We start from the raw sequence: 56,930 nt of genomic DNA on the forward strand, positions 1-56,930 counted from the left end.
CTCTTCTTCGGAGAGGTGCGGGCCGCGCTCGCGATCCTTGTCCTCGCTGCCCGGTCCCCCGCCGCCGCCCATGGGAGGCGGGTAGATGGGCATCCCGCTGTTGAGCGCTCTGGCGATGCTGCCCTGCCCACCGAGCCCCGAGCCCGCGCCCCCCGCTCCGGGCCCCGAGCCCGCTCCGACGGAGGGGCCGACGGTGACGCCTTCCGGCATGCCGGTGCGCGGCATGGTGGTGCGCGGATCGAGCCCCGACAGGTCCGGGGTCCGGATCTGGGGCGTGCTCGTGTTGGGCAGGTTGGGGTTGACCCCGGCCAGGTCGGTGCCGTTGGGCTGGTTCAGCCCGCTGAGGTCGGGGTTCTTCAGATCGGGCTGCTCCAGGCCGGGCACCGTGGGCTTGTCGATGCCGGACAGGTCCGGCTGCTCGATGTCGCCCGCACCCGGCTTGTCCAGGTCGCCCGGGTCGGGGGTGTCCAGCTCCGGCTGGTCCAGGTCCGGCTGGTCGAGATCGGGCTTGTCCAGGTCGTCGGGGATCTTGGGCGTGTCGATGCCGCCGGCCGGAGGCTTGTCGATGCCTCCCAGGTCACCGGGGCCGACGCCGCCGAGGTCTCCAGGGCCGGGGGTCTTGCCCAGGCCACCGAGCCCGCCCGAGCCCAGGCCGCCCAGCCCGCCGGGGTCCTTGACCTGCGGCAGGCCGCCGGCCTTGTCCTTGGCCTTGCTGGCCTCCTCGGCCATCTCCGTGTTGTCGGCCGCGTCGCGCAGCGCCGCCTTCCAGGAGTCGAGCACTTCCTTGCCCTGCTGCAGCGCATCCGCCGCGCTGTCGCGGACCGAGCGATGCGCCACGTTGAGGCCGCCGCCGATCACGCCGAACGTCAGGGCGTCCATGTCGATGGCGCGGGTCTTGGCGCTCATCGCCGTGAAGTCCTGGCCGTGGCCGGCCACGTTGTCGCCCAGCTTCCTGACGCTGGAGTGCTTCATCTTGAAGTTGGGATCGTTCGCCGCCGGGTCGGTGGCTGCGCCGCCGAGGCCGGACAAGGCGCTCGAGAACGGATCGCTCCCGGATGAGCTGGACATGCGCCCCCCTTGTCACGTCGCCCACATACGCTACGCCAGCCACGCAAGTGTCGTACAGCGGACAGGTTAGGCATTACGGGCTGCTGCCACTTCTCCCGAGCAAGGCCCCTAAAACCCACGTTCTTTCCGATACACCCACGATCCGCCTCATAGATATGGAAAATTAAGGTGACCACATGCGACGCTAGAGGCTGAAGTTCACTAATGTGACGGACACGCCGACAGTCTGAGTCGGCTGCAGTCAGCCGACGAGCAAGAGAGGGAGACCCTGTGGGGGCCGAACCGCAGACTCAAGTAAGCGAAGCCGACCTCAAAGCCGCCATCCAGCTCATCGAGGACGCCGCGGTGCGCCTGCGTGGCATCCAGCAGAACCTCGACACCGCGGGTATCGAGCTCAAGGTGAGCTGGGTGGGCCAGTCCGAGGCCGCGTTCGACGCCGTGCACAAGAAGTGGCACGAGCGCATGGACGTCATCCTCGGCAGCCTGCGCCGCCTGGCCGAGAACATCGGGTCCAGCAACACGAACTACGCCGCGTTCAACCAGGAGCGGACCGAGGCGATCAACCAGATCGCCAACCTCATCAACGCCACGGCGCCGAGCCGCTAGTACCACCGGAGGACGCGATGCCCGCAGACGACATTTTTGACGTAACCAAGGTCAACTACGCCGGCCTCGGCGTGGGTGAGGACGCCTTCGCCACGGCGTTCAACAACATGGTCACCACGCTCGAAGAGCTGGAGCAGGCGCTGCTGCAGAAGAGCGCGATCTGGCAGGGCCAGACCAAGACCGTCTTCGACGAGGTCCGGCAGCTCTGGGAGCGCGAGGCCAGGGACATGTCGCAGTTCGTCGACCTGATGAAGAAGAACATCAACATCACGAACATGAACATGCAGCAGGTCGAGAAGGTCAACGCCTCGATCTTCGACGGCAGGTAGGAAACGGGCGGCACCGCTGGGGGCCTGACGGCGGAGGGGGAGCATGGGCGACGATCGCGGAGTAGATCTCAGCAGGAGAGCGATCAAGGCGGCCAGGACCGATCTGGAGGAGGCACTCGCGCTGTTGCGTCCTGAGAAGGGCAAGGGCGAGGTGCCGCCCATTTTCACCCAGACCGGGCCGGTCAGCCGGCTGACCGGCGACTACGAGGCCATGTCGGGGTTCTGGCCCGCGGCGAGCGGCTTCCAGATGAGCGCGGGCAACGGCATCTCGGCGGTCACCGCCTCGTACGAGAACATCGCCGGTCAGGTGGAGAGCGTCATCGAGCTGTTCAAACAGGCGATGACGAACTACGACGGCGTCGAGACCGACAGCGAAGGCCGCTCCGGGACGGTGCAGGTCTGATGGCCGAGCAGCAGGCACCGATCAGGACGCAGATCGACGCCACCGAGTTCGACGGCGCCACACTCGACATGCTGCGCGACACGCTGGGCAAGAACAAACCCGAGTTGCTGCGTGAGGCGGCCGGCGAGTTCGTCACCGCCAAACAGCGCCTCGACAACCTGATCACCGTGATCGACAAGCACCTGAAAGAGCTGGACAAGCACTGGACCGTGGGCGAGGACGCCAAGGTGGTCAAGTCCTCGCTGCGCAGGCTGCGCGACGCCGCCGCGGACGTCTCCACCACGATCAGCGACCAGCCCGTGAACGCCAAGCAGTGCCCGACGAACCCGTCCGGGGTCGCTCCCGCGCTCGTCCTGCAGGCCCACACGCTGGCCGCGTACAGCGGCAAGAGCCTGCCCGAATCCCCTGACCGTGACGTCTCATTCCTGGAGGCGGCCATGCAGGGAGGCGCGGTGGGGGCCGGCGGCGGCGCGCTGGTCGGTTCCTTCTTCGCGGGCGTCGGAGCCGTGCCCGGCGCGGTGATCGGCGCCGTCTTCGGCACGGTGGCCGGCGGCGTCACCTCCTTCTTCACCGACGGCCCGTTCGGCAACATCATGGGCGACTCCAAGGAGGAGAAGGACAGGAAGCTGGCCAAGGAGCACATCCGGCTGCTGAGCGAGGCCACCAGGGCCAACAACCAGGTGTTCCCCGCCGAGCTCCGCACGGAGATCCCCCAGTTCGACGCCCTGTCCCCGAACATCCCCAAGGTCCCGTGGACCGGCGGCACCAGCGGCGACAAGTACGACCCGTCCGGCATCAACCAGGCCTACAACCCGGCGGTCGCCGACCTCGGCGGGATCGGCGACCCGAACCAGGACGGCCTGCTCGACCCCAACCGGCACCAGATCCCCGGCCTCGACGACACGGACCCGGTGCGGACGCTGCCGGGCGACACGGGCCTCGGCAACGGCACCGGCCTGGGCAACGGGAACGGCGACGGAACCGGGCTCGACGGGGCCGGAACGGGAGCGAACGGGAGCGGCGCGAACGGCGCCGGAGCCGGCGGGCTCAACAACCCGGCCCTGAACACGCCGGGCCCGGCCAACCCCGCCGTCCCCGACCCCGGTGCCGACAACCCGGGGGGCACCTCCCTGGCGGGCCTGCCGGATCCGGCGCTGACCGGCCCGAACCTGAACCCGTCCGGCACGGGCCCGAACACGCTCAACAGCCCCGGCACGGGCTCGCCGACCTCCACCGGCATCGGCAACCCGTACGGCGGCTCCGGCATGGGCGGCGGTTTCGCCGGCGGCTCGGGCAACGCCGCCACGGCCGCCGCGCTGCGCGGTGCGGGCAACGGGTCCTCGATGTTCCCGATGGTCCCGCCCGCCGGCGCCCATGGCGGCGCGGAGGAGCAGGAGACGACGCGGACCACGTACCTCCTGGAGGACGAGGACTACTTCAGGAGCGACGAGGCGACCACGTCCCCGTACATCAGTGGTGAGTCGAAAGGCAAGGCATGAGCATCCCACCGGACAATGACAAGGCGCCTCCCGGGCTGACACTCGCCAAGGACTTCCCCGGCCTCGGGGCCGGCGGCCAGGGGCCCTACGTCGACCATGTCGCGGTCAGGGACGCCGTCTCGCGGCTGCGCAAGAACCTCGGCTCGGTGTACGGCAACCCGCAGCCGTCGATGAGCGCCACGTGGAGCGGGCCCGGCACGATCGGTGAGGTGCAGGGCCTGGGCAACGTCGGGCCCGAGGCGACCGGCAAGTGGGAGGTGGCCAGCAACTTCGGGGCCAACTTCGAGCAGGCGTACAAGGCGTTCGGCGACAGCTACAGCCAACTCCTGGACTACGTCGAGAAGTGGGCCGAAGCGGTCGAGCAGGCCATCGTCAACTACGAAAAAGGGCACAAGGACAGCAGTGCGTGACTTAACTGCAGGGGTGGCGTAGATGGCCGACGAGTGGAAGCCGATCAAGCTCTACGAGTACCTCGGTGACACGAAGCCCGGCTTCCTCACCACCAGGGCACAGGTCGTCGCCTACCTGAAGAACACCGACCCGGACCGGATCGAGAGCGCCGGGAACAGTTACGTCAAGGCGGCCGAGCTCGTTCACGGCAAGAACGGGCTCGAGGGCACGCTCATGAAGGCCGCCGAGGAGCTCGCCGAGGTCTGGCGCGGCGACGGGGCCACCGAGGCGCTGAAGGCGCTGCGGCTGCTGCACGCGAGCGCCGCCGCGCTGGGCGACGCCATGGAGAAGACCGGCAAGCCGATGGCCGAGTACGGCCGGCAGCTCCGGACGTACCGGTCGACGATGCCCTCGAGCACCTTCGCCGGCGCCACGACCGACGTCGAGAACGAGCCCGAGCAACTCCTGCCCGCGCAGAACAGCATGGGCTATCTGGTCGACAACGCGGCCAGGGCGCATCTGGAGAAGCTGAACAACAAGATCACCGAGCTGAACGCGCAGATGGCCGCCGGCCTGGCGTTCCAGCTTCCGGAGATCAAGCCCCTGACGGTGGACACCCAGCAGGCGCCGAAGCTCGACCCCGGCAGCGGCACCGACACGCCGACGGGCCAGACGCAGTACTGGAACGGCGGCGGCTCCGACGGCACGGGCGGCTCCAGCGGCTCCAGCGGCGGCGGCGGTTCGGACGGCGGCGGGAACTCCGGCGGTAAGGACGACACCGGCGACACCGGCGGTTCCGACGGCGACACGACGCAGCCGGACCGGCCCGAGGGCCAGGATCCCGGCCAGAACGACCCGGGCCAGGACGATCCAGGTCAGGACGACCCCGGTCAGGACGACCCGGGCCAGGGCGACCCCACCACCCCGGATCGGCCCGGCGCGGAGACGCCGCAGGACCAGCCCGAGGGCCAGGACCAGAGCGTTCCGCCGGTGATCGGCGCCGACACCCCGAGGACCGAGCTGGCCGACGCCGGCCCGACGACCACCACACCGCCGACGACGACCACCACGCCGACGGCGAACCCGTACGGGCCCACGCCGACCGTGCTGACCCCCACCGGCCAGTTCCCCCCGGGCACCACGAACCCCTACGGCATCGGCCCCGGCACGCCGGGCGGCGGCTCGTGGTACGGCCCAGGCGGCGCGACGCCCTCGACCAGCCCCGCGGTGCTCCGCGGCGGCGCGGGGACCCCCGGCGCCGGCTTCATGGGCTACCCGCCGATGATGGGCGCGGGAGCCGGTGGAGAGCAGGGCGACGAGCGGTCCCGCGAGATCTACGACCCCGAGGGCGACGTCTGGTCCTCCCCGCACCAGACCAGCCCGGATCGCATCGGCTGACCGGGCGCACACGAAGAGGGCTGACCCGCCGGGTCAGCCCTCTTTCTGCGCGGTAGGCCCTCTCCTTGTTCCGGTCAGCCCTCCATGCGCTGCCGGATCCGGTCCATCTGGCCCATGAGGTCCTCGAAGGTCCGGTTGTAGGCCGACTCGGCCAGGCGCACCTGCTCCAGCGCGCCCTCGGGATCGCGGGAGAAGCGCATCGGGTTGTCCGCGCCGAAGAGCTCCTCCATCTGCTCGTCCACCTGCCGCCGCAGGTCGGCGGCGGCCTCCTGGACGAGGAGTTTGATGCGCTCGCCCAGCTCGCCCGACGACAGGCGCATGGCCTTGGGGTGCAGGCGGAGCTCCTGGAGCCCGGCCTGGCCGTACTCCACCAGCACCAGGCCCTCCTCGTCCTCCGCACGGCCGACGAGCCCCTTCAGGGTTTCCTGGAGCTCGCCCGCGCGGGCCATCTGCTGGTCGGCGTTCTTGAGGATCTTGTCGAAATCCAGTCCCCCGAAATCCCGTTCGATCATCCTCACACCTCATATGCCACAGAAGACGCTTTTGCCCCCAGACCCTATCCCTCAGGAGGCCGGCTGGGGGATGTCCCGCTTGGGCCCGATCCAGTCGAAGTCCTGGTAGCGCGGAGGCAGGCCGTTCTTCTTCGCGGGCTCCTCGAACGAGGGGTACTCACCGGCGTCGATGGTGATCGTCTTGAAGTTCACCGCCGCGCCGCCACCCGGCGTGATGTAGCCGAACTGGTGGTTCTTCTTCACCATGGTCGACAGCACGTCGCCGCCCTCCTTCAGCGTGGTGGCCAGCGAGGTGGCCAGGAAGAGCGTGGCGATGTTCACCTCGGTGGTGATGTAGCGCTCCAGCAGCACCCCCCACACCGACGTGTTCGGCACCCGCTGCAGCCCCTTGGCGATCACGAGCAGGCCCATCGCGGCGAAGGACATGCGCATGACCCAGGTCCAGAAGCTCCGGTAGGACGCCGCGACCTCGTCGAGCATGCTGCCGCCCTTGGACAGCACGTTGCGCAGCGCGCCGACCTCCCGGTGGAACGTCCACAGCGCCCGCTCGAGCTCGTCGCGGTCCATGGCGATCCAGCCGTCCCTGCTCGTGTTGAGGATCTGCGGGATGAGCTGCTTGATGCCGTCGTCGAGCCGCGAGGCCATGCCGCTGTCCCAGACGGCCACCGCCTGGGCCATGCCGGGCTCGTTGGCCAGCATGCCGCCCGCGATGGCGATGGCCGGGGCCAGGCCCACCGCGATCTTGCCGACCCTCTTGAGCGCGTTGAGCGCCTTGTCACCCAGGGAGGTGGCGTACGGGTTACGCCAGGCGGACACCGGCTGGGCAGGCGGCGGCGAGGTGTACGGCCCCGCCTGCGGCGCCCCGAACCCCGGCTGTCCCGGGTGGCGCGGCGGGCCGAACCCCCCGGTGCTCGGCGGCGTGACGGGCTGACCCGGGGGCGTGGTGACGTACGGGTTGCCCGGCAGCGGCTGGTTGGGCACGGGCCGGGTGTGCGCCCACGGGTCGGGAGTGCCCATCAGCGATACCTCACGATGCTGGCCTCCTCGGCGGCGCGCCAGTTGCGCCTGGCCCGTTCCAGTGCCTCGGTCCAGCCCTTCACCGCGCCCTCCGCGTCGGACAGGGTGGTGTCGGCCCAGCGGCGGAACTCCTCGTACGCGCCACCGATCATCATTCCCCCGATGGCGCCGAACCCGAGCCCGTCCACGGCCGTCATCGGCTGCAGCCCGTGGACGAACTCGACGGAGCCCAGCAACTCCTCGTCGATCCGCTTGCGCGTGTGCGCGATGGTGGAGGACGTGACGTAGATGTCTTGACCAGAACTCGGCTGATTAGTCGGCACAAAACGGGATTCTTGTCCAGAACTACCCGCAACGTCAGTCCACTTGCCGTGATCTTCATGGTCGGTTCAGCAACCCGCCAGCCTGGGCTCCCCTGCGGTTAACCGGCCGCCGATGACGTGGCATGCCATGGACTACACCGAACACGACGTCGACGAGCTGCTGCGGGAGAACGAACGCGAGCTGCGGCGGCTGGCCGAGGCCGCCGGGGAGCTCGGGCGGATCAGCGGGAAGGGAGAGAGCCGCAGCGGACTGACCACCGCGGTCGTGGACGCCGCCGGTCGCCTGGAGAGCGTCGCGTTCTCGGCGCGGGTGCAGCGGCTGGAGACCGCGGCGCTGGCCGAGGAGGTCGTCCAGGCCGTACGGGCGGCGCAGGAGGACCAGGACCGCCAGGCCCGCGAGCTGCTGGCCGTGCCCGCCTCGCAGCAGATCGCACTGGAGGACATCCAGCGCCAGTTCGACGAGTTCCACCAGTCGTTCAGGGCGGAGAGCGCCGACAGGAAGGAGCGGCTGCGGCGGCTGGGCGACGAGGATCCCAGAGACTGACCCTCAGCCGGACAGGCCGCGGATCCAGGTGTAGACGTCGAGCACGCCGAGCGCGAGCGGGAAGAGCGTGATCAGCAGGATGATGTCCACGATCTCGCCGGCCCGGCCCCAGAACGGCGAGAGCCGCCCCGACGGCAGCCACAGGCCGAGCCCGACGACCAGCATGGCCAGCCAGAGCAGGGCCATCACCACGGCCGCCGCGATCACGGTGCCCGCCCCCGCGCTCAGCGCGATCGCCATGGCGGCCAGCCCGGCCAGGCCCGAGCACAGCAGCCAGAGCCGCTGCCCGAGCCCGTGGAAGACGCGGGCGCGCAGGAGCAGCACCAGGGAGAGCACGATGGCCATGGACACGGCCATCCAGCCCCCCAGGGGGATCAGGAAGACCAGGGCGCCGATCGCGGTCAGCGCGATGCCGGTGACCATGCCCGTGGCGTAGCGGCTGGCCTGGGCGGTGCGCGTGAGGATGCCGTCGCTGTCGAGCCGCTGGTTGTCGGCCCGCAGCTCCTCGGCGTTGGTGGGCAGGGTGGGCAGCGGCACCCTGGCGATCCGGAACGACAGCGTGGGGATCAGCGGGCTGAGCGAGATCAGGACGGTCACGGTCATGGCCGCGGTGCCGGCCGTCGGCGCCCCGAACACCATCACCACGGCCGCGGCGATCGCCCCCGCCACGGTCGCGATGGCCGTGCCGAGGAAGCCGGCCACGCCGTCGGCCACGAGGGTGCCGCCGATCGTGGCCACCAGCGCCGTGCACGTCAGGGCGGCCAGCAGGTGCGGGGCGCCGAGCCCGGCCAGGGTGGAGCCGCTGGCCAGGCCGTACAGGCCGGCCAGGAAGGCGTAGGGCAGGGCCGCGTAGCCGATCAGCGCGCCCGCGGAGGAGTCGCCGACCGCTCTCGACAGGGCGGCGCTGACGCCGAGCAGCAGGAGGGCGAGCATGCCCGCGACCACGGTCACGCCCAGCGGCTCGCTCCCGGACAGCACCAGCGCGGGGGCGCCGAGCGTGAGCAGCACGGCCGCCGCGCCCGCTCCCAGGGCCCTGGTGTGGCGGCTCTCCCACTTGCCCGTACTGTCCTTGACCCCGGTGGCCACCACGTCGGCCACGTCGTCGTAGAGCGCGGGCGGCAGCGTGAACTCGCGCGGCCTCAGGTAGAGGATCTCGCCGTCGAGCACGCCCAGCGCGGACAGTGTCTGGCCGAGGTCGAACGGCGCGCCGCCCAGCCGCTGCAGCACCCAGCCGGGCGCGCCCGCCGCGTCGCCGCCGGCCTCACCGACCGCCCGCAGCAGACCCGGCAGCACGTGGGGCAGCGGCACGTCGGCGGGCAGCGCCAGGTCGACCCTGCGGCGCGGGGCCACGATCGTGACGTGGCACAGCGGCGCCAGCGGCGCGCGCATCTGCTGCTGTCCGCCCTGGTGCATGGACGGGATCGGCTGCATCGGCTGCATCGGCTGGTGGGCGAGCGAGGTCACGGCCACTCCAGGTCTGGCTGGCTAAATCCGACATGGCGAACATATAGGGATGGCGGGTCTGGTAAGAAAGTGTTCCAGGTGACAGGAGGGTTGTCCCGTCAGTGAGCATCGTTGTAGTACGGCGCCCAGAACGCCGCCCCAGTCCCCAGCCACCGCGCGGGGAGATCCTGCTGGAGCCGCCGCCGGAGATCCCGGAGGTCCAGCCCGCGGGGATGATGGGTGTGCTCATGTACGTCCCGATGCTAGCCGGAGCGGCGGCCATGGGACTCATGTTCACCGCCGGCGGCAACTCCAATCCGATCATGTACGTCGCCAGCGGCCTGTTCGCCGTGTCGATGCTCGGCATGACGATCGGCCAGTTCGGCCGTAACGCCGGCGAGCGCAAGAACCGGCTCAACGGCCTGCGCCGCGACTATTTCCGCTACCTGTCGCAGATCCGCAAGCGGGTTCGCAAGGCCGCGGTCCAGCAGCGCGAGGCCCTGGAGTGGAGCGGCCCGGCCCCCGACACGCTCTGGTGGGTGGCCATGGGGCCGCGCCTGTGGGAGCGCAGGCCGCGCGACGACGACTTCGGCACCGTACGGCTGGGCACGGGTGTGCAGAAGCTGGCCGTGCAGCTCATCCCGCCCGACTCCAAGCCGGTCGAGGACCTGGACGCGCTGACCGCGGGCGCGCTGCGCCGGTTCGTCAGGGCGCACTCCACGGTGTCCGGGCTGCCCGTGGCGGTGGCGCTCAACTCCTTCGCCCGGATCCACCTGAGCGGTGACCCGCGCGCGGTGCGCGGCCTGGTCAGGGCGATGATCGCGCAGTTGGCCACCTTCCATTCGCCCGACGACATGCGGGTGCTGGTGTGCGCGAGCAAGGAGTGGATGCCGCACTGGGACTGGGTGAAGTGGCTGCCGCACGCCCTGCATCCCGAGGAGTCGGACGCGGCGGGCCAGGTGCGGCTGATGGGCGAGAGCATGAGCCAGCTCGACCAGCTCGTGGGTGACGAGCTGAAGGAGCGCGCCAGGTTCCGGCCCGGCACGGCGGCGGACGCGCTGCCGTACCACGTGGTGATCGTGGACGGCGGGCACGTCTCGCACGACTCGCAGCTCGGCACGGACGCCATCCAGGGCGTCACGGTGATCGACCTGTCGGAGGCGACGGCGCCGGTCGAGGAGGCCAGCATGCTGCGCCTGGAGATCCGCGCCGACGGGTTCCACATGGTGAAGATCGACCATGCCGGCAAGCGCTCCACGACCCGGCTGGGCGATCCCGACAAACTGGACTACGCGCGGGCCGAGGGGCTCGCCAGGCAGCTCGCCCCGCTGCGGGCCTCGGCGAACTCCGGCGGCGAGTCACAGGACCTGCTGGGCACCAACCTGACGCTGACCGAGCTGCTCGGCGTGGGCGACCCGGGCCTGCTGCAGGCGGCGGTCACCTGGCAGCCCAGGGCGGGCCGCAACCGGCTGCGGGTGCCGATCGGCCTGGGCGGCGACGGCCGGATCGTCGAGCTGGACATCAAGGAGTCCGCGCAGGGCGGCATGGGCCCGCACGGGCTGGTCATCGGCGCGACCGGCTCCGGTAAGTCGGAGCTGCTGCGCACGCTCGTGCTGGGCCTGGCGATCACGCACTCGTCCGAGATCCTCAACTTCGTGCTCGTCGACTTCAAGGGCGGCGCGACCTTCCTCGGCCTGGACACGCTCTCGCACGTCTCGGCCGTCATCACCAACCTCGAGGACGAGCTGCCGCTGGTCGACCGCATGCACGACGCGCTGCACGGCGAGATGGTGCGGCGCCAGGAACTGCTGCGCTCGGCCGGCAACTACGCCTCGCTGCGCGACTACGAGCGGGCCCGCGAGCAGGGCGCCGACCTGCGGCCGATGCCGACGCTGTTCATCGTCCTCGACGAGTTCAGCGAGCTGCTGGCGGCCAAGCCGGAGTTCATCGACCTGTTCGTGATGATCGGCCGGCTGGGCCGTTCGCTCGGGGTGCACCTGCTGCTGGCCTCGCAGAGGCTGGAGGAGGGGCGGCTGCGCGGGCTGGACACGCACCTGTCGTACCGGATCGGCCTGCGGACGTTCTCGGCCATGGAGAGCCGGGTCGTGCTGGGCGTGGCGGACGCGTACGAGCTGCCGTCCGCGCCGGGCAACGGCTACCTGAAGTTCGACACGACCGGGATGACCAGGTTCAAGGCCGCGTACGTGTCGGCCGCCTACCAGGGCGACCCCACCCAGGTGGCCGCGCCCGACGGTGCGGCGCCGATCCGCGAGGTCGTCGAGTACGGTCCCGCCTACATGCCGCTCCCGGAGATCACCAGCCCGGTCAAGATCCCGCAGGAGCAGGACGACGAGCCGGCGTCGAGCAACCAGCGCAGCCTGCTCGACGTCGTGGTGGGCCGCCTGACCGGGCACGGCCCCGCCGCCCATCGCATCTGGCTGCCACCGCTGTCCGAGCCGCCCACCCTGGCGCACCTGCTGCCGCCGCTGTCGGTCTCGCCCGAACAGGGCCTGACCACGGTCGGCTGGCAGGGCAGGGGCCGTCTGCACGCGGTCGTCGGCATCATCGACAAGCCCTTCGAGCAGCGCCGCGACCCGTTCTGGCTGGACATGTCCGGCGCCGCGGGCCACGTCGGCGTGGTGGGCGGCACGCAGAGCGGCAAGAGCACCGTGGTGCGGACCCTGGTGGCCAGCATGGCGCTCATGCACACCCCGCGCGAGGTGCAGTTCTACTGCCTCGACTTCGGTGGTGGCGCGCTCGCCTCGCTGGAGGGCCTGCCGCACGTCGGCGGCGTGGCCACGCGCCTGGACGGCGACCGCGTCCGCCGTACGGTGGCCGAGATCGGCGCGATCCTGGAGCAGCGCGAGCGGGACTTCGGCGAGCACGGCGTCGAGTCGATGGCCTCCTACCGCCGGATGTGCGAGGAGGGCACGATCCAGGGTGACGGCTGGGGCGATGTGTTCCTGGTGGTGGACGGCTGGCTGACGCTCCGGCAGGAGTTCGACTCGCTGGAGCCGACCATCACCGACCTCGCGGCGCGCGGGCTCGGCTACGGCATCCACCTGGTGGCCGCGACCAACAAGTGGTCGGAGTTCCGGCCCAGCATCCGCGACCTGCTCGGCACCAAGATCGAGCTCAAGCTCGGTGACGCCTACGAGTCGGAGGTCAGCAGGAAGCAGGCGCTGGCCGTGCCCGAGGGGACGCCGGGGCGCGGGCTGACGAAGGACGGGTTCCACTTCCTGTCCGCGCTGCCCAGGATCGACGGGGTGCAGAACTCCTCGGACCTGGCGTCGGGCGGGCGGGCGCTGGTGCAGGCCGTACGCGAGTCCTGGCAGGGCCCTCCGGCGCCGCCGGTCCGGCTGCTGCCCGCCGTCCTGCCCTTCTCGGCGCTGCCGCAGGACCTGGAGCGGATCCCGATCGGCATCGACGAGGCGTCGCTGTCGCCGGTGTCGCTCGACTTCGACGCCGACCCGCACTTCGTCGTGTTCGGCGAGAACGAGAGCGGCAAGTCCAACCTGCTGCGGCTCATCGCCGAGGGGCTGGTGGCCAGGAAGCAGCCCAGCGAGGCGATGATGATCGTGATCGACTACCGGCGGGCGCTGCTCGACTCGGCGGTGACCCCGCACCGCATCGGCTACGCCGCCTCCAGCGCGGCCGCGGCCGACCTGATCAACGACGCCAAGAGCGCGCTGCTGAGCCGCCTGCCCCCGGCGGACCTGACGCCGCAGCAACTGCGCGACAGGAGCTGGTGGCAGGGCTCCGACCTGTACATCATCGTCGACGACTACGACCTGGTGGCCACCTCGTCAAACCCGCTGCACGCGCTGGTGGACCTGCTGCCGCAGGCGCGTGACATCGGCCTGCACGTGGTGCTGTCCCGTCAGATGGGCGGCGCGAGCCGCGCCATGTTCGACCCGGTCATCCAACGCATGAAGGACATGGCCACGCCCGCGCTGCTCATGTCGGGCAGCAAGGACGAGGGCTACCTGTTCGGCAACGTACGTCCGCAACCGCTCCCGCCCGGCCGTGGCCAACTCGTGGACCGCCGCTACGGCGCGCGTCTGATGCAGACCGCGTTCCTGGACGCCGAAAGAGGAACAGGAGACAATGGCCGACCTTGACATTCACCTCTCGGCCTTGGACAGGTGCCGCACGGCCATCCACAAGGCCGCGGGCCAGTACGAGGACACCCTGATCGAGCGCAACCCCGGAAAGCTCGTCTACGACGACAAGGGCGACGTGCGCAACAACCGCACGCCCATCGGCGCCGAGTTGTTCGGCGAGGTGACGGACTCCGCGACGCTGGCCGCGGAGGCCACCAGCGTCTGGAGCGCGCTCGTCGGCGAGATGGACGAGGCCCGCAGGAAGCTCGGCGACGCCGAGCGGGGCCTCAGCAACGTGGAGGAGAACATCCGGGCCGCGCACAGGGCCACCTCATGAGCGTCGCCCACCTGCCGGGCGGCGCCGCCCTCGACGCGATGCTGCGCAAGGTGACCGGCAAGCCCGGCACGATCGAGTCCATCGCGAAGGAGTGGCGCGGCCTGTCCGGCAACGTCGAGGAGTTCGCCGGAGGGCTGTCCTCGGCGGTCCAGACGGTGGCCGAGGCCTGGAAGGGCCGCTCGGCCGAGGACTTCGCCACCTACATGGGCAAGTACGGCACCGCGGCGGAGGGCCTGAAGTCGGCCCTGTCGAGCTCCGCCACCTCGCTGGACAACGCCGCCGCCGCGCTGCGCGAGGCGCACACCGAGATCAGCTCGATCCTCCGTGACCTGAACACCAGCGCCACCACGTACAAGACCCAGTTCTACAACAAGAACCCCGAGGCCACGGACGCGGACGTGAACCCCGGGCTGACCAAGCTGGTCAACCAGGCCAAGACCGACGCCCAGCCCTGGGTGGACGCCGCGGACACGGCCGTGACCAAGGCCAAGAACCAGATCAAGCAGCACCTGAAGGACCGCGGGGTGACCTTCGGCTCCATCCCCGAGGTGGTCACCCAGACCTTCACGCCGGCCCCCGGCCGGAAGATCGACTGGCAGCGCGACCCCGACTACCAGCAGAACGGCACCTCCACCCAGGGCGGCCAGGGCGCCCCCGTGGACCTCGCCGGCGGCTCGGGCGGCGGCTCGGGCTCGTACGGCCCCAGCGGCCCGCCCCCGGCCGGTGGCGGCCCCGCGCCGACCGGCAAGGTCAAGGAGTGGATCGAGCAGGCCATGGAGATCCTGGCCAAGAACGGGGTCCCGGTCTCGAAGATGAACCCCAACGACATCTACATGATCATCAAGCACGAGTCCGGCGGCAACCCCAACGCGATCAACAACTGGGACTCCAACGCGGCCAAGGGCACGCCGTCGAAGGGGCTCATGCAGACCATCGACCCGACGTTCAACTCCTACAAGCTCCAGGGGCACGGCGACATCTACGACCCGGTGGACAACATCATCGCGGGCGTCCGGTACGCGATCTCGCGCTACGGCTCGGTCTCGAACGTGCCCGGCGTCGTCAACAGCAAGCAGGGTGAGGGCTACGTCGGCTACTGACCCGGCGAACGAGCGGGGCCCGGGTCACCTCAAGGTGATCCGGGCCCCGCTTTTTCCCGCTGTTCTCGCGTCAGTGGCTCAGCCGCAGTTGGCCCAGCCCGCGCTGGTGCTCTGCGAGCCGACACTGCCGCCGATGCGCACGCACTTGCCCTTCGCGGCCACCTTGACCGGTCCGGCGTAGAACTCGTAGCTGCCGCTGTCCGACTGGGCGCTGCCGCCCTGCGCCTCCAGGGTGACGCCGACCGAGGTGCTCTTGCCGATGTCCACGGTCTTCATGGTGACCGCGCAGTTCTGGCCGGTGCTGTTGTTCCAGAGCTGGTAGGTCACGCCGCCGGAGAACGCGCTCGAACGCTGGACCGAGAAGCCCGAGCCGCAGACCTGCTGAGGCGTGTACGGGTTCTTCGTCTGCGTCGGCGTCGGCTTGGGGGTCGTCTTCGTGGGGGTGGGCTTCGGCGTCGGCTTGGGGGTCGTCTTCGTGGGAGTCGGCTTCGGCGTGGGCTTGGCCGTCTTGGTCGGGGTCGGCTCCGGCTCCTCGGTGGGGGTCGGCTCCGGCTCCTTCGTCGGCTCCTTGGTCGGTTCCTTGGTGGGCTTCTTGGTGGGCGGCACCGTCTTGGTGACGGTCGCCGTCGGCTTGGCGGGCTTCTTGGTCGAATCCGGCCGGGCGGTGGTGGTCTGCGCCGCCGGGACCGACTGCGTGGGCACCGCGACCGGCTGGGAGGGCAGCGGGGCCGGGGTGGTCGGCGCGGTGGTCAGCTCGGGCACGCCGGTGGGCGGGGCCGAGGTCCACTCGGTGGGCAGCACCAGCGGGCCGACGCCCGCGTCGTCGGGGTTGCTCGTGGCGCCCCACGGCACCGTCGCCTCGGGCGCCGTCTGCTGCGGGGCGACACCGACGGGGTCGGAGCCCTGCTGGGGCGCGGAGGTGGCGGACGAGGTGGGCACCGGGATCACGTCGGCGTTGGCCTGCGCCACGGAGGCGGGGTTGACCTGCTGCAGCCGTACGTACTTGTTGGCGCCCCACAGGCCCAGGGCCGAGATCAGCGCGACCACGGCGACGCCGGCGAGCAGCCCTAAGGGGAGCCCTCTGCGCGGCGAAGGAGAGGCGGGCTTGCCCGGCACCGCTTCGAGGCGGATCTGGTGCGGCGGGGCCTGCTCGGCGTCCGGCGGCCCCCACATGGTCACCTCCGCCGGCCCCGGCGCCGGCGGCATGCCCTGCATGGGCGACCCGTGCATCGGGGGCCCCTGCATGGGCGGGCCTTGCAGGGGCGACCCCTGCATAGGAGGCCCCTGCATCGGCGGGCCCTGCATCGGGGACATCTGCGCCGGGACGCCCTGCATGGGAGGGGGCCCCTGCGTCGGCGGCCCCTGCGTGAACACCCCCGGCGGTGGCGGCGGCGGACCCTGCGGGGGCACGCCGGGCACCGGGATGCCCTGGATCGGCACGCCCTCGATCGGCGGGCCGTCGATGGCCGGCTTGGCGGCCGGCGTCTTCGGCCCGGCGGCGTCGCCGAGCACCTGCATGAGCGCGCTGTACGTGGTCGGCCGCGGCCCGACCTCCTTGGCCAGCGCCGACACCAGCACCCTGCGCATCGGCTCGGCCTCGATGCCGACGTCGGGCTCGGCGTTCAGCACGGCTTCCCGGCCGTCGAACGGCGGCTTGCCGGTGCCCGCGAAGACGACCGTGGCCGCCCAGGCGAACACGTCCGCGTACGGGCCGTACTGCAGGCCCTCGATCTGCTCGGGAGCCTGGTAGGCGACCTCGCCGACGGGTTCGCCCACCGCGGCGTCGGTCACCCGGGGGCCCTCGGGGCCGAGGATGACGTTGTGCGGGGTGAGCGAGCGGTGCGACAGGCCCGCGAGGTGGACGGCCGACAGGGCGGTCAGCACGCCGACCGCGACCCGCTCGAGCGCGTCGCCGGTCAGGGGCTCACCCTGCGCCACCGTCTCGGCCAGGCTCTTGCCCTCGACGTATTCGCGCACGATGTAGGGCCGGTCGTCCAGCATGCCGGCGTCCAGCATCCTGGCGACGTACGAGCTGGAGACCCGCCGGGCGCCGAGGTACTTGGCCGGCGCGGTCTCTCCGGGCTCGTCTTCGGCGGGAAGGAGCTTGATGGCGACCATGGGGGCTTCATCGGACTCTCGCCCGAGGAATACCGCCCCTCGCGGCCCTTCTCCCAGCAGCCCGACAATGCTGAAAGCGCCGATCCGCTCTGGATCACCAGGGCGCAAAGGGTGCATGCCCAAACCTTTCACCAGCAAAGCATGATCAGGCACATTCAACCAGATCCGTCACATCCGCATCAGTAGTTTCGGGCCGTACCCGACAATTCACTGTGCCTTTTCCTTGCAGTCGGAGTTAGCCGGTCAATCGGGACGGCCGGCTCGCCAGCCTCTGCGCCGCCCCATCGGGATCACGGCGCGGGCGGCGGCCACGACGATCACCAGCCCCAGAGCGCAGGCCGCGACGAGCAGGGCCAGGTCGACCGCGGCCTGGTCCACGGGCGGGGCCTTGGCCACGGCGCCGCGCGGGAGCGGGCTCGGCGGCGGGGGCGCCACGACGGGGGCGTTGGCCGGCTCGTCGGGCAGGATCGCGCTCACGGCCAGCATGGGGTTGACCATGCCCGCCCCCTTGCCCGCGCCGGTGGCGCCGTCGGCGGTGGCGATGATGCGCTGGCGTACCTGGGACTGGTCCAGGGTGGGGTAGCGGGCCCGGACGAGCGCCGCGACGCCCGCCACGTACGGCGCGGCGTAGCTGGTGCCGTCGAGGTCCTCGTTGTAGGAACGGCCGGTCCAGGTGGACGTGACACCCTCACCGGGCCCGATCACCGAGACCGGCGTCTTGGTGTTGGAGAACTCGGCCAGCACGCCACTCGGCCCCGCCGCGCCCACCGCGAGCACGCCCTCGTAGCTCGCCGGGTAGGCCGGAGAGGGCGTGCCGTCCTCCTTCGTGACGTTGCCGGCCGCGGCCACGACGACCGCGTCCTTGGCGATCGCGTACTGGACGGCCGCCTCCAGCGCGGGCTGGTCCAGCGTCCTGCTCGACACGTTGATGACCTTGGCGCCCTGGTCGGCGGCGGCCTTGATGCCCTTGACCAGCAGTTGCGTGTCGCCGTTCCGCTCCGTCTCGGTGAACTTGTACGACAGCAGCCGCGCGCCCGGCGCCATGCCGTAGAACAGCACCCCGCGCATGTACTGCGCGCCGATGATGCCCGCCACCGCGGTGCCGTGGCCGATGCAGTCGCGGTAGCCGGAGCCGGTGAGGTCGGCCTTGCCCGCCAGGCGGATCTGCGGATGCTCCAGGTCGACGCCGGTGTCGATGATCGCCACCGGCACACCCGCGCCGGTGGACAGCGACCAGACGCGCTTGGGGTCGAGCCGCTTCTGGGCCCAGGACTCGCCGATCTCCAGGGTGCCCCTGGCCGGGTTGCACGCCTCACGGGCTACGGCGGGCACCAGCGGGATCTGCAGGGCGAGCGCGCTTGCCACGAGGGCGCGACCTATCATGGCGAAAAAGCCTAGCTTGCCCGATTCGGCGGCCTGTCCGAATTACCGGGAAAGGCGGCCCGGTCGAGGCCGCTCTGGCCCGGCCAAGGCCGGACGACGGGAAGAAGCCCCAGCATTCCCTCGCCAGGGCCTCCAGCCGTCGCTCATTTCGTCGCGGACTCGATGTTCTGGCGGTAGGTGCCGATGACCCGCGAAGCCTCCTGGAGCTCCTCGGTCATGCGCTGGAACGCCGTACGGTAGTTCTGCCACGCCTGCTGGAAACGCTGCGCCCCCGGCCCGGTCCACGCGGTGCCGACCTTGGCGGCCTCGCGGTCGAGCGCGGTCATCGTGGTGCGGACCGCCTCCGACTGCTGCGTGAACTGAGTCGACATCTGCTGCATTTCCTGCAGGTCGCCACCGACCATGCTGTGGCTCATGCAAACCTCCTGGAAGCTGGGAAAGCGCCCTCACACTAAGGGGGCCCACCAGCCGTCGCTCCCGTTATGCCGAGCGGCTATGGTCTACCCGAGGATTGTTCGGATCTCATCGGGAGCTGGCGGTTCATGCGCGAGGTTGTGGTGACCGGCGGCGGGACCGGCATCGGCTACGCGATCGCCGCGGCGTTCGCCGCGCTCGGCGACCACGTCACCATCACCGGCCGCCGCGAACAGGTGCTCAAAGAGGCCGCCGCGCGCCTCAGGGCGTCGTGGACGCCGTTCAACGCGGCCAGCCCCGTCGCCGTCAAAGAGGCGCTGTCCGGCCTGCCCGAGCGGGTCGACGTCCTGGTCAACAACGCCGGCGGCAACACCAACCTGGACCGCAGGCAGTCCGGCGAGCTGATGGACGTGGCCGAGGCGTGGTGGGCCAACCTCAACGCCAACCTCATGTCCGCCGTCCTCGTCACCACCGCGCTGGCGCCGCGCATGCGCGAGGGCGGCCGCGTCGTCTCGATCGGCTCCATCGCCGCCAGGGGCACGGGCTCCGGCTCGTACGGCGCCGCCAAGGCCGCCCTGGAGTCCTGGTCCGCCGACCTGGCCGCCGAGCTGGGCCCCAGGGGCATCACCGCGAACGTGGTCTCTCCCGGCCTCGTCCTCGACACCGAGTTCTTCCGCGGCCGCCTGACGGATGACGGAATCCGGGCCCGGGTGGAGAACACGCGCAACGGGCGGCCTGGCACTCCCGCCGACGTGGCGGATACCGTTCTCTTCCTGGCCTCCGAGGGAGCAAGGCACATCACGGGGCAGGTCGTACACGTCAACGGCGGCGCCTATCTGGGCCGCTGAGCGTCTCCAGAAAGAAAGGACGAGGGTCTGTGCGGAAGGTTCTGATCGCCAACCGCGGCGAGATCGCCGTGCGGGTGGCCCGCGCGTGTCAAGACGCCGGGATCGGCAGTGTGGCCGTGTACGCCGACCAGGACCTCGACGCCCTGCACGCCAAGGTGGCCGACGAGGCGTACGCGCTGGGCGGCCAGACCCCCGCCGAGACCTACCTGGACATCGGCAAACTGCTCGGCGTCGCGCGGCGCTCGGGCGCGGACGCCGTCCATCCCGGCTACGGCTTCCTGGCCGAGAACGCCGGCTTCGCCCAGGCCGTCATCGACGCGGGCCTCGTCTGGATCGGCCCGCCGCCGGCCGCCATCGCCGCGCTCGGCGACAAGGTGCAGGCCAGGCACATCGCGCAGAAGGTCGGCGCGCCCCTCGTGGCCGGCACCAAGGACCCGGTGTCCGGGGCCGGCGAGGTGGTGGCGTTCGCGGAGGAGCACGGGCTGCCGATCGCGATCAAGGCCGCGTACGGCGGCGGCGGGCGCGGCATCAAGGTGGCCCGCCGCCTGGAGGAGGTCGCCGAGCTGTACGAGTCGGCCGTCCGCGAGGCGGTCGCCGCCTTCGGGCGCGGCGAGTGCTTCGTCGAGCGCTACCTCGACCGGCCCCGCCACGTCGAGACGCAGTGCCTGGCCGACCGCGACGGCAACGTGGTCGTGGTCAGCACCCGCGACTGCTCGCTCCAGCGCCGCCACCAGAAGCTGGTGGAGGAGGCCCCGGCGCCGTTCCTGACGGAGGAGCAGCTCGACATCCTCTACACCAGCTCCAAGGCCATCCTGAAGGAGGCCGGTTACGTCGGGGCCGGCACCTGCGAGTTCCTCGTCGGGCAGGACGGCACGATCTCCTTCCTCGAGGTGAACACCCGGCTGCAGGTCGAGCACCCGGTCAGCGAGGAGGTCTCGGGGATCGACCTGGTGCGGGAGATGTTCCGGATCGCCGACGGCGAGCCCTTGGGCTACGACGACCCGGCGCTGCGCGGGCACTCGATCGAGTTCCGGATCAACGCCGAGGACGCCGGGCGCAACTTCCTGCCCGCACCCGGCACGCTGACCGTCATGCGCGCGCCCTCGGGGCCCGGGGTGCGGCTCGACGCCGGATACGAGGCCGGGATGACGGTGCCGGGGACCTTCGACTCGCTGGTGGCCAAGCTGATCGTGACCGGGCGGACCCGGCGGGAGGCGCTGGAGCGCTCGCGGCGGGCGCTCGCGGAGTTCGAGATCGCGGGCATGCCCACCGTGCTGCCGTTCCACCGGGCCGTCGTGTCCGATCCGGCCTTCGTGTCGTCGCCGTTCTCCGTACACACGCGGTGGATCGAGACGGAGTGGGACAACACCGTCGAGCCCTATGCCGGCGAGGATGCGGCCGGCGAGGCGCCGGCCCGCGAGACGGTCACGGTCGAGGTCGGGGGCAAGCGCCTGGAGGTCGTCCTGCCCGCCGGTCTCGGCGCCTCCGCCACCGCGCCCGCCGCCGCCGGGAAGGCGCCCAGACGCGCCGGTGGCGGGGCGAAGAAGTCGGCGGCGGGCGGAGACTCGCTGGTGAGCCCGATGCAGGGCACGATCGTCAAGGTGGTGGCCTCGGACGGAGACGTGGTGAGCGAGGGCGACACCGTCGTGGTGCTGGAGGCCATGAAGATGGAGCAGCCGCTGACCGCGCACAAGTCGGGCACGATCACGGGCCTGACGGCGGCGGTCGGCCAGACGGTCACCTCGGGCGCCACCATCTGCGAGATCAAGGACACGTAGCCGTCACCTCTTTCGGCCACGATGTGCGCTTGTGCGCCTGCGGACAGGTAGCGTGCCCAGTGAGGAACTTTGCCGACCGCCCGTTCGTCCTCATGGGCGAAGGAGGCTTGCTGCCAATGACCCATTCGCTGCGCCGAGCAGGGGCCGCGGTTGCGGCTCTGATCGCCGGTCTAATCGTCGTTCTTGCGCTGTCCCCTGCCGCCCACGCGGCGGCTCCGCCAGACGCCAACACGGTGGTGTCCACTTGGAAGAAGGATCCGCTCTTCGTGCAGCCCGGTGCGACATTGTCGTCCGACCAGCAGAGCGAGATCCGTGAAGCCCTCGAGGGAGCCAGCAGCAAGATCTACGCTGTGGCGCTTCCCGACGGCACGGTGGACGATGCCACCATTGCGTCTTTCATGACCAGCCTCAACTCCGCGATGAAGGCCGCGAGCGGCCCGTCGGCCACCTATGCCGTGCTCGACGGCACGACGCTCTACGCGGCGTCCTCCTCGATCCGCAGGGAGGGTCTCGCGGGCCAGCTCGCCACGCTGTCCGTCAACGCCAACTCGGGTGACGCCGTGGCCGGCATGAAAGACTTCGCCAACCGCGTCGACTCCGCCGTCAAGGGCAAGACCAGGGCGGCCCTCGACCCGGGCAGCCAGGCCAACCCCGGCGCCGGCGGCACCGCCGCGCTGATCGCCCTGGGCACGCTGGTCGTGGTCGGCGGTGGCGGCTACTTCCTCTACTCCAGCAACAAGAAGAAGAAGCGGGCCATCCAGGACGCCAAGGACCTGGCCGCGGTCAAGGGCACCGTGGAAGAAGACGTCACCAAGCTCGGCGAGGAGATCACCGCCCTCGACACCGACGTCACGCTGGCCGGCCAGGGTGGCAGGCACATCGACGAGTGGCAGACGGCACTCGACTCCTACGAGAAGGCCAAGACCCAGCTCAACTCCGTCCAGCGGGCCGACCAGGTCCGCGAGGTCACGCAGACCCTCGAGGACGGCCGTTACGCGCTGGCCGTGGTGAAGGCCAAGGTCAACAACGACCCGGTGCCCGAGCGGCGCGCGCCCTGCTTCTTCAACCCGCAGCACGGCCCGTCGCTCCGTGACGTCCGCTGGGCGCCGCCCGGTGGCGCGGTCCGCGACGTGCCCGCCTGCAAGATGGACGCGGAGGCCGTGGAGCGCGGCTTCGACCCGCAGATGCGCGAGGTCATGGTGGACGGCCAGCGCAGGCCCTACTACGACGCCGGCCCGGCCTACCAGCCCTACGCCTACGGCTACTACGGCGGCTTCGGCGACATCATGACCGGCATGTTCATCGGCACCATGATGGGCAGCATGCTGGGCGGCGGCTTCGGCGGCTACGGCGCCGGTTACGCGGAAGGCGCCGCCGACGCCGGAGGCGGCGACTTCGGCGGCGGCGACGGCGGCGGCTGGGGTGACTTCGGCGGCGGCGGAGACTTCGGAGGCGGAGACTTCGGCGGCGGCGACTGGTAACGACCCTTTGCGCGAACGCCCCCCCGCGAGACCCTGAACAAGGACCTCGCGGGGGGCGTTTCGCGTCTGTCACCAGCGCTCCACCAGATGCTCCCGCCCGGCGGGCGGCTCGTAGGGCTCCGGCCAGTAGTCGGTGATCCGGCTGATCAGCCCCTCATCTGACATCTCCAGCCACACGCAGGCCTCCTGGCGCTCGGCCCCGACACGGGTGTCGAGCCAGGCGGCCGCGTGGCGCCCGTCGGCGACGACCCGCCGCACCGCCAGGTGCCAATCTCCGGGATATTCGGTGTTGAACTGGAGAAAGGCCGGCTTCCCACGGATTCGCTCGCGGGTCTGCGGCATCTCGTAGACCACGTCCTCGGCGAGCAACGCGCCGAATCCCGCCCAGTCGCGCCGTTCGGCACAGTCGACGTAGGCGTGCACGACCTGCCGGGTCCTCAGGGTCTCGTCCATGCGGCGAACCTAGCGGCGGGCACCGACATTCGGCGGGTTGCCCGCTCGGACGGAGACGACGGGCAGGGCCGTCAGCCGAGAGCGGCCAGCAGTTCGCGTTCGCGCTGGGCGCTGAGGCCGGCGCGGCGGGGGCGGTCCAGGCCCTGCTCGCGTTCCCAGGCCAGCGTGTCGGCCAGCAGTTCCGCGCTTGGCCGGTGGCGCAGGCCCGCGGCCTGGGCGGCGGCGCCGCTGCGCGACGACCAGCCCTCCCAGCCCGGCTCCACCAACCACATCGGCAGCGACTCCTCCCCCATGTACTCGGTGACGTCGTTCGCGAGCAGCCAAGCCGAGTCGGCGGTGACCACCGGGCCGGTGTGCCCGCCGATGGAGCGGGACAGGTCGATCCACTCGCTGAACGGCACTTCGGGGCCGACGGCGTTGTACGTGCCGGCGGTCCCCGCCTCGGCGGCGTCGAGGAGCCAGGCGGTGAGGTCACGCACGTCGATCGCCTGGGTCGAACGGTCCGGGGTGTCGGGGACCAGCATCGGGCCCCGCGGGTCGCGGGCGGCGCGGGCCACCCAGTAGCCGGTGCGTCCGCTGTGGTCGCCGGGGCCACCGATGAGGCCCGCGCGGGCGATGAGGAGGCGGTCGCCCACGGCGGCCTCCGACGCCAGCTCGCAGGCGGCCTTGGCCTCGCCGTACTGCTCGCGGCCGGCCTCGTCCTGGTCGGTGGGGGTGAGGAGGTCCGCGGACTCGTCGGCGCCGGGGGTGGCGTGGGAGGCGTAGGCGCTGACGGAGGAGATGTAGGCCCAGTGCCTGGCCCTGTCTCCGAGGGCGTCGAGCGCCCCGCGGACGAAGCCGGGCTGCCAGGACACCTCGACGACCGCGTCCCATTCACGGCCCCGCAGCGGTTCGTACGCCGACGGGTCCCGCCGGTCGGCGGCCACCAGCGTCGCGCCGTCCGCGACCTTCCCGCTTTCGCCGCGGGCCAGGCACGTCACCTGATGACCGCGGTCGATCGCCTGGCGCGACAGCTCTCGTCCCACCCATGCCGTCCCGCCCAGAACCAAGATATTCATCTGGCCATCCAAGCACCGCAAAAATGGACATCAAGGCGAATTCGCTGACAGCCGACACAGGGCCGGGCGCAGGCGGTGCGCACCGGCCGGCGGCTGCGAGGCGAGGGAATCGGCCAGGTGTACGCGAGCACGCCACCCGGGCCCGCCGGACGGCCGGGCTCAGCGTCCTTTGGGGGCTGGGCGGGAAGGTCTGGGGTTCGCCACTGCCGCACGCGGTGCCGTTCACCGTCGAGGCGGACAGGCGGTCATGGCGCTGCCCCGCCTGGCCGGGCGGGACAGCAGAATGACTGGTGTGATCTATCTTGCTCAAGGGCCGCGGGTGGCCATCCGGTACATCAGCCTGCAGGACTTCGAGGAGCTGGCGATCCTGCACAAGGAAAGTGCCGAGATGTTCGCCCGGTGGATGCCCGGCTCGCCCATCGTCACGTACGAGGACTTCGAGGGCTATCTGGCCAGGTTCGACGGGCCCCTGCACGAAGGGTTCCTGATCTGCCTGCGTGACACCGGCGCGATCGTCGGCCGGGTCAACGTCAACAACATCGTCAGGGGCACCCACCAGAGCGCGACCATCGGCTACTCCGCCTACGCCTCCACCACCGGCCACGGCTATCTGACCGAGGGCCTGAAGCTGCTGGTCGCGTACGCGTTCGGCGAGATGGAGCTGCACCGTCTCGAGGCCAACATCCAGCCGTCCAACACCGCCTCCCTGCGCCTGATCGAGCGCGTCGGCTTCGAGCGCGAGGGCTGCTCGCGCAACTTCCAGTACGTCGACGGGGCCTGGCGCGACCACGAGCGCTGGGCCATCACGGCCGAGATGGTCATATGAGCGAGCCGCCGGCCGTCCGGGAGACGGCCCGCGTGCTGCTGATCGACGCCGCCGGCCGGACCCTGCTCTACCGGGGACGGCTGCTGCAGGTCGAGGACCCGCCGTACGCCTGGTTCACGCCGGGCGGAGGCGTCGATCCCGGGGAGAGCCCGCGGCAGGCGGCGGCCAGGGAGCTGAAGGAGGAGCTCGGGCACGCCGTGACGCCCGAGGCGCTCGGCGAGGTGGTGGCGACCAGCGAGGGCGGCTGGTCGCTGGGCGGGCGGCGGTTCTTCTCCCGCGACGTCTACTTCGCGCTGCGCGTGGACGGGCTGGAGGTCGACACCTCCGGCATGGACGCCGAAGAGCGCGCGGTGACCGACCGCTTCCAGTGGTGGACGGCGGCCGAGCTGCCGTCAGCCGACGAGCCCGTGGTGCCGAGGGGGCTCGGCCCGCTGCTGGAGCGGCTCGTCGCCGGTGACCGGCCGGTCGAGCCGGTCATCCTGCCGTGGCACCTGCCGGACGGCCAGGAGCCCTGACCGCCACCGGCCGGTACGGGCCGGGGTGGCGCATCGCCCAGACCGTGCCCCGCATGATGGCCTCCTTGAACGCGGCCGAGGCCCGGCCGGTCATGATGGCGTCGAGGGGGCTGTCGTCGGCGCGCGTGAACTGGGTGACGCCGTCGCGAGGGCCCAGGCTGACGTTCTGCCATACGTAGCGGAACCGGGCCCTACGCGGCTCCCGGCCGGTCAGCAGGTCGGCCACGGCCTCGCCCGCGTACATGCCCATGGGCAGGCTCGTCTGGCAGGCCATGCGGGTCACGCGGCCCTCCCTGTCCGTCGCGGCGGCGTCGCCGACGCCGAACACCTCCGGGTGCGAGAGCGAGCGCAGGGAGCGGTCCACGAGCATGCGGCCGTGCTCGTCGGTGGCCAGCCCGGCGGCGGCGGCCAGCCCGGGGACGCGGAACCCGGCCGCCCACACCACGGTCTCGGCGGGCAGCTCGTCCCCGTCCGCCAGCAGCACGCCGCCGGGCCCCACCTCGCGCACCGGCGCGTGCTCGCGCACGACGACGCCCATGCGGGCGAACGTCCGGCGCAGGTGGCGGCGGGCCCCGCCGGAGAGCCCCGCGCCAACGAGGCCGGCGGGGTACGCGTGCGCACGCACCCCCGGCACGGCGTCCGGGTCCGAGCCGCTCCCCAGGGCGTAGACGAGCACGTCGTAGCCCAGCTCGTACGGCGCCGCGTCCAGGCGTACCGTCCTGGCCTCCGCGTCGATGCCCACGGCCCTGGCCACCACCAGCTCGATCCCGGTCCCTTCCAGCAGCCCGGCCAGCGGCAGGTCGGGCAGCCGCCGGCCCGCCGCGAGCTGGTGCAGGCGCACCCGCTCCACGAACCGGTCGGCCGCGTTGACCAGCGTCACCCGGACGTCACCTGCCCGCCCGCCCCCCAGCCGGCGGGCGGCGCGCTTGGCCGCCCCCAGCCCGGCGTATCCGGCTCCTAGCACCACGATGTGGTTCGTCATGGTTCCTCCAGTCGAGTCCCCACTTGAACCGGTGAGCCGGATCGTCCGTGACAGTCCTGGTCTGTGACAAGGCTCACATGAGCTGCGCGGTGGCGTAGGCGAGCTTGGCGGGGCTCACGATCGTCCGGATCCCGCTCACCCGCCCGTCCTCGATCTCCACGGCCAGGACCGCCAGCAGCCCGCCGGACCGATCGGCGGGCGTGCCGGTCAGGAGACCGGCCGGGTCGTGGACGAGCACCGCGGGCGCGCCGTTGATCTCGGCGACCTCGATCGCCAGCCCGGCCGCCTCCGGCCGGAGGCTGAATCCGCGCAGGTAGCGCGCCACCTTCTCCCGGCCCTCGACGGGCCTGCGCGCCGCCGTCGTGCCGCCGCCGTCGGCCCAGGCGACCACGTCGTCGGCGAGCAGCCGCGCAAGCGCCTCGACGTCGCCGTTCACGGTCGCCGCGAGGAAGCTCCGCACGATCCGCCGGTGCTGCTCGGCGTCGCTGTCGAACCGCTTGCGCGGCTCCCCCACGTGCGTCCTGGCCCGGCGGTACGACTGCCGCGAGTGCGCCTCCTCGATGCCGAGGATCTCGGCGATCTCCGCGTGGCCGTGCCCGAACGCCTCCCGCAGCACGAACACCGCCCGCTCCACCGGGCTCAGCCTCTCCAGCAGGACGAGCAGGCCCATGGAGACCGACTCGCGCTGCTCGACGGTCTCCAGCGGGCCGAGCGCGCCGCCGCCGGTGACGACCGGCTCGGGCAGCCACGGCCCCACGTAGCTCTCACGCCGCACGCGGGAGGAGGTGAGCTGGTTGAGGCACAGGTTCGTGACGACCTTGGTCAGCCAGGCCGCGGGCACCTCGACCGGCCCGGCGTGACTCCAGCGCAGGTACGCCTCCTGCACCATGTCCTCGGCCTCGGCGGCGGACCCGAGCAGCCGGTACGCCAGCCCGAACAGCCGCGGCCGCAGCCCCTCGAACACCTCCACCGAGTCCACCCGACCGATGCTAGGTCAGCCCTCCTCCGGGAAGCCGCCCGGGCTCGTCCACCACCCATGACCTTCACCCGGAGCCGGGTTCGGAGTTCCCGGCCTGGCAGGATCGACCCCGTGAGCTTCGCGCCCCCACCGCAGACCGCCGCCTGGCGGCACATCACCGCCCGCACGGGCTTCGAGGTCGTCTACTTCCGCCCGCTGGAGGGCGGCCACCATGTCGAGGGCTGCACGACGGCGGCCGAGGACGGCCTGACCTGGGCCGTTGACTACGCGATCGACGTGGACGCCACCTGGACCACCCGCCGCGCCCGGATCAGGAGCCGGTCGGCGGCGGGCGCCCGCAACACGCTCCTGGAGGCGGACGGGGCCGGCGGCTGGCTGGTCGACGGCGAGCGGGCCCCGCACCTCGACGGCTGCCTCGACGTGGACCTGGAGTCGTCGGCGATGACCAACGCGTTCCCCGTGCACCGGCTCGGCCTGGCGGTCGGGGCCGGGGCACCCGCCCCCGCGGCCTACGTGCGCGCCCTCGACCTCGCCGTCGAGCGGCTCGACCAGGACTACGCGCGGGTCTCCGACCGGTGCTACGACTACGCGGCGCCGGTGTTCGGCGTCGCGTGCCGGCTGGTCTACGACGAGTCCGGCTTCGTCCTGGATTATCCCGGCCTGGCCGCACGCGTGCTCGACCTTGGACGCGCCGGGTCGTGACGCGCCGAGGTCCGTCCGTGGTGAGGAGCGCTCTCAGGGGCCGAGGTCTTCGGGGGCTGCTCGAAGCGCCCGCCCAGCTCACGTCGTCTTCATGACCGTGAACGAGTAGGGGGCCCAGGGGCCGGTCAGCCGCAGGTCCACGCCGTCGCCTCCCAGGGTGCCCGCCAGGGCGGCGAACTCGGCGGCGCGGGCGTCGTCCACCAGGTACGCGCCGTTGAGCAGCATCCAGTCGCCCCGGCCGGACAGGCGGAGGTTCTGGGCCCGGTGGCGGTGAGACGCGGCGGCCAGGGCGGACAGCGCCCGGTGGACGTCGTCGGCACGGCGGCCGGCCTGGCCGCGGGCTTGACCGCGGGCGTGTTCCCGGGCGTACAGGCCGGCCCGGCGGCGGTGGTGGTGGCCGGTGGCCGGTTCGCCGGTGTGCGCCTCCACCGCGACCCGGGGCTTCCCTGCTGGGGCGGCGTAGGCCTTGACGCCCCATTCGCGGCGGCCCGTGACGCGTTCGAGCATCCGCAGGAAGTCGTCCCCGCGCCGGTCGAGCAGGTCGCGTACCTGGTCGTCGTGCTCGTACACGGTGACGAGCCGGATCGGGGCGGCGGTGGTGGCGGCGGCCACGGCGTCCACGACGCGGCGGTGGGCGCGGGCCGTCTCGGCCAGCCAGTCGAGGTCCTCCAGGGACCGGCGCGGGGGCGCGGCGCCGAACCGCTCCAGCGGCACCGTGCTCACGTAGGCGACCAGGCCGGGCCGGGTCACCGTACGCACGGCGCCGCCCGCCACGCCGGGCGGGCAGGCGGGCAGCGGATCACGGGCCACCGCGTAGAGGTAGGTCCCCTCGGACATCGTCCTTCTCCCGTCCCCCTTCGAACTCACGTCGGCCGACTTGCCCAGGAAAAACCGACAGGGAACCGTAAAAGTCGAAAAATCCGACAGGCTTTGACGCACGTGACGCGAGCGGCTGAATACCTGCCGCAAACTTGGCGCGAGGAGGCGTTTGCCTCAGGTGCTGGCGCGGACCACCAGCAGAGGTGTGAGCAGGGTCGACTCGGGCACCGCGCGGCCCTCCAGCTTGTCCATGACCAGCCGTACGGCCTCCCTGCCCACCTCTTCCGCCGGGATCAGCACGGAGGTGAGGGGCGGGCCGGCCCGGTCGGCCACGTCGTCGGGGCAGATCGCCACCACCGCCACGTCGTGCGGCACCCGCCGGTCGAGCTGGCGCAGCGCGGCCAGCACGTGCCCGACGGCGGCCTCGTTGTGCACGACCAGGCCGGACAGGCCGGGCCGGTCGAGGAGGAGGTCGCGGACGGTCTCGTACACCTCGTCGAACGTCTCCTCGCAGGGCAGCGCCACGCCCTTGAGGCCGTGGTCGTCCAGGGCGTCCACGAAGCCCTCCCTGGTGCGGGTGGCGAAGCCGGTGCCCCGGTCGTACACGACCGACGGGGCCCCGAGCAGCGCGATCTCCTCGTGGCCGCGCTCGGCCAGGTGCGTCACGCATTGCGCGCCCGCGGCGGCGAAGTCGAGGTCGACGCAGGTCAGCCCGGCCGGCTCGGCGGGGAAGCCGATGAGGACGCTCGGCTCGGGCAGCTCACGCAGCAGCGGCACCCGGCGGTCGTCCAGCTCGACGTCCATGAGCACCAGCGCGTCCACCAGCGCGCTCGCCGCCACCCGGCGGATGCCCGCGGTGCCCTCGTCGGCGGTCAGCAGCAGCACGTCGTGGTCGAAGCGCCGGGCCGCCGTGACGACGGCGCTGGCGAAGCGCATCAGGACGGGCACGTGCATGCCGGCCCGCAGCGGCAGCACCAGCGCGATCACGTTGGAGCGCTTGCTGGCCAGGGCGCGGGCGCCCGCGTTGGGGTGGTAGCCGAGCGCGCTGATGCTGTCGAGCACCCGCCGCCTGGTGTCGGCCGAGATCGTCCGCTTGCCGCTGAGCACGTAGGAGACCGTGCTCACGGCCACGCCCGCGTGTTTGGCGACCTCGGCGATCGTCACCGTGCGCCCGCTCAAGCCCCGGCTCCGAAGTCGAGGCGGGTCAGCGTCACTCCGTCGTTCTCGAACACCACATAGAGATCGTGCACCCCGTCCACGGTCTCGAGCGCTGACGTGATGGCGTGATAGCCGTACCGGTCGGTCCGCGGCACCGGGAAGGCGGCCAGGGAACGGCCGTAGAGGGGGTCGCCGAGACGGATGGTGATCATGCCGCCCTCGGTGCTGCCCGCCGTGGCCACGCAGGTCGCGTGGCCGGTCAGGTCCACCTGCCGGAACAGGATCCAGGCGCCCTCGGCGTCGGAGCGCACGGCGTCGCCGTCCGTCCTGGTCTCGTCCACGAAGGTGATCGCGTCGTACTCGTCGTGACAGGCGGCCCGCAGCGGCCCGCGCTGCGGCGGGACGGTGTCGCCCTCGACCTCGAAGCGGGCGCTCAGGCGCACGTCGGTGGCGCTGCGGCCGGCCATGAGCTGGTGCGGCGCGCTCTCCACGACGAACCTGCTCCTGGTCACGTCCCAGAACGCCAGCTCGGCGACGGGCAGCCGGAGCGTGACGGTACGGCTCTCGCCCGGCTCCAGCCGGACCCGCTCGAACCCGCGCAGGCGGCGCAGCGGCTGCTTGACGCGGGAGCGCTGCTGGTGGGTGTAGAACTGGACGACCTCGACGCCGGGGCGCGCACCCGTGTTCGTGACCGTGGCCTCGGCGTGCAGGACGCCGTCGGTGAGCCGGACGCGCAGGTCCGCGTACTCGAACGTGGTGTAGCTGAGGCCGTGGCCGAAGGGGTGCAGCGGGACGCCCCGGAAATACTGGTACGTGGCGTCGGAGGCGATGATGTCGTAGTCGAGCAGGTCGGGCAGCTCCTGCTCGGAGCGGTACCAGGTCTGGGTGAGACGGCCCTGCGGATCGGCGTCGCCGAACAGCACCTCGGCCAGCGCGTGGCCGTACTCCTGGCCGCCGTGCGCCGACCACAGCACCGCCGGCACCTCGCCGTCGGTCCAGGTCAGCGGGTAACCGCTGGAGATGACCAGGACCGTACGCGGGTTCGCCTTGCGCACGGCCCGCACCACCGCGTCCTGCCCGGGGGCCAGGGCCAGCGTCATGCGGTCCTCGGTCTCGCGGCCGTTGACGAGCGGATGGTCGCCGACCACCACGACCGCCACGTCGGCCTCCCCGGCCAGCCGGGCGGCCTGCTCGGTGCCGCTCCTGACCACGTCCATGGCCAGCCACACGGCCTGGTCGGCGTCGTCCACCAGGCGCAGCACGCCGTCCTCGCCGGCGCCGACGTAGCAGCCGGTCGAGACGTGGCGCAGGGCGAGCGTGCCGCGCGGGCGCTCCTCCATCCGGAACGTCTGGCGCACCTCCCACCCGTTCGGCCCCGGCTGGTCGTTGACCAGCGTGACCTCGTCCACGGACACGAACCGGCCGGTCGTGACGGAGCGCAGCGCGTACGCGCCGCCGCCCCAGTCGAACAGGTCGAACAGCCCCGCCTCCGCGGCCCCGACGCCGAGCGGCCCGCCCGCCGGGTCCGCGGTCACCGGGCCGGCGTCGGTGGTCAGCGTCACCCGGTCCACGGCCTCGCAGAACACGGTCTCGCACCGCTCGGCCAGCCCGCCCCGGGCGGTGACGGCGTAGGGCAGCGTGCCGCTGTACCAGTCCTCCATGAGCGTGTCGCCGAGCTGCCCGATCACCGCGACCCGGGTCACGTCCTGGAGCGGCAGCAGACCGTCGTTCTCCAGCAGCACGAACGAGCGCCGCGCCGCCTCCCTGGCCAGCGCCTGGTGCTCGGGGCAGTTGACCACGTTGTCGTTGATCTCGTCGTACGGCGTCGCCGGGTCGAACTCGCCCAGCCGGAACCGGATCGACAGCGCGTGCCGCACGGCCTCGTCCACGTCGGTCTCGGCCAGCAGGCCCGCGGCGAGCGCGGTGCGCAGGTGCCCGAGCGTGGCCTCCGAGCGGTCGTCGTCCTGGGTGAAGCTGTCCAGCCCGGCCTTGACCGCGTGCGCGTACGCCTCGGGCAGCGTGTCGTGGTAGCCCTGGGGCGCGGTGAGGTTGCCCGGCGCGTACGCGTCGCTGACGATCAGCAGGTCGTCCGGCGCCCAGGCCCGCAACTCCTGGGCGATCAGCGGGCTGAGGTGCGCGGGCCGGCCGTTGACCAGGTTGTACGAGGGCATCACGGCCACCGCCACGCCCTCCTCGATGGGTTTGCGGAAGGCCGGCAGCTCGTACTCGTACAGAACCCGTGGTGGCAGGTTGCTCGACGTCGTGCACCGGTCGGTCTCGTTGTTGTAGGCCAGGAAATGCTTGAGCGTGGGGGCCGTCTTCAGGGTTTCGGGAGCGCTCCCACAAAGCCCGCGCGCGTACGCCGTGGCCATGACCGAGGTCAGCCACGGATCCTCGGAGTAACCCTCCTCGTTGCGCCCCCACCGGGGGTCGCGCAGCGGGTTGACCACGGGAGCCCACACGTTGAGCCCCGCGCCGGCCGGATCCTTGTGGTGGAAGGCCAGCACCTCGTCGCCGGTCGCCGCGCCGACCCTGCCTACGAGGTCGAGGTCCCACGTCGAGGCCAGCCCGATCGCCTGCGGGAACACCGTCGCGGGGCCCAGCCAGGCCAGGCCGTGCAGCGCCTCGGTGCCCGTGCGGAACGCGCCCATCCCCAGCCGCTCGACCGGGGCCTGGTGCTGGTGCAGCAGGCCCACTTTCTCCTCGAGAGTGAGCCTGCGCAGGAGGTCGTCGATCCGGTCGTGAAGGGGGGCCGCTGGGTCACGGAAGGGGGGTTCTTGCATGATCATCCCTCTGAGAGTGTCGAAGCGCTTCGACGACCGGCCTGGGGAAGTTACGCGGACATTTCGGTGGGTTGACTGAAGGGTGCACGTCCCCGTGACCAAGGTCAAGGGATTCGCGCGAATCCTCCCGGCAATCTTCCCGAATCGATCGAGTCGAGAACGCGGGCCGCGCCCCCCAGCGCGGCGGCGTCGTGACCCAGCGTCGAGGCCACCACCTGGCAGCCACCGGCCTCGGCGGCGATGACGCGGTCGGCCAGCTCCTCCTGGATCGCGGGCAGCAGCCAGGGCGCCAGCGGGACGTAGTAGCCGCCGAGGATCAGCACCTCGGGGTTGAGCAGGTTGACCAGGATCGACACGCCCTTGCCCAGGTTCGCGCCCACGGAGTCGAGCGTGGCCACGGTGCCCGGGTCGCCCGCCCGCGCCAGGCGTACGACCTCCTCGATCTCGACCTGGATCTCCGCCGGTGAGGGGTCCTTGCTCTGGAGCACGGCGCCGATCCCCGCCATGGCCTCCAGACACCCGCGCCGGCCGCAGTGGCACTCGGGGCCTTCGGGGTCGAGCTGGACGTGGCCGATCTCGCCGCTGTAACCGAGGCCGCCGCGCCGGAGCCGGCCGTCCAGGATGACGCCCGCGCCCACGCCGATCTCCCCGGTGAGATAGACCAGGTCGGAGGCCCCCGAATGGGCGCCGAAGCGCTGCTCGGCCAGGGCCGCGAGGTTGGCGTCGTTGTCGACCTGGATCGGGAAGCCGGGATCGCGCAGCGCCTTGGCCAGGTCACCGCCGATGTCGGCGTCGCGCCAGCCGAGGTTGGGCGCGATGCGCACGGTGCCCTGGACGTCGACCAGCCCCGGCACCGCCACGGCCAGGCCGAGCACCTGGCGCTCCTCCTTGGCCATCCGGCTGACCACCCGCCGGACGATGGCCCCGACGCCCGCCATACCCTGGTTGACCGAGTCGCCCGCCGAGAACGAGCGCCGCCACGTCAGCAACCGCTCCCCCGCCAGGCCGGTGGCCACGGCGGAGACGGAGTCGACGTTGATCTCGACCCCGATGGCCGCGTAGGGCGAGCCGTCGAGGACGAGCATCGTGGCCGGCCGGCCGACCCGGTTCTCCGTCAGCCCGGTCTCGCGGACCAGCCGCCGGTCGATGAGGTCCGCGACCAGACTGGACACCGTCGCCTTGTTCAGCCCGGTGGAGGCCGCGATGTCGGCGCGCGAGCACGGGGCGTGCTCGCGGACGAACCGCAGCACGACCGCGAGGTTGGTGGCCCGTACGTCGGCGAAGTCGGCCGGCTGAGGGCCGGTCGTAGAAGTGATCAAAATCAGCCCCGTTCCCGCCAAGAAGTGACCCCAGCATGCCGCATAGCGGGCTCCCTTCACCAACCAGAGACCCGCTCGGCGACGCGCCGCGCGGATCTCTCATTGGCACCAACCTGTGACCATCGAAGCGTCTTGTGGCTACGGTCACAGTCTACTAATTTGTTTGGCCGGAATACCAACTAATTTTCAAAGGCACCCCCCACTCGAAGAAAGGAGCGGGCGATGCCAATCTCCCCGAGTCGCCGCGGGTTCCTCGGCCTGGTCGGAGCGAGCGTTCTGGTCGCGGGCTGCGCCGAGAAGAGACAGGTGTCCAAGGGCACGGCCGTGGCCGCGGACAAGCTCAAGAGCCTGGTTCCGACCAAGATCCCGTTCCAGATCCCCGGACTGAAGCCCGACCTGCCCGGCAGCGAGTTCGTCGCGCCCGGCTTCCTGACCCGCCCGGCCGACATGGTGCAGGCCGTCACCACCAAACCGCTGACCAGCGGCAAGGAGGTGACCGCGATGACGCCGCTGTGGGGCACCGTGCCCCCGGGGCTGGGCGCCAACTCCTACTACGACACCGTCAACGAGCGCCTCGGCGGGACCGTCCGGTTCAACATCTCAGACGGCAACACCTACGGGCAGAAGCTCAGCACGGTCCTGGCCAGCGGCGACGTGCCGGAAATGGTCATGGTCCCGAACTGGGAGCTCATCAAGATCGCCCACTTCACCGAGGCGGCCAACAAGCTCTTCGCCGACCTGTCGCCGTACCTGGCCGGGGACAAGGCCAAGGAGTTCCCGCTGCTGGCCAACTACGACACCGCCGCCTGGCAGTACGGCGTCTTCGGCGGCGTCCTGCAGGGCATCCCGTGGCAGAACGACCCGTTCCCCTTCGCCACCTTCGTCCGCCAGGACATCCTGCAGGAGCTCGGCCTGCAGCACCCCAGGAGCGGCGACGACCTCGTCACGCTCGGCAAGGCGATCACCGACCCCAAGAAGAAGCGTTGGGCGTTCGGCGGCGGCCTGGAGCAGGAGCTCCAGCGGGCCTTCGGGGCGCCGCGCGAGTGGCGCAAGAAGAGCGACGGCACGCTCGAGTACAAGTACGAGACCGCCGAGTGGGCCACCCACATCGAGTTCATGACCAAGCTCTTCGACGCCGGCTACATCCACCCGGACATCGTGGCCAACAAGGACGCCGACAACAAGGGCATCTTCGGCAGCGGCGAGATGATCGTCTACCGTGACGGGCTCGGCGCCTGGCACGAGGCCCTGGGCCGCTTCCAGGCCGACAACCCGAAGTTCGACATGCAGATCGTCGACCCCTACCCCGCGCACGCGGGCGGCACCCCGATCATGTGGCGCAACGAGCCCGCCAGCATGTTCGTCTTCATCAAGAAGGGCCTCGGCGACGCCCGCACCCGCGAGCTGCTCGCGCTGTCCAACTGGGCCTCGGCGCCGTTCGGCACGCAGGAGTACGAGCTGGTCTTCAACGGCGTCGAGGGCAAGCACTACACGATCGACGGCGGCAAGGTGAAGCAGACCGCGCTCGGGCGCAAGGAGGTCGCGCCCACGTACATGTTCCTGTCGGGCCGCCCGAACGCCAACGAGAAGAGCCAGTACGAGGGCCTCGTCCAGAGCCTGTGGGACTGGTCGACCAAGGCGTCGAAGCTCCTGGAGAACGACCCGTTCGTGGGGATCCGGGTGGAGACGCCCTCCAAGATGGCCGGGCTGGCCACGCCCACCGAGGACAAGATGCAGGAGATCTTCCGCGGCAAGCGCCCGGTCTCCGAGTGGCCCAAGATCGTCAAGGAATGGCAGGACCAGGGTGGGAACGAGGCCCGCGAGTTCTACATGAAGGTCGCGCGCGAGAACGGCAGGTTGTAACACCCATGAGGAGTCTCGCATGGGCGCGGTGACCACCAAGCGGCCCGTCCGGCGCGGCGCGTCCCCGTCCGGACCGGCCGCCGCGTCACACGAGCCGACCTGGCGGGCCAAGCTGCGCAGGGACTGGCCCCTGCTGGTCATGAACCTGCCGATGCTGCTGGTCGTCCTGGCCTTCTGGTGGATCCCGGCGCTCGGCAACGTGATCGCCTTCCAGGACTACAACCCCTACACCGACGGCATCCTCGGCAGTCCGATCATCGGCTTCACGAACTTCGCGCTGCTCTTCGAGGACCCCCAGTTCCTGCGCGCGATCGCGAACACCCTGTCGATCACCGCCTTCCAGCTCATCTTCTACTTCCCCGTGCCGATCATGCTGGCGCTGCTGCTGAACAGCCTCGCCTCGGCCCGCCTGAGGGCGTTCGTCCAGGGCGTCGTCTACATGCCGTTCTTCTTCTCCTGGGTGCTGGTCGTGGCCATCTTCCAGCAGATGTTCGGCGGGGCCGGCCTGCTGGCGCAGATCCTGCGGGAGAACGGCCGCGACGCCGTCGACTGGATGACGAACTCCGACACGTTCATCCTGCTCATCACCTCCCAGACCATCTGGAAGGACGCCGGCTGGGGCGCGATCGTCTTCCTGGCCGCGCTGAGCACCATCGACCCCAACCTGTACGAGGCCGCCGCCGTGGACGGAGCCCGCCGGTGGCGGCGCATGTGGCACATCACGCTGCCCGGCCTGCGGCCGGTGATCGTCCTGCTGCTGATCCTGCGGCTCGGCGACGCCCTGAACGTCGGGTTCGAACAGTTCATGCTGCAGCGCAGCGCCGTAGGCAGCTCGGCGTCCGAGGTGTTCGACACGTTCGTCTACTGGTCGGGCCTGCGTACCGGCGACCTCGGGTACGGGGCCGCGGCCGGGCTGTTCAAGGGCCTGGTGGGGCTGCTGCTCATCGTGGCGGCCAACCGGGTGGCGCACGCGTTCGGCGAGCGAGGAGTGTATTCACGGTCATGACGGGACTGACATCCAAGCTCCGCCCCGGAAAACCGACCGGCCCCGGGAAGCAGACGGAGGCCGGCGGCGGGAGGCCGGCGCAGGCCGGCCGCGGGAAGCCGGCCGGGCCCGGCCGTGGGAAGCCGGCGGGGCTGGCGCCCTGGGAGGAACGGCCCTCACCGGTCGGGCAGCTCGGCAAGGGCACGCTGGTGACGCTGATCGTCACGGTCGTGCTCGGGCCGCTCTACACGATCCTCCTGACCAGCCTCAGCTCCTCCGCCACCGTCAACAAGGCGGGCGGGCTCGTCCTCGTGCCGGACGGGATCACGTTCGAGGCGTACCGGCAGATCTTCTCCGACACCGTGGTCAGCCGGGCCGTACTGGTCAGCACCGGCGTGACCGTCGTGGGCACGCTGATCAGCGCCGGGGTGAGCATCCTGGGGGCATATTCGCTGTCGCGCCCCGGCTCGTTCCTGCACCGGCCGCTGCTGTTCAGCGTGCTGCTGATGTTCGTGTTCTTCCCCGGCATCATCCCGGTGTACCTGATGGTGAGCGGGCTGGGCCTGAAGGACAGCTACTGGTCGCTGATCCTGCCGACGGCGATCTCGGCGTTCAACGTGGTGGTGCTGCGCTCGTTCTTCATGAACATCCCCGGGGAGGTCCTGGACAGCGCCCGCATCGACGGGGCCGGCGAGTTCCGCATCCTGTGGCGGATCGTACTGCCGATGTCGAAGGCGGTGACGGCGGTGGTGGCGATGTTCTACGCGGTCGGCTACTGGAACGCGTGGTTCAACGCGATGCTGTACATCGACGACACGCGCAAGTGGCCGCTGGCGCTGATCCTGCGCCAGTACGTGGTGGACTCGAACCCACTGCCGGCGGCGACGGCGGGCGTGACGGGCGACGCACCCCCGACCCTGGCCATCAAGATGGCGATCGTGGTGATCGCCGTGGTCCCGGCCTTGATCATGTACCCGCTGGTGCAACGCCACTTCACCAAGGGCGTGATCGTGGGAGCGGTCAAAGGCTGAAAACGCGCTCCTCACTCGGGCATCCTTCCCAACCCGGCCCACCCGTCACCCGGCTACCGGGCGGGCCGGCGGAACCCCACCTACTTCACGATCACGACCCGCCCGTCGCACCGGGCTCGCGGCAGGCCCCGCGTGGCCGATGGGTGTCAGAGGGGGTTGAGGCGGGCTTTGAGGAGACAGAACTCGTTGCCTTCCGGGTCGGCCAGGACGTGCCACTGCTCCTGCCCCGTCTGGCCGATGTCGGCCCGGCGGGCACCGAGCTTCAGAAGGCGTTCGAGTTCGGCGTCCTGATCGCGGTCGGTGGCGTTGACGTCGATGTGCAGCCGGGATTTCCCCTGCTCCGGCTCATCCCTGCGGCTGAGGATGATCGTCGGCTGCGGACCGCCGAACCCTTCGCGCGGCCCGATCTCCAGCGTGCCGTCGTCCTCGCGATCGAGCACGACGAAGTCCAGGACCTCACACCAGAACCGCGCCAGCACCTCAGGGTCGCGGCAACCGAGCACGAGCTCACTGATACGACATGCCATTGACGAAAACCTCCTCATGGCTCCCAGCAGCCAGAACAATCCCGCGACCGTACCAAACGAGGCCCGCACCGCGTGCACCCGCGGACGAAGAGGAAGCCGCAGACCTCCACGAAACCGGCGTCGATCAGGGGCGGGCGCCTTCTCCGCGGATCTCTGTCAGGGGTGGCGGCTAGCATGCCCACCATGTCCTCCCGATCAGGCGCGGCCCGGAGTCCGTTCCCCGAGGATGCCCTGGTGGGCGTTGGCGTGGACCAGTCGGCCGGCGGGCGACCTGGCGTTCGGCGAGCCGGTGGGGGTGCCACGGACCGGCCGCACCGATCGGGTGTGGGCGATGGCGACCGCGGTCGTGGACGACCGGCCGGTGGCGATCTTCGCCGGTGGCGACAACGGGATCGTACGAGTGTGTGATCTGGTGTCCGGTCAGCGGGTCGGCGAGCCGTTCAGAGGCCACACCGACTGGGTGACGGCGATCGCGACGGCGGTGGTGGAGGGGCGGCCGGTGGCCCTCTCCGGCAGCGACGACCACACGATACGGATGTGGGACCTGTCGTCGGAGCGGCGGGCCGACGAGACCGCCGGCCGTCAGGGTGTGGGACGTGTCCACCGGGAAGCAGGTCGGTGATCCGCTCACCGGGCACACCGACGGGGTCACCGCGGTCGCCACCTCGCCTGTCGGCGGCCGTCCGACACTGGTCACCGGCGGATCCGACAAGGCCGTCCGCGTATGGATCTCGGCTCGGGGACGCGGACGGCCGGGCCGTTCACCGGTCATACCGACGCCGTCCGCATGGCTGCCGTGGTGGCGTTCGATGGTCGGCCGGTGGTCGTGACCGTCGGCCACAACGGCGCCCTCAAGGTGCTCGACCTCACCCCCGACCGGTCGACGACCACCTCCGCCGAGGACCGGGAGGGTGGCTCCGTGCGGCACCTCGCCGTCACCACCATGGGCGACCGGCCGGCCGTGATCATCGCCGGCGACGACGGCACCGTGAAGATCTGGGACGTGGCCACGGGCAACGCCCTCGGCGAACTTCCCACGGAGCAGGAAGCCTGGTTATGCAGCAGGTCGATGACGAGCGGGAAACTCCCGCGATGACGCGGTCCTCTTGACAGCCGGGAGGGCCGGGCAGAGCGTGGCGATCACACGCGTCGTCTGAGGGGGCCCGCCATGGCCGTACACGAGATCCGCATCAACCCCGCCCTCCCCCTTCGCGACGAGCCCGGCACCGGCCACAACCGCTGGCATCCGGACATCCCGCCCGTCGTACGCTGCGAGCCCGGCGACGAGGTCGTCATGGAGACCAGAGACGCCTTCGACGGCCAGATGGGCCCGGACGCCACGCTGAAGACCGTCGAGGCCCCTGACCTCGACGTGGTGCACCCGCTCACCGGCCCCGTGTACGTGGAGGGCGCGCAGCCCGGCGACCTGCTGGAGATCGAGATCATCGAGGTCGCCCCGGCCGGCTACGGCTACACCGTGCAGGTGCCCGGCTTCGGGTTCCTGCGCGATGTGTTCCCCGAGCCGTTCATCGTGCGCTGGCGGCTCGCGGAGGGCTGGGCGGAGTCGGAGGACCTGCCGGGGGTGCGGATCCCGGCGGCGCCGTTCATGGGCACGATCGGGCTGTCACCCGGGCACGCCTCGCTGGCCAGGATCACCGCGCGCGAGCAGGCGGCGCTCGAACGCGGCGGTTTCGTGCTGCCGCCCTCCCCCGCCGGGGCCGTGCCCGCCGTCACGGGGGCCACGGGGCTGCGGACGATCCCGCCGCGCGAGCAGGCGGGCAACGTCGACATCAAGCAACTCGGGGCCGGGACCCGGCTGTACGTGCCGGTGGACACGCCCGGGGCGCTGTTCTCCGCCGGGGACGCCCACTTCGCGCAGGGCGACTGCGAGGCGTGCGGGACGGCCATCGAGATGAACGCCACGCTCCGGGTGCGCTTCAGGGTGCACGCCGGGGAGGCGGCGGCGAAGGGCATCAGGGGGCCGCGGTTCGCGCGGACGGACTACTGGGTGGCGGCGCCGTTCGCGGCCCCGCGCCGGTTCTACGCCACCACCGGGATGTCGGTGAGCCGGGACGGCGAGGTGGTGGCCGAGGACGCGACGCTGGCGGCCCGCAACGCGCTGCTGGAGATGATCGACCATCTCGGGGACCGGGGGTGGAGCGCGCAGCAGGCGTACGCGATCTGCAGCGTCGCCGTCGACCTCAAGGTCAGCCAGCTCGTGGACGTGCCCAGCTTCCTGGTGTCGGCCTTCCTGCCGGAGGACATCTTCGTCGGCTAGCCCGCTCAGAAGCGCCGTCGGCGTTCCGGGACGGCCGGGCGGGATCCCTGAACGGCTTGGCCGTCGAGACGATGAGAGGCGCCGCCCGCAGCTCCCAATGCGGGCGGCGCCTCCCCTTGTTCCGCGGGTTAGACCGGGGTGCAGGTGAGGGTCGCGGGTGGGGTGTTGGTGCCGGTGTGGCTGCCGTTGAAGCCGAACGACGTCGTCGCCCCGGCCGCCACGTTGCCGTTGTAGCCGGCGTTCGTGACCGTGACGCTGGTGCCCGTCTGGGTCTGGGTGCCACCCCAGATGTTGGTGATCTTCTGGTCACCCGGCCAGGTCCACGTCGCCCGCCAGCCGGTGATCGGCGCGGAGCCGGTGTTCCTGACGGTGACGTTCGCCTGGAAGCCGCCCGGCCACGAGTTGCCGGGTGCGTACGTGGCCGTGCAGCCGGTGCCGGTCGTCGGGGTGACGGTCGGAGTGACGGTGGGCGTCACGGTGGGCGTCACCGTCGGGGTGACCGTCGGGGTGACGGTGGGCGTGGGGGTGACCGTCACGGGCGGGCCGGTGCGGTCGCCGTAGATGATGCCGCGGCCGTTCGTGCCCAGGTAGACGCGGCCGTACACGCGCGGGTCGCCGGTCAGCGCCTCGCCCATGTTGCCCCACTGGTGCTTGTCGTCGTTGATGCGGACCCAGCCGCCGCCGCCGTTGTCGGAGCGGTACAGGCCGGTGACGCCGTCGATCGTGGCGACCGCGAAGACCGCCAGGTACGTCCCCCCTGGCGCCGCCTTGCCGAAGCCGACGTTCACCGAGCTCGTGACCCCGGACACCTTCGTGAAGGCCGCCCCGCTGTTGGTCGAGTGCCACAGGCCGCCCTCGCCGGCCAGCCAGAGGTCGCCCTCGACGCCGGGCACGGCCTTGAACTTGGTGGCGGTCGCGGGCAGGCCCGTGGCGGCGGTGGCGGTGAAGGTGGCGCCGCCGTTCGTGCTGACGTACAGGCGGCCGCCGCTGAGGCCGTAGAACTTCATCGGGTCGACCCGGTCGGACTCGACGGTGGCACCGGTGGGCAGGCCGGAGGCCGTCTGCCAGGAGTTTCCGTAGCCGACCGAGTAGACGGGGGTCACGCCCTTGGGGGCCCAGACGAAGCGGGAGCCGTCGGCCGCCGCGGCGACCGTGCCGCCCTCGTTGACGCCGCCCGGCTCCGTGCCCTGGAACCAGTTCGCGCCGCCGTCGGTGGAGAAGGCGACGTGGCTGTCGTTCGGGCGGTCGGCGTCGGTGAAGTTGCCCGCCCTGACCATGATCGAGGGGGATCTCTCCGCGTAGTCCAGGCTGGTGGTGGAGGTGAAGTTCGGGGCGGTGAACATCATCGACGGCACCGCGTCCAGGTTGGTGTGGCGGAAGCCGGCGATGTCCCCCAGGCCGCTGACCAGGGGCGCGCCGCTGGGCGGGCTGATGAGGTCGAGGACCGCGGTCTCTTCCAGGCCCTTGGCCATGGGCCTGATGGTGAACTGGCCGCCCGAGTCCCATTGGGTGAGGTTCTCGGTGCCGTAGACCGTCGCGCCGGTGCCGTACATCATGCGGTTGGAGTCGAACGGGTCGATCTCCAGCGACTCCGTCATCCAGCCGAGCTTGGGCGTGACCTCGGGCGGCTGCGGGTTGGTGCCGAAGGTCAGCCACGGGTTCTCGGTGACGTTCATCGTGTAGCGGAAGCTGCGGTTCGGGTACGACGTCCAGTCCCACACCCGGGTCCACGTGGCGCCGGAGTCGGTGGAGCGGAAGAAGATGACGTCCGGCCACCACGAGATCTGCGTGGCCACCATGATCGTGGCCGGGTCCTGCCGGTCGATGGTCAGGCCGCTGTAGCCGAAGTAGTCGTCGGCGCTGGAGGACGGGATGGGGCTGATCTGGGTCCAGGCGCCGGTCGCGGTGGCGTAGCGCCACACGTCGCCCTTGGCCCCGTCGTACGGGCCGCCGGTGTCGCTGGTCGCGAGGTAGAGGTAGCCGTTGACCGTGTCGAGCACGCCCTTGTGCGCCAGGTATCCGGTGGGCTGGCCGGCCAGCCGCGACCAGGTGGCGCCCCCGTCCGTGGTGCGGTAGACGGTGTTGTCCTTGTCGGCGACGCCCACGTAGATGGTCCGGGTGGCGGCGCCCGCGCTGGACGAGCGCTTGTCGTAGGTCACCCAGACCACACCGGGCCGGTGGCTCAGGTAGCCGTTGGGGTCGCTCGGGTCCTGGGCGTAGTTGCCGGCGTTGGGGAAGCTCGTCACCTTCGACCAGGTGGCGCCGTAGTCGGTGCTGCGCCACAGGCCGTTGCCGTTGGGGGCGCCGAAGTAGAGGACCCGGTTGTCGTTCGGGTCGACCGACAGCGCCTCGCCCATGCCGCGGCCGGGCATGTTGCCGCCCAGCTTGAACGGCAGCGCGGTGACCTGCCAGGTGTCGCCCTTGTCCGTCGAGCGCAGGATGGCGCCGTTGTTGGGGTCCCAGCTATTGGTGTACATGCCGACGGCGGCGTACACGCGGTTGGTCTGCACGGGGTCGGTGGCCAGGCTGATCACGCCGTTGTAGCCCCATTTGTCCCAGCCCACCCAGTCGAGCAGGGGCGTCCAGGACCTGGTGGACTGGCTCCACCGGTACGCGCCGCCGATGTCGGTCCGGGCGTAGATGAGGTTGCGCTCCGTCGGATTGAAGATGATCCCTGGCACGAAGCCGCCGCCGTCGATCCGGACGTTCTTGTACGCGTACGGATCCGAGGCGACCGCCGAGACCGGCGACATCCGCACGACGGCCGCCACGAGCAGGACGGCGGCGGTCGTGAGCATGACGAATAATCTTCTTCGCATGCGCGGCTCTTCCTTTCCAGGCACGCCAGCAGGCGCCCCAAAGGCGTCAGATGACCGCCATGCACGAGCAGAATGCAGGACCCTGACCGTCGCCGCGCCTTCGCGCATGAGCTTTCCTCTGAAGGCTCACACAACCGCGCATCGAAGGTCAATAGTTTGGACACACAACGAATTAAGGGGCAGAGCATGGACTATCCCGAGTTCCGGGTGGACGGGAAGATCGCGCTGGTCACAGGGGCCGCACGGGGTCTCGGCAGGGCCATCTGCCTGGCGCTGGCCAACGCGGGAGCCGACGTCGTACTGGGCCTGCGGGACGTCAACGAGGACGGCGGGCTGGCCGGCGAGATCGAGCGGCTGGGACGGGCCGCGCTGCCCGTCCAGATGGACATGACCGAGCCCGCCCAGATCGCCGGCGCGGTCCGGGCCGCGACGGAGCGGTTCGGCCGGATCGACCTCCTCGTCAACAACGCCGGCGTCGCGCCCGGCAACCCGGCCGAGGACGTGACCGAGGCGGACTTCGACCGCACGCTACAGGTCAATCTCAAGGGCACGTTCCTGGCCAGTCAGGCCGCCGGGCGCGTCATGATCGGGCAGGGACACGGCCGGATCGTCAACGTCGGCTCACAGGCGGGCGAGGTGGCCCTGCCCGGCGAAGCCGTCTACTGCATGACGAAGGCGGCCATCGCCCATCTCACCCGCTGCCTCGCCGTCGAATGGGGCCCGCACGGCATCACCGTGAACAACGTGGCCCCGACCTTCATCCGCACCCCGGGCACCGAGCCGGCCCTGTCCGACCCGGCGTTCGAGGCCGACGTCATCGAGCGCATCGCGGCGCTGCACCGCATCGGCGAGCCCATGGACGTCGCCGGAGCCGTGCTCTTCCTGGCCTCACCGGCGGCCTCCCTGATCACTGGGCACACGCTGGTCATCGACGGCGGTTGGACGATTCGCTGACGAAACGGCCGCCCAGAGGGCGATGGCGATGTAGAGGACCTGCTCGGGAATCCGCTGCCACAGCGGCGACGGGAGGCCGACCCCGGCCACGGCGGCGTGGACGTTGGCCGGCAGCAGCAGCACGAACAGCAGCGCCAGGCAGATCCCGGCGGCCCAGCGGGTCCGCCCGAGCACGAGACCCACCGCCCCGGCCAGTTCGAGCACGCCCGTCAGATACACCATGAACAGCGGGAACGGCACGAACGGCGGCACCATGGCGACCATGTCGGCACTGGTGGGCATGAACGTGACGCCGGCCGGGACGAAGTGGGCGCTGGCCGTCATGACGAGCATGACGGCCAGCCCGTGGGCGGCGCTGATCCGCCAGGTGCCGAACCGGGCCACGCCCAGCAGGCCCAGCAGCCGGAACACCAGCGTGGCCACCAGTAGAACGATCAGGGTCATCACCACTCCATTGGATAGCAGCACTATCTGACTATTGGATAACACTACTACCCAATGGAGGATTCCGTGGCGGCCACGCCATGCCCGCGGCCGCCACGGAGCTCATCGAACGGTCATCGGGCCGCTATCGGGCCAAGGAGAAGTCCTTGATCCGCAAATCGCCCTTGAACACCACGTACAGGCTCCCCTTGCCCGCCACGGCGGCGGCGCTCGTGGTGCCGTACTGGTAGATGCCGCCCGTGGCGGGCACCTGCGCGGTCGCGAGCAGTCGCCCGGCCGGCGAGCCCGAGCGCAGCTCGATGGACCCGCCGCTCACCGACGCCACCGCGGCGGTGAAGCGGGAGCCGTACGCGGCGCCGGTGAAGGAGATCCAGTCGCCCGCCGAGCCCTCCACTACCTCGCCGCCGCTCTTGGCCTCGTCGGCGAACGCGACGCCCGAGTAGTCGTCGAAGTCCATCGCCCGGGTCGTCCTGGTCAGGTCGCGCACGGGGATGCTCTCGCCGGTCACGCGCAGCGTGGTGGACTGGCGGATCCTGTCGGAGGCCGAGCCGACGAGGACGTCGTGGGTGGCGGTCTCGACGGCCCACTTGTTCCGCGTGTAGTCCCAGACGGCCAGGTCGGCGCGCTTCAGCGGGATGGTGACCGTACGTGTCTCGCCCGGGTTCAGCGTGACCCGCTGGAACCCGCGCAGTTGCTTGACCGGCTGCGTGAAGCGGGAGTCGCGCTGGTGGGTGTAGAGCTGGACCACCTCGTCGCCCTTGGCCCGGCCGGTGTTGGTGACCTTGACGCTCACCTTCTCGCCCTGGACGCTCAGCCCCTGGTACGCGAACGAGCTGTAACTCAGCCCGTGCCCGAAGGCGTAGAGCGGCTTGGACCTCCCGTACAGGTACGTCATCCCGGTCTTGGCCAGGTCGTAGTCCAGGATGCTCGGGAGCTGGTCGCTCGCCGGCCAGGTCTGGGTGAGCCGGCCGGCCGGGTTGACGTCGCCGAACAGCACGTCGGCGATGGCGTGCCCGGTCTCCGCGCCCGCGTGCGTGCTCCACAGCAGCGTCGGCGCGTCCACGATGACCGGGTAGCTGGTCTCCAGGACGACCACCGTGCGCGGGTTGGCCTTGCGCACGGCCTCGATCAGCCGCCGCTGGCCCTCGCCGAGCTGCAGGTTGTCACGGTCGTGGAACTCGCGGCCGGCCACGAACGGGTGGCTGCCCACCACGACGACCGCGACCTCGGCCCTGGCGGCCTGCGCGGCGGCCTCGGCCACGCCGTCGGAGACGACCTCCTTGGCGAACTTCGCCGCCTGCGCCTTGGGCACCAGGCCGAGCGTGCCGTCGGCGGAGACGCCCACGTACGCGTCGGGCAGGCCGAACCAGCTCTCGACCGTCTCGTAACCGGCGTACCTGATGAGGTGGGAGCCGTCGGACTGCCTCTCGAGGGCGAACTGCTGGGAGACGTACCAGCCGTCGGGCTCGGCGTCGTCGGTGTCGAGCGAGCGCCAGTCGCCGCCCAGCAGCCGGCCGTTGCCCGCGTTGCGCAGCGTGGACACGCCGCCGGTCCAGTCGGTCAGGTCCCACTGCGAGGCCGCGCCGGGAGCCGTGTCGATCAGCCCGGCGTTGGCGTCGGGCCCGGTGCCGGTGGCGGTGATGTACTTGCCGGAGGCCACGTGCTTGAGCGCGATCCGCTCCAGCCCCTGGCCGGTGGTCACGTCGCCGACCCGCTCCTTGATCCCGTCGAGCGGCGTCACCTGGTACGGCAACTGCCCCGAGTACCAGTCCCGGTACAACTTCCCGGACAGCGGCCCGACCACGGCCGCCGACGCGGGCTTGGCCAGCGGCAGCACCCCGGAGTTGCGCAACAGCACGGCCGCCTTGCCCGCCGTCTCCCGGTTGAGCTTCTTGTTCGCGGCGCTGTTGATCACGTCGGCCGTGATCTTCTTGTACGGCCCGCCGTCCGGATCGAAGTGCCCGAGCCGCGTCCGGATGGACAGCACGCCGCGTACCGACTTGTCCACGTCCGCCACGGTGATGCGGCCCTGGTCGAGCGCGGCCTTCAGGTTCGTGACCATGGGCCCGATGTCGCTGCCGTCGATCGTGAAGCTGTCGAGCCCCGCCTTCAGCACGGCCGCGAACGCCTCGGGCTTGTTGTCGTAGTACCGCTCGAGGTCGGTGAGCGCGTGCGGCCCCCAGGCGTCGCTGGGGTTGTAGAGCGTCTTGTCGGTCCACGACCTGACCGCGGTGTTCAGGTCGGGGTTGACGTGGTTGGGCCGCCCGTTGACCAGGTTGTACGACGCCATCACCCCGGTCGCGGCGTCGGCCGAGATGGCCGCCTTGAACGCCGGCTCGTAGTACTCGTGCTTGAGCTTCGGCGTCAGGTTGGAGGAGGTCAGGCTCCGGTTGGTCTCGTTGTTGTAGGCCAGGTAGTGCTTCAGCACGGGTGCGGCCTTGAGGTAGAAGGGATCGTCACCCTGCAGCCCCTTGCCGTACGCCGTCGAGATGGCCCCGGTCAGCAGCGGGTCCTCCGAGTAGCCCTCCTCGTTGCGGCCCGCGCGCGGGTCGCGGATCAGGTCGACCACGGGGGCCCACACCTGCAGCCCCCACAGGATCGGATCGACGGCGTTGTACCCGCGGGTCTCGTCTCCGACCGCCGAGCCGACCTTCTTGATCAGCGCCGGGTCCCAGGTGCTGGCCAGGCCCACCGCCTGCGGGAACACGGTGCCGCTGGCGAACTTCTGGTTCCAGTTGTCGTTGAGGTGGTTCGACCACGCGACGCCGTGCAGGGCCTCGGTGCCGTTCTTGTGGTAGGCGATGCCGAGCCGGGGGATCGCCGGCTGCGACTGGTGCAGCAGGCTCAGCTTCTCGTCCAGCGTGAGCCGGCCGAGCAGGTCGTTCACCCGCTGCTCCAGCGGCAGGGCCGGGTTCTGGAAGGGGTGGGCGGCGGCCTGCGCGGGTGGCACGGCGAGCAGCGAGGCCGCCAGGGTGAGAGTCGCTAATAACGGGATTTTTCGCATTTTGGAGGGTTCTCCATCACTTGATGGCGCCGACCGTCACACCTCGGGTCAGCGTGCGCTGGAAGATCAGGAAGAAGGCGACCGCCGGCGCGACGCCGAGCAGGGCCGAGGCGCTGGACATGGTGGCGTCCATGTACCTCTCGCCCTGAAGGACACCGAGCGCCACGGGCACCGTCTGGGTGTCGTTCGAGATCAGGAAGATCAGCGGCAGGAAGAACTCGTTCCAGGTCCAGATGAAGAAGAAGATCAGCAGGACGTTGATCGTGGGCCGGCTGATCGGCACCACGATCCGCCAGAGCGAGCGCAGCCGCCCCGCGCCGTCGATGGCCGCCGCCTCCAGGATCTCCTTCGGGAACTGGCCCAGCACCGCGCTCAGCAGGTACGTGCCGAACGCCGCCTGGATCGCCGTCATGATGATGATCACGGCGAGCTGGGTGTCGTACAGATCGACGGCCTTGGCCAGGTAGTACAGCGGATAGGCCAGCGCCTCCTGCGGCAGCGTGTTGGCCACCAGGAACAGCACGAGGATCCACAGCCGGCCCTTCACCCTGCCGATGCCCAGCGCGTACGCGTTGAGCACCGACAGCACGACCGCGAGCACCGCCACGGACGCGCTGATGACGAAGCTGTTCCAGAGCTTCGTGCCGAACTCCACCCGGTTCCAGAAGTCGATGATCCCCTGGAGGTAGAGCCCGTCGGGCAGGCTGAGCGGCCCGTTCGAGCTGTACTCGGCCGGCGACTTGACCGCGTTGATCGTCACGATCGCGAACGGGAAGATCATCACGACCGCCAGCACGACCAGCGCGAACAGCACCGCCCAGCGTCCGGGGCTCCTCACTGCTCACGCTCCTGGACCCGCAGGAACAGGAACGTGACCACGATGATGATCAGCGCCAGCACCGTGGCGATCGCCGACCCGTACCCGACGTTGCTCTTCTGGAAGAAGTTCAGGTACGAGAAGTACGACGGCACCATCGTCGCGTTCCCGGGCCCTCCGCGGGTCAGCACGAAGATCGGCCCGAACACCTTCAGCGCGGCGATCGTGCACGTCAGCAGCACCACGAAGATCTCCGGCCGGATCTGCGGGATCGTGATGTGCCAGAACCTGCGCCCCCACGAGGCCCCGTCGATCTCGGCCGCCTCGTAGTAGGAGGGGTCCACCCGCTGCAGCCCGGCCATGAAGATCACGACCGGGTAGCCGAGCTGGAACCAGACCATGACCGCCATGACCGTGGCCAGCGCCAGGTCGGGGTCGCCGAGCCAGTCGAGGTCCAGGCCGAAGATCTGGTTGACGGCGCCGTACGACGGGTGCAGCATCCAGCCCCACACCACGCCGGCCACGGCCACCGGCAGCACCTGCGGCAGGTAGTACATCGCGCGCAGCGCGGAGGCCGTCCGCGTCCCGAACCGCTTGCCGATGTAGTCGAACAGGGCGGCCGCCAGCACGAGACCGATCGCGGTCGGCACAATGGCCATGGCCACGACCAGGCCCACGTTGTGCTGGAACGACTGCCAGAACCGCTCGTCCGCCAGCAGCCTGGTGTAGTTGTCGAGCCCGATCCACCGGGGCGTGCCCACCCCCGACCAGCGGGTGAAGCTCGCGCCCACGTTCATCAGGAACGGCACGACGATGACGGCCAGGAACAGCAGCAGACTGGGGATCAGGTAGAGCCAGTATCCCCTCGTGCGCACTCTCATCTAGTTGCCAATGTCGGCGAGGTTGTCCTCGTACGGCTTGGCGATCTCGTCCAGCACCTGGGCAGAGGTCTTGCTGCCGTTGATGAGGTTCTGGACCCCGGCCACCAGCACGTCGTAGTAGCCCGGCGCCGGCCAGTCGGGGTAGAAGGCCAGGCCGTCGGCGGCGGTGAGCTTGTTGAAGCTCTCGATGAGCTCCTTGCTCTTGGCGTCGGTGATCGCGGCCGGGTCGGCGGCCACGGGGACGCCGCCGGAGTTGCCGAGCAGGTTCTGGATGTCCTTGCTCATCGTGACGTCGATGAAGTCGTAGGCCAGGTCCTTGTTCTCCGACTTCTCGGGCACGACCCAGATGTTGCCGCTCGAACCGGGCGACATGGTGGCGCCGGGGAACAGGAAGTGGCCCCACTCGAAGTTCTTGATCTCCGAGGCGAAGCGGCCGTACCACCAGCTTCCGCTGATCACGATGGGGAACTCGCCCTTCATGAACGCCACGCCCATGTCCTCGGCCTTGAGCCCGCTCGACTTCTTGTCCAGGTAGCCCTTCTTCACCCAGTCGGCGAACGTGTCGGCGCCGTAGGTGAACTCGGGACCGTGGAAGTCGACCTTGCCCTTGTAGGACTGGAACGCGTCCAGCCACGGCTTCTGCGCCTTGGAGAGCGCGAGCTGGTAGACGATCTGCTGCGCCGGGTATTCGGCGCCGGCGTTCGCGATGGGGGTCATCCCGGCCTTGACGAACGTGTCCAGCGCCGCCGTGAACTGCTCGAACGTCGTCGGGACCTCGACCTTGTGCTTGGCGAACAGGTCCTTGTTGTAATAGACCATCACGAACTCGCCGTAGTTCGGCACGCCGAACCACTTCCCGGTGCCCATCACGCCCCGGTCGTCATATTTGGCCGTGGTCTGCAGGCCGCCCGGCAGCAGTTTGTCCCAGCCCCGCTTGGTGGCCTCCTCGCTCAGATCCGTGAGCAGGCCCTGCTTGGACAGCAGCCCGGCCGTGGCGTTGCCCTTGTTGTACTCCATGATGTCGGGCGCCTCGTCCGAGTTGAGCACCATGCTGGCCGTCTTCTGGATCTGTTCGAAGCCCTTCTCCTCGAACTTGACGGTGACGTTCGGGTGCGACGCCTCGAACTTCTTGATCGCCTCGGCCCACGCCTTGCCCATGGCGCTTTCGGCGCTCTCGTAGTGCCAGAGCTTCAATACGCGCGGCTGGGTGCCGCTCGGGCTCGGGGCCCCCGAGCCGGAGCTCGAGCCACAGGCCGACAGCGCGAGCGCGGCGGCGGCCAGCACCGCGGCGCCTCTTAGTTTGACCATGATCCCTCCAGGGGGTGTTACGAGATGACGGCCCGCGTGGGAGCTTCGGTCACCGGGACGATCTGGACCCCGGTGACGCGTTTCGGGCCGGTGACGGCGACACGCAGCTCGTCGCCGTCCCTGGTGGCGACGGCGACCGTCACGCCGTCCGCGTCGTGGATTTCGGCGGTTCCCTCGCCGCCCCCGAAGGCGACGAGCGTGATCTCGGCGGGCACGTCCACCCTGTCCTGCTGCTCCTGGACGGGGATGAGCGCGCCGTACCGGACGAAGAGGGGGATCTGGTCGAGCGGCTTGCTGACCGGGACGTAGCGGGAGCCGTCGAGCACCTCACCCGTCCAGTAGTCCACCCACCGGCCGCGCGGCAGGTACACCTGCCGGGTGCCCTCCGGCGCGGTCATGGGGGCGACGAGCAGGTCGCGGCCGAGCAGGTACTGCAGGTCGGCCTGCCAGGCCACGGGGTCGGCGGGGAAGTCGACGCACATCGCGCGCATCATCGGCGCGCCGGTGCGCGCGGCCTCGACGGCCGCCGAGTAGATGTAGGGCATCAGCCGGTAGCGCAGCCTGAGCGCGCTCACGGCCTCCGCCTCGACCTCGGGGAACTCCCACGGCTCGCGGGAGGTCGTGCCGTGCAGGCGCAGCAGCGGGGAGAGCGCGCCGAACTGGGCCCAGCGGACGTACAGGTCGTCGGTGGGCCGTCCGGTGAAGCCGCCGGCGTCGTGGCTCCAGAACGGCACACCGGACAGACCGTGCGCGAGGCCGCCCCTGATCGTGCTGCCCATGGCGGCGTAGCCGGTGTAGGTGTCGCCGCCCCACTGCGCGCTGTGGCGCTGCCCGCCCAGGTACGACGACCGCGCCCACACCAGGTCGTGCCCGTTGACCTCACGGGTGACGGCGGCGACCAGGTCGTTGAAGAGCAGGGTGTAGACGTTGTGCAGGTCGGTGCCGCTCATGCCGTTGAAGGCCGTCGCGTCGGCCGGCACGCCCTCGGCGAAGTCGGTCTTGAACGCGGCCACGCCCTGGCGCAGCAGCGGGCGCAGCAGGTCCTTGAACCACGCGGCGGCGGCCGGGTTGGTGAAGTCGACGATGCCGCAGGCGGGGAACGAGCCGTGCCAGCAGTCGGCGACGTACGCGTCTCCGTCCTGGTTTTTCAGGAAATATCCGGCGTCGGCGCCCTCACGGAACGCCGGGCTGAGGTGGGAGATGTAGGGGTTCATCCACAGGCAGACCCTGAACCCCATCGTCTCCAGCTCGGCCAGCATCGCGTCCGGGTCGGGGAAGTTCACCGGGTCCCAGCGCAGGTCCGACCAGTGCCCGTCGCTCTGCCAGTAGGTGTCGAGGTGCAGCACGTCGCAGGGGATGCCGCGCTCCCTGATCGTGCGCGCCCTGGTCAGCACGCGCTCCTGGCTGTCCACGCAGAACCCGGAGGAGATCCAGGTCCCGAACGCCCACTTGGGCGGCAGCGCGGGCCGGCAGGTCAGGTGGTCGTAACGGTCCAGGACCTCCGACGGCGTCGGCCCGGCGATCACGTAGTAGTCCATGACGTCGTCGGGCACCAGGATCTGCACCACGCTGTGCGTGGACTGGCACATGTCGAACTCCGCGGGCGCGCCGGTGTCGACGAGCAGCCCGTACCCCTTGCTGGACAGGTAGAGGGGCACGTTCTTGTACGCGCGCTGCGACTCGGCCCCGAAGGCGTCGAAGTTCCACATGACCGGGCGCTGGCCGCGCTTGTCCAGGCGGGTGAACGACTCGCCGAACCCGGCGAACGCCTCGTCGGGCGCGGCGGCGAAGCTCTCGTGATAGGCGACGGGCGTGCCGGCGGAACTCGAGCGGCCGAACGGCAGCGTACGCAACCGGCCGCTGATGTCGGTGTGCCCCCGGTCCTGCTCGACCAGCGTGGCCCCGCTCGCGTCGGTGAAGCGCAGGTGCCACGGCGCCAGGCTGATCTCGGCCCGCAGCGAGCCGGCGTCGATCACGACAGGCTCCCCTGGCTCCGCCGCGGCACGTGCCCCTGAGTACGCGCCGGGCGTCACCAGCGAGATCGCCCCCTCCGAGCGGGGGCGGGCGGTCGCGTCCTCCGACAGCCGGACCCTGATGACGCCCTCCCCCGCGACGCCCACCTGGACGACCAATGTCTCCTCCGCCGAGGTGACCGCCTTGAGCATCACCTCCGCACCGTCGGCCGCCACCAGCTCGGCGGCGGTCAGCGCGGACAGGCCGCCCTCGCCTCGTGCGCGGACCGGCAACTCGGGCGGGTCCGCGACGAAGTACTCGTGCGCGACCAGTGGGGGGCGATAGGGCATGGAAGCTCCTTCAAACGCTGCGCCAACTCGTGACTTAGTTTGGTGTCCATACCAACAAAGGTCAACCGGTTAGCCGGAGCTCCGTCCGAAGGGCTCAGCGCGCGGCGAGTTCGGCCACCGCCGACGCCACGAGCTCCACCTCCTCCTCGGTGTTGTAGTAGTGCGGCGACAGGCGCAGGCACCACTCCACGTCCTTGTCGCCGAAGTCGAAGAGCGCGAACTCGCGGTGGCTCAGGGCGGAGTTGATCCGCCGCGCGTCCATGGCCTGCTTGAACGGCTGGGGCCGCCAGCCCTCGATGGCGAAGGTGACCAGCGCGGCCGGGGCGGGGCCCCGGTCCAGCAGGCGTACGCCGCCGACGCCGGCCAGGCGGTCGCGCAGGGTCGCGGCCAGGGCCGGCGTGCGCCGGGAGACCGGCTCCAGGCCGACGTCCATGGCGTAGCGGGCGGCCGCCGCCGAGCCGAGCAGGGTCGCGTACGGGAATTCCCACTCCTCGAACCTGGCCGCCGTCTCGACCGGGCGGTAGCGGCCCGGTTCGGTCCAGCGGGCGCCGTACATGTCGATGAAGAGCGGCTCGTAGCCCTCGCGCAGGAGGCGGCCGGAGACGTACAGGAAGCCCGAGCCGCGCGGCCCGCGCAGGAACTTGCGGCAGGTGGCGGTGAGCAGGTCGCAGCCGATCTCCTCGACGTCGATCGGGTACTGCCCGACCGACTGGCAGGCGTCCACCAGGTAGATCAGGCCCTGCTCCCGGCAGTGGCGGCCGATCTCGGCCACCGGCTGGACGAGCCCGGAGTTCGTGGGCACGTGTGTGACGGCGACCAGGCGGGGGCGGCGCGAGCGCATGAGCGCCGCCATGGCCTCGACGTCCACGCCGGTGCCGTCCGGATGGTCGGGGGCGTGCACCACCTCGACCCCGAAGCGGTCGCGCAGGGAGAGGAACGCGATCTGGTTGGAGATGAAGTCGTTGCGGGTGGTGAGGATGACGTCGCCGCGCTCGAACGGGATCGCCGACAGCGCCTTGCTGTAGGCGTGCGTGGCGCTGCCGGCGAAGGCGACGTTCGAGGGTTCGGCGCCGATCAGCCCCGCCTGCCCACCAGCCGCGACCTCGTACGCCGCCACGGCGTCAGCCCCGTCACCGTGGCCCGCGCCTTCGCCGCCCTGGCCGCGGAGGGCGTGGTCGTGACCCGGCCGGGCAGCGGCACGTACGTGGCGCCCCGGCGGGCGGGCGACGACGAGGCGCCCGGCGACACCTCCTGGCAGGCGGTCACCCTCGCCGAGGGCCGCCGGCCCGTCCCGCCCGTGGAGGACGCCCTTCCGGAGAGCCCCGCCGGGGCGATCTCACTGGCGGGCGGCTACCTCCACCCCTCGCTCCAGCCCGGCAAGGCGCTGGCGGGCGCGCTGGCCAGGGCGGCCCGCCGTCCCGACGCCTGGGACCGGGCACCGGTGGCGGGCCTGGCGCCGCTGCGCGCCCTCTTCGCCAAGATGGCGGGCGGCACCATGGGAACCGCCACCCGTGGGTGCGGACGACGAGCAGGTGACGGGTGGCGCCTCGAGAGGGCTGCCCGTGCGCGCGGAGGACGTGCTGATCACGAGTGGCGGGCAGGGGGCGCTCTCCCTGCTCTTCCGTGCGCTCGCCGCGCCGGGCGCGCCGGTGCTGGTGGAGTCGCCGACCTACCCCGGCGCGCTGTCGGCGGCGCGGGCGGCCGGGCTGCGGCCGGTCCCCGTGCCGATGGACGCCGACGGCATCCGCCCCGACCTGCTGGCCGACGCGTTCGCCATGACCGGCGCCCGCCTGCTCTACTGCCAGCCGTCCTGCCACAACCCGACCGGCACGGTGCTCGCCCCCGAGCGGCGCGGCCAGATCGTGGACGTGGCCCGCGCGGCGGGCGCGTTCCTCGTCGAGGACGACTACGCCCGCCACCTGGGCCACGGCCGTCCGCTCCCCCGCCCGCTGATCGCCGGCGACCGCGACGGCACGGTGGTGCACCTCGCCTCGCTCACCAAGCCCGCCTCGCTCAGCCTGCGCATCGGCGCCCTGATCGCCCGCGGCCCGGTGCTGCGACGGCTGCGCGACATGAGGTTCGTGGACGACTTCTTCACCGCCCGCCCGCTGCAGGAGGCCGCGGTCGAGCTGCTCGGCTCACCGAGCTGGGACCGCCACCTGCGAGCCCTGTCCACGGCCCTGCGCGAGCGCCGCGCGGCGCTGGCCGACGCCCTGGCCGCGGAGTTGCCCGGCTGGCGGATCGCCCACCACCCGTCGGCCGGTCTGCATCTGTGGGTGGAGCTGCCGCCCGGCCTCCAGGACACGGCCGTGGCCGAGGCGGCCAGGGCGGCGGGCGTGCTCGTCAACGCGGGCAGCCGCTATTTCCCGGCCGAGCCCACGGCCGCCTGCCTGCGCCTGGGCTTCGCCGCCACCGCCGGCCTCGCCGAGCTCCGTGAGGGTGTGCGCCGCCTGGCCGCGATCACCTAGCCGCCGCTAGATGGACACCCCGGGCTGCATGAGCCGCCGTGCCGCCTCGGTGATCGAGCCCGACAGCGACGGATAGACCGCGAACGTGTGCGCCAGTTGGTCGACGGTGAGCCGCTGCTGCACGGCCACCGACACGGCCAGGATCAGCTCGGAGGCGCGCGGCGCCACCACGACCCCGCCCAGCACGATCCCGGTGTGCGGGCGGCAGAACAGCTTGACGAACCCGTCGTTGAACCCCTGCATCTTGGCCCGGGCGTTGGTGGCCAGCGGCAGCTTGACCACGTTCGCCTCGATCTCCCCGGCCTCGATCGCCCGCTGCGCGACGCCCACGGCCGCGATCTCCGGGTCGGTGAAGATGTTGGAGGCCACCGTGGCCAGCCGCAGCGGCTGCACGGCCTCGCCCAGCGCGTGCCACACCGCGATCCGGCCCTGCATGGCGGCGACGGAGGCCAGCATGAGCACGCCGGTGCAGTCGCCGGCGGCGTAGACGCCGGGCGCGGACGTGCGCGAGACCTTGTCGACCTTGATGAATGCGCCCCGGTCGAGCTGCACCCCGGCCT

Annotated in this window: 51 protein-coding genes (2 of these 51 only partly in view); 26 read left to right on the forward strand and 25 right to left on the reverse strand. The window is 71.0% G+C overall.

The features are described 5' to 3' along the window. Nucleotides 1-1,068 carry the 5' portion of a hypothetical protein gene (locus tag AB0I15_RS08325; protein WP_358091796.1) on the reverse strand. 57 nt of this gene lie to the left of the window's left edge, so the window shows 1,068 of its 1,125 coding nt (coding positions 1-1,068); the start codon lies at nt 1,066-1,068; the stop codon falls past the left edge of the window. A 270-nt stretch (nt 1,069-1,338) separates the two neighbouring features. On the opposite strand from AB0I15_RS08325, the gene AB0I15_RS08330 reads away from it, so the two are divergent. Genes AB0I15_RS08330 through AB0I15_RS08355 form a run of 6 tightly spaced genes read left to right on the forward strand, consistent with a single transcriptional unit; the run spans nt 1,339 to nt 5,693 of the window. Next, entirely contained in the window at nt 1,339-1,674 is a 336-nt protein-coding gene (locus tag AB0I15_RS08330; RefSeq protein ID WP_358091798.1) for a WXG100 family type VII secretion target, read from the forward strand. A gap of 17 nt (nt 1,675-1,691) precedes the next feature. Further along, on the forward strand, nt 1,692-2,003 hold the full coding sequence (locus tag AB0I15_RS08335; protein ID WP_358091800.1) for a hypothetical protein: 312 nt from the start codon (nt 1,692-1,694) through the stop codon (nt 2,001-2,003). A 43-nt stretch (nt 2,004-2,046) separates the two neighbouring features. Beyond that, a complete protein-coding gene (locus AB0I15_RS08340) occupies nt 2,047-2,406 on the forward strand; it encodes a hypothetical protein (RefSeq protein ID WP_358091802.1) in 360 nt (119 codons plus the stop codon). Then, on the forward strand, nt 2,406-3,905 hold the full coding sequence (locus tag AB0I15_RS08345; protein ID WP_358091804.1) for a hypothetical protein: 1,500 nt from the start codon (nt 2,406-2,408) through the stop codon (nt 3,903-3,905). The genes AB0I15_RS08340 and AB0I15_RS08345 overlap by 1 nt, the downstream gene beginning before the upstream one ends. Then, on the forward strand, nt 3,902-4,315 hold the full coding sequence (locus tag AB0I15_RS08350) for a hypothetical protein (protein ID WP_358091806.1): 414 nt from the start codon (nt 3,902-3,904) through the stop codon (nt 4,313-4,315). Before AB0I15_RS08345 ends, AB0I15_RS08350 begins: the two co-directional genes overlap by 4 nt. Before the next feature lie 22 nt (nt 4,316-4,337). Next, nucleotides 4,338-5,693 (forward strand): hypothetical protein, encoded by a 1,356-nt coding sequence (locus tag AB0I15_RS08355; protein WP_358091808.1) that lies wholly within the window; start codon nt 4,338-4,340, stop codon nt 5,691-5,693. Nucleotides 5,694-5,767: 74 nt separating this feature from the next. Here AB0I15_RS08355 and AB0I15_RS08360 read toward each other — a convergent pair whose 3' ends face one another. Genes AB0I15_RS08360 through AB0I15_RS08370 form a run of 3 tightly spaced genes read right to left on the reverse strand, consistent with a single transcriptional unit; the run spans nt 5,768 to nt 7,545 of the window. Then, on the reverse strand, nt 5,768-6,205 hold the full coding sequence (locus AB0I15_RS08360; protein ID WP_358091810.1) for a YbaB/EbfC family nucleoid-associated protein: 438 nt from the start codon (nt 6,203-6,205) through the stop codon (nt 5,768-5,770). Between the two features lie 51 nt (nt 6,206-6,256). Then, nucleotides 6,257-7,222: a hypothetical protein gene (locus AB0I15_RS08365; protein ID WP_358091812.1), complete on the reverse strand. Its 966-nt coding sequence runs from the start codon at nt 7,220-7,222 to the stop codon at nt 6,257-6,259. Further along, nucleotides 7,222-7,545 carry a hypothetical protein gene (locus AB0I15_RS08370; protein WP_358091814.1) on the reverse strand — a complete coding sequence of 108 codons (324 nt, stop codon included), beginning with the start codon at nt 7,543-7,545 and terminating at the stop codon, nt 7,222-7,224. Before AB0I15_RS08370 ends, AB0I15_RS08365 begins: the two co-directional genes overlap by 1 nt. Nucleotides 7,546-7,657: 112 nt before the next feature. Between AB0I15_RS08370 and AB0I15_RS08375 the strand changes: the two genes are divergently transcribed. Then, complete coding sequence (locus AB0I15_RS08375) at nt 7,658-8,089, forward strand: YbaB/EbfC family nucleoid-associated protein (RefSeq protein WP_358091816.1); 432 nt, start codon at nt 7,658-7,660, stop codon at nt 8,087-8,089. A 3-nt stretch (nt 8,090-8,092) separates the two neighbouring features. Here the strand turns inward: AB0I15_RS08375 and eccD are convergent, their stop codons facing one another. Beyond that, complete coding sequence (gene eccD / locus AB0I15_RS08380; RefSeq protein ID WP_358091818.1) at nt 8,093-9,553, reverse strand: type VII secretion integral membrane protein EccD; 1,461 nt, start codon at nt 9,551-9,553, stop codon at nt 8,093-8,095. 101 nt (nt 9,554-9,654) lie between these two features. Here eccD and eccCa point away from each other — a divergent pair, with 101 nt between their 5' ends. Genes eccCa through AB0I15_RS08395 form a run of 3 tightly spaced genes read left to right on the forward strand, consistent with a single transcriptional unit; the run spans nt 9,655 to nt 15,072 of the window. Further along, nucleotides 9,655-13,653, forward strand: a complete 3,999-nt coding sequence (gene eccCa / locus AB0I15_RS08385) for a type VII secretion protein EccCa (RefSeq protein WP_358091820.1) — start codon at nt 9,655-9,657, stop codon at nt 13,651-13,653. 16 nt (nt 13,654-13,669) lie between these two features. Then, nucleotides 13,670-13,972 (forward strand): hypothetical protein, encoded by a 303-nt coding sequence (locus tag AB0I15_RS08390; protein WP_358091822.1) that lies wholly within the window; start codon nt 13,670-13,672, stop codon nt 13,970-13,972. Continuing rightward, entirely contained in the window at nt 13,969-15,072 is a 1,104-nt protein-coding gene (locus AB0I15_RS08395; RefSeq protein ID WP_358091824.1) for a transglycosylase SLT domain-containing protein, read from the forward strand. Before AB0I15_RS08390 ends, AB0I15_RS08395 begins: the two co-directional genes overlap by 4 nt. A gap of 78 nt (nt 15,073-15,150) precedes the next feature. On the opposite strand, the gene AB0I15_RS08400 is transcribed toward AB0I15_RS08395, so the two are convergent. From AB0I15_RS08400 to AB0I15_RS08410, 3 genes are all read right to left on the reverse strand, one after another. Further along, nucleotides 15,151-17,307 (reverse strand): protein kinase, encoded by a 2,157-nt coding sequence (locus AB0I15_RS08400; protein ID WP_358091826.1) that lies wholly within the window; start codon nt 17,305-17,307, stop codon nt 15,151-15,153. A gap of 126 nt (nt 17,308-17,433) precedes the next feature. Next, nucleotides 17,434-18,573 (reverse strand): S8 family serine peptidase, encoded by a 1,140-nt coding sequence (locus AB0I15_RS08405; protein ID WP_358091828.1) that lies wholly within the window; start codon nt 18,571-18,573, stop codon nt 17,434-17,436. A gap of 143 nt (nt 18,574-18,716) precedes the next feature. Beyond that, the gene (locus AB0I15_RS08410; protein ID WP_358091830.1) at nt 18,717-18,989 is read right to left on the reverse strand and encodes a WXG100 family type VII secretion target; all 273 of its coding nucleotides are present in this window, start codon (nt 18,987-18,989) and stop codon (nt 18,717-18,719) included. Nucleotides 18,990-19,115: 126 nt separating this feature from the next. Between AB0I15_RS08410 and AB0I15_RS08415 the strand changes: the two genes are divergently transcribed. The 3 genes from AB0I15_RS08415 (at nt 19,116) to AB0I15_RS08425 (ending at nt 23,094) form a co-directional block, all read left to right on the forward strand. Continuing rightward, nucleotides 19,116-19,835, forward strand: a complete 720-nt coding sequence (locus tag AB0I15_RS08415; RefSeq protein ID WP_358091832.1) for an SDR family oxidoreductase — start codon at nt 19,116-19,118, stop codon at nt 19,833-19,835. 29 nt (nt 19,836-19,864) lie between these two features. Further along, on the forward strand, nt 19,865-21,613 hold the full coding sequence (locus AB0I15_RS08420; protein WP_358091834.1) for a biotin carboxylase N-terminal domain-containing protein: 1,749 nt from the start codon (nt 19,865-19,867) through the stop codon (nt 21,611-21,613). Nucleotides 21,614-22,011: 398 nt separating this feature from the next. After that, entirely contained in the window at nt 22,012-23,094 is a 1,083-nt protein-coding gene (locus AB0I15_RS08425; RefSeq protein ID WP_358091836.1) for a hypothetical protein, read from the forward strand. Between the two features lie 69 nt (nt 23,095-23,163). Here the strand turns inward: AB0I15_RS08425 and AB0I15_RS08430 are convergent, their stop codons facing one another. Both AB0I15_RS08430 and AB0I15_RS08435 read right to left on the reverse strand, forming a co-directional pair. Then, complete coding sequence (locus AB0I15_RS08430) at nt 23,164-23,547, reverse strand: nuclear transport factor 2 family protein (protein WP_358091838.1); 384 nt, start codon at nt 23,545-23,547, stop codon at nt 23,164-23,166. 71 nt (nt 23,548-23,618) lie between these two features. After that, nucleotides 23,619-24,605, reverse strand: a complete 987-nt coding sequence (locus tag AB0I15_RS08435; RefSeq protein WP_358091840.1) for an NAD-dependent epimerase/dehydratase family protein — start codon at nt 24,603-24,605, stop codon at nt 23,619-23,621. A gap of 292 nt (nt 24,606-24,897) precedes the next feature. Here AB0I15_RS08435 and AB0I15_RS08440 point away from each other — a divergent pair, with 292 nt between their 5' ends. Further along, entirely contained in the window at nt 24,898-25,431 is a 534-nt protein-coding gene (locus AB0I15_RS08440) for a GNAT family protein (RefSeq protein ID WP_358091842.1), read from the forward strand. After that, a complete protein-coding gene (locus AB0I15_RS08445; protein ID WP_358091844.1) occupies nt 25,428-25,946 on the forward strand; it encodes an NUDIX domain-containing protein in 519 nt (172 codons plus the stop codon). Before AB0I15_RS08440 ends, AB0I15_RS08445 begins: the two co-directional genes overlap by 4 nt. Here AB0I15_RS08445 and AB0I15_RS08450 read toward each other — a convergent pair. Both AB0I15_RS08450 and sigJ read right to left on the reverse strand, forming a co-directional pair. After that, a complete protein-coding gene (locus AB0I15_RS08450) occupies nt 25,906-26,928 on the reverse strand; it encodes an FAD-dependent oxidoreductase (RefSeq protein ID WP_358091846.1) in 1,023 nt (340 codons plus the stop codon). The genes AB0I15_RS08445 and AB0I15_RS08450 overlap by 41 nt on opposite strands. A 73-nt stretch (nt 26,929-27,001) precedes the next feature. Next, nucleotides 27,002-27,907 carry an RNA polymerase sigma factor SigJ gene (sigJ, locus tag AB0I15_RS08455; RefSeq protein WP_358091848.1) on the reverse strand — a complete coding sequence of 302 codons (906 nt, stop codon included), beginning with the start codon at nt 27,905-27,907 and terminating at the stop codon, nt 27,002-27,004. Nucleotides 27,908-28,018: 111 nt separating this feature from the next. Between sigJ and AB0I15_RS08460 the strand changes: the two genes are divergently transcribed. Continuing rightward, a complete protein-coding gene (locus tag AB0I15_RS08460) occupies nt 28,019-28,609 on the forward strand; it encodes a putative glycolipid-binding domain-containing protein (protein WP_358091850.1) in 591 nt (196 codons plus the stop codon). A gap of 78 nt (nt 28,610-28,687) precedes the next feature. Here the strand turns inward: AB0I15_RS08460 and AB0I15_RS08465 are convergent, their stop codons facing one another. From AB0I15_RS08465 to AB0I15_RS08480, 4 genes are all read right to left on the reverse strand, one after another. Next, entirely contained in the window at nt 28,688-29,446 is a 759-nt protein-coding gene (locus AB0I15_RS08465; protein ID WP_358091852.1) for a GvpL/GvpF family gas vesicle protein, read from the reverse strand. A 156-nt stretch (nt 29,447-29,602) separates the two neighbouring features. Next, nucleotides 29,603-30,607 carry a LacI family DNA-binding transcriptional regulator gene (locus tag AB0I15_RS08470; protein ID WP_358091854.1) on the reverse strand — a complete coding sequence of 335 codons (1,005 nt, stop codon included), beginning with the start codon at nt 30,605-30,607 and terminating at the stop codon, nt 29,603-29,605. Beyond that, on the reverse strand, nt 30,604-33,375 hold the full coding sequence (locus tag AB0I15_RS08475) for a glycoside hydrolase family 3 C-terminal domain-containing protein (protein ID WP_358091856.1): 2,772 nt from the start codon (nt 33,373-33,375) through the stop codon (nt 30,604-30,606). The genes AB0I15_RS08470 and AB0I15_RS08475 overlap by 4 nt, the downstream gene beginning before the upstream one ends. A 98-nt stretch (nt 33,376-33,473) precedes the next feature. Next, nucleotides 33,474-34,688 carry an ROK family transcriptional regulator gene (locus AB0I15_RS08480; RefSeq protein WP_358091858.1) on the reverse strand — a complete coding sequence of 405 codons (1,215 nt, stop codon included), beginning with the start codon at nt 34,686-34,688 and terminating at the stop codon, nt 33,474-33,476. Between the two features lie 222 nt (nt 34,689-34,910). Here AB0I15_RS08480 and AB0I15_RS08485 point away from each other — a divergent pair, with 222 nt between their 5' ends. Genes AB0I15_RS08485 through AB0I15_RS08495 form a run of 3 tightly spaced genes read left to right on the forward strand, consistent with a single transcriptional unit; the run spans nt 34,911 to nt 38,567 of the window. After that, nucleotides 34,911-36,551 carry an extracellular solute-binding protein gene (locus AB0I15_RS08485; RefSeq protein WP_358091860.1) on the forward strand — a complete coding sequence of 547 codons (1,641 nt, stop codon included), beginning with the start codon at nt 34,911-34,913 and terminating at the stop codon, nt 36,549-36,551. 19 nt (nt 36,552-36,570) lie between these two features. Next, a complete protein-coding gene (locus tag AB0I15_RS08490) occupies nt 36,571-37,557 on the forward strand; it encodes an ABC transporter permease subunit (RefSeq protein ID WP_358091862.1) in 987 nt (328 codons plus the stop codon). Beyond that, nucleotides 37,554-38,567 carry a carbohydrate ABC transporter permease gene (locus AB0I15_RS08495; protein WP_358091864.1) on the forward strand — a complete coding sequence of 338 codons (1,014 nt, stop codon included), beginning with the start codon at nt 37,554-37,556 and terminating at the stop codon, nt 38,565-38,567. Before AB0I15_RS08490 ends, AB0I15_RS08495 begins: the two co-directional genes overlap by 4 nt. A gap of 146 nt (nt 38,568-38,713) precedes the next feature. Here the strand turns inward: AB0I15_RS08495 and AB0I15_RS08500 are convergent, their stop codons facing one another. After that, a complete protein-coding gene (locus tag AB0I15_RS08500; protein ID WP_358092190.1) occupies nt 38,714-39,094 on the reverse strand; it encodes a VOC family protein in 381 nt (126 codons plus the stop codon). Nucleotides 39,095-39,335: 241 nt separating this feature from the next. Between AB0I15_RS08500 and AB0I15_RS08505 the strand changes: the two genes are divergently transcribed. The 4 genes from AB0I15_RS08505 to AB0I15_RS08520 all read left to right on the forward strand — a co-directional run bounded on the left by AB0I15_RS08505 (nt 39,336) and on the right by AB0I15_RS08520 (nt 41,372). Continuing rightward, entirely contained in the window at nt 39,336-39,716 is a 381-nt protein-coding gene (locus tag AB0I15_RS08505; RefSeq protein ID WP_358091866.1) for a hypothetical protein, read from the forward strand. Next, on the forward strand, nt 39,691-39,924 hold the full coding sequence (locus AB0I15_RS08510; protein WP_358091868.1) for a hypothetical protein: 234 nt from the start codon (nt 39,691-39,693) through the stop codon (nt 39,922-39,924). The genes AB0I15_RS08505 and AB0I15_RS08510 overlap by 26 nt, the downstream gene beginning before the upstream one ends. Further along, nucleotides 39,819-40,190 carry a hypothetical protein gene (locus AB0I15_RS08515; RefSeq protein WP_358092202.1) on the forward strand — a complete coding sequence of 124 codons (372 nt, stop codon included), beginning with the start codon at nt 39,819-39,821 and terminating at the stop codon, nt 40,188-40,190. The genes AB0I15_RS08510 and AB0I15_RS08515 overlap by 106 nt, the downstream gene beginning before the upstream one ends. A gap of 72 nt (nt 40,191-40,262) precedes the next feature. After that, on the forward strand, nt 40,263-41,372 hold the full coding sequence (locus AB0I15_RS08520; protein WP_358091870.1) for an acetamidase/formamidase family protein: 1,110 nt from the start codon (nt 40,263-40,265) through the stop codon (nt 41,370-41,372). 128 nt (nt 41,373-41,500) lie between these two features. On the opposite strand, the gene AB0I15_RS08525 is transcribed toward AB0I15_RS08520, so the two are convergent. Beyond that, a complete protein-coding gene (locus tag AB0I15_RS08525) occupies nt 41,501-44,191 on the reverse strand; it encodes a cellulose binding domain-containing protein (protein ID WP_358091872.1) in 2,691 nt (896 codons plus the stop codon). A 186-nt stretch (nt 44,192-44,377) separates the two neighbouring features. On the opposite strand from AB0I15_RS08525, the gene AB0I15_RS08530 reads away from it, so the two are divergent. Continuing rightward, a complete protein-coding gene (locus tag AB0I15_RS08530; RefSeq protein ID WP_358091874.1) occupies nt 44,378-45,145 on the forward strand; it encodes a 3-oxoacyl-ACP reductase family protein in 768 nt (255 codons plus the stop codon). Between the two features lie 49 nt (nt 45,146-45,194). Continuing rightward, a complete protein-coding gene (locus AB0I15_RS08535) occupies nt 45,195-45,620 on the forward strand; it encodes a hypothetical protein (RefSeq protein ID WP_358092192.1) in 426 nt (141 codons plus the stop codon). A 93-nt stretch (nt 45,621-45,713) separates the two neighbouring features. Here AB0I15_RS08535 and AB0I15_RS08540 read toward each other — a convergent pair whose 3' ends face one another. The 6 genes from AB0I15_RS08540 to AB0I15_RS08565 form a co-directional block, all read right to left on the reverse strand. Beyond that, nucleotides 45,714-48,539: a glycoside hydrolase family 3 C-terminal domain-containing protein gene (locus AB0I15_RS08540; RefSeq protein ID WP_358091876.1), complete on the reverse strand. Its 2,826-nt coding sequence runs from the start codon at nt 48,537-48,539 to the stop codon at nt 45,714-45,716. Nucleotides 48,540-48,609: 70 nt separating this feature from the next. After that, nucleotides 48,610-49,431, reverse strand: coding sequence for a carbohydrate ABC transporter permease (locus AB0I15_RS08545; RefSeq protein WP_358091880.1), 822 nt, complete (start codon nt 49,429-49,431; stop codon nt 48,610-48,612). Then, nucleotides 49,428-50,291, reverse strand: a complete 864-nt coding sequence (locus tag AB0I15_RS08550) for a sugar ABC transporter permease (protein WP_358091882.1) — start codon at nt 50,289-50,291, stop codon at nt 49,428-49,430. Before AB0I15_RS08550 ends, AB0I15_RS08545 begins: the two co-directional genes overlap by 4 nt. Further along, entirely contained in the window at nt 50,292-51,599 is a 1,308-nt protein-coding gene (locus AB0I15_RS08555) for an extracellular solute-binding protein (protein ID WP_358091884.1), read from the reverse strand. It lies immediately after the preceding gene. A 17-nt stretch (nt 51,600-51,616) separates the two neighbouring features. Further along, complete coding sequence (locus AB0I15_RS08560) at nt 51,617-53,902, reverse strand: TIM-barrel domain-containing protein (protein ID WP_358091886.1); 2,286 nt, start codon at nt 53,900-53,902, stop codon at nt 51,617-51,619. 94 nt (nt 53,903-53,996) lie between these two features. Next, nucleotides 53,997-55,019, reverse strand: a complete 1,023-nt coding sequence (locus AB0I15_RS08565; protein ID WP_358091888.1) for an aminotransferase class V-fold PLP-dependent enzyme — start codon at nt 55,017-55,019, stop codon at nt 53,997-53,999. Nucleotides 55,020-55,413: 394 nt separating this feature from the next. Between AB0I15_RS08565 and AB0I15_RS08570 the strand changes: the two genes are divergently transcribed. Further along, the gene (locus AB0I15_RS08570) at nt 55,414-56,370 is read left to right on the forward strand and encodes a PLP-dependent aminotransferase family protein (protein ID WP_358091890.1); all 957 of its coding nucleotides are present in this window, start codon (nt 55,414-55,416) and stop codon (nt 56,368-56,370) included. Between the two features lie 6 nt (nt 56,371-56,376). Here the strand turns inward: AB0I15_RS08570 and AB0I15_RS08575 are convergent, their stop codons facing one another. Next, a protein-coding gene (locus AB0I15_RS08575; RefSeq protein WP_358091892.1) for an NAD(P)H-quinone dehydrogenase crosses the window boundary here: on the reverse strand, nt 56,377-56,930 show its final stretch. The gene runs 835 nt beyond the window's last position; 554 of the gene's 1,389 nt are visible here — the last part of the coding sequence; the start codon falls outside the window, past its right edge; it ends in the stop codon at nt 56,377-56,379.

It is taken from the genome of Nonomuraea sp. NPDC050643, from assembly GCF_040654715.1.
Lineage (GTDB): Bacteria > Actinomycetota > Actinomycetes > Streptosporangiales > Streptosporangiaceae > Nonomuraea.

Excerpts from the sequence above, each read along its gene's own strand:
- AB0I15_RS08335 (WP_358091800.1), top strand. The coding sequence starts at position 1,692 with ATGCCCGCAGACGACATTTTTGACGTAACCAAGGTCAACTACGCCGGC.
- AB0I15_RS08340 (WP_358091802.1), top strand. The coding sequence starts at position 2,047 with ATGGGCGACGATCGCGGAGTAGATCTCAGCAGGAGAGCGATCAAGGCG.
- AB0I15_RS08345 (WP_358091804.1), top strand. The coding sequence starts at position 2,406 with ATGGCCGAGCAGCAGGCACCGATCAGGACGCAGATCGACGCCACCGAG.
- AB0I15_RS08350 (WP_358091806.1), top strand. The coding sequence starts at position 3,902 with ATGAGCATCCCACCGGACAATGACAAGGCGCCTCCCGGGCTGACACTC.
- AB0I15_RS08355 (WP_358091808.1), top strand. The coding sequence starts at position 4,338 with ATGGCCGACGAGTGGAAGCCGATCAAGCTCTACGAGTACCTCGGTGAC.
- AB0I15_RS08360 (WP_358091810.1), bottom strand. The coding sequence starts at position 6,205 with ATGATCGAACGGGATTTCGGGGGACTGGATTTCGACAAGATCCTCAAG.
- AB0I15_RS08365 (WP_358091812.1), bottom strand. The coding sequence starts at position 7,222 with ATGGGCACTCCCGACCCGTGGGCGCACACCCGGCCCGTGCCCAACCAG.
- AB0I15_RS08375 (WP_358091816.1), top strand. The coding sequence starts at position 7,658 with ATGACGTGGCATGCCATGGACTACACCGAACACGACGTCGACGAGCTG.
- AB0I15_RS08395 (WP_358091824.1), top strand. The coding sequence starts at position 13,969 with ATGAGCGTCGCCCACCTGCCGGGCGGCGCCGCCCTCGACGCGATGCTG.
- AB0I15_RS08400 (WP_358091826.1), bottom strand. The coding sequence starts at position 17,307 with ATGCACCCTTTGCGCCCTGGTGATCCAGAGCGGATCGGCGCTTTCAGC.
- AB0I15_RS08405 (WP_358091828.1), bottom strand. The coding sequence starts at position 18,573 with ATGATAGGTCGCGCCCTCGTGGCAAGCGCGCTCGCCCTGCAGATCCCG.
- AB0I15_RS08410 (WP_358091830.1), bottom strand. The coding sequence starts at position 18,989 with ATGAGCCACAGCATGGTCGGTGGCGACCTGCAGGAAATGCAGCAGATG.
- AB0I15_RS08415 (WP_358091832.1), top strand. The coding sequence starts at position 19,116 with ATGCGCGAGGTTGTGGTGACCGGCGGCGGGACCGGCATCGGCTACGCG.
- AB0I15_RS08425 (WP_358091836.1), top strand. The coding sequence starts at position 22,012 with ATGACCAGCCTCAACTCCGCGATGAAGGCCGCGAGCGGCCCGTCGGCC.
- AB0I15_RS08430 (WP_358091838.1), bottom strand. The coding sequence starts at position 23,547 with ATGGACGAGACCCTGAGGACCCGGCAGGTCGTGCACGCCTACGTCGAC.
- AB0I15_RS08435 (WP_358091840.1), bottom strand. The coding sequence starts at position 24,605 with ATGAATATCTTGGTTCTGGGCGGGACGGCATGGGTGGGACGAGAGCTG.
- AB0I15_RS08445 (WP_358091844.1), top strand. The coding sequence starts at position 25,428 with ATGAGCGAGCCGCCGGCCGTCCGGGAGACGGCCCGCGTGCTGCTGATC.
- AB0I15_RS08450 (WP_358091846.1), bottom strand. The coding sequence starts at position 26,928 with ATGACGAACCACATCGTGGTGCTAGGAGCCGGATACGCCGGGCTGGGG.
- AB0I15_RS08465 (WP_358091852.1), bottom strand. The coding sequence starts at position 29,446 with ATGTCCGAGGGGACCTACCTCTACGCGGTGGCCCGTGATCCGCTGCCC.
- AB0I15_RS08475 (WP_358091856.1), bottom strand. The coding sequence starts at position 33,375 with ATGATCATGCAAGAACCCCCCTTCCGTGACCCAGCGGCCCCCCTTCAC.
- AB0I15_RS08485 (WP_358091860.1), top strand. The coding sequence starts at position 34,911 with ATGCCAATCTCCCCGAGTCGCCGCGGGTTCCTCGGCCTGGTCGGAGCG.
- AB0I15_RS08490 (WP_358091862.1), top strand. The coding sequence starts at position 36,571 with ATGGGCGCGGTGACCACCAAGCGGCCCGTCCGGCGCGGCGCGTCCCCG.
- AB0I15_RS08495 (WP_358091864.1), top strand. The coding sequence starts at position 37,554 with ATGACGGGACTGACATCCAAGCTCCGCCCCGGAAAACCGACCGGCCCC.
- AB0I15_RS08500 (WP_358092190.1), bottom strand. The coding sequence starts at position 39,094 with ATGGCATGTCGTATCAGTGAGCTCGTGCTCGGTTGCCGCGACCCTGAG.
- AB0I15_RS08515 (WP_358092202.1), top strand. The coding sequence starts at position 39,819 with ATGGATCTCGGCTCGGGGACGCGGACGGCCGGGCCGTTCACCGGTCAT.
- AB0I15_RS08520 (WP_358091870.1), top strand. The coding sequence starts at position 40,263 with ATGGCCGTACACGAGATCCGCATCAACCCCGCCCTCCCCCTTCGCGAC.
- AB0I15_RS08525 (WP_358091872.1), bottom strand. The coding sequence starts at position 44,191 with ATGCGAAGAAGATTATTCGTCATGCTCACGACCGCCGCCGTCCTGCTC.
- AB0I15_RS08530 (WP_358091874.1), top strand. The coding sequence starts at position 44,378 with ATGGACTATCCCGAGTTCCGGGTGGACGGGAAGATCGCGCTGGTCACA.
- AB0I15_RS08550 (WP_358091882.1), bottom strand. The coding sequence starts at position 50,291 with ATGAGAGTGCGCACGAGGGGATACTGGCTCTACCTGATCCCCAGTCTG.
- AB0I15_RS08555 (WP_358091884.1), bottom strand. The coding sequence starts at position 51,599 with ATGGTCAAACTAAGAGGCGCCGCGGTGCTGGCCGCCGCCGCGCTCGCG.
- AB0I15_RS08560 (WP_358091886.1), bottom strand. The coding sequence starts at position 53,902 with ATGCCCTATCGCCCCCCACTGGTCGCGCACGAGTACTTCGTCGCGGAC.